We start from the raw sequence: 57671 nt of genomic DNA, 5'->3' as shown, positions 1-57671 counted from the left end.
GATTAAATTCACTTAACGTACACAATACTGGTAGTTGTCCTGCTGGTCCTGGCAGGTGAAAATATCCCGAAGAACGATCGTGTCTCGGTCAAGCCCTTGTACTTCTGTAATCCTGGTAATTTTTCGTGTGCCGTCCTTCATCCTTGTTTGCTGTACGATCAAATCGAGCGCACCTGCTAGCTGTTCACGAATTGCCCGGATCGAGAGGTGAGGCTCTGTCTTCAGCACGACCATTTCAAATTCGGCAAGCAATTCCCTTGGTGTGCCTGCATAACCTGTTCCAAGACTCCCTATCTGACCTGTATTCATTGCCTGAAGCATAGGCACAATCTCTGACCCCTGTACATCGCTAACAACAATTCTATCCGGACACATTCTAGCGGAGCTCTGCACAAGATCATAAATGCTAACTCTACTATTCGCCTCAAGGGATACTACATGATCCTGGGTTAGGTTCAATTCAGCAGAATCCTCTATCGTAACAATTCGTTCATTCTCCGGGATAAAGGAGGATAGCGCATTTAATGTAGTGGTTTTCCCGGAACCCGCTTCACCAATGACAAAAATATTTCGTTTAGCTTCTACAGCTGTTTTTAAAAAGTCGGCCATCACTTCATTTAATGTGCCCATTCGAATTAAATCATTGATGGCGGGTTTTATAAATTTCCGTATGGTCATAACCGGGCCATATCGTGCGAGCGGTGGAATGATTGCATGAATATGCGAGCCATCTGATAATGCTGCATCCATAATAGGTGACGATTCATCTATCCGCAGACCATACTGTGAAGCCATTGTGTCAATCACGTGCATTACTTGTGCATCATTGCGAAAGCATGCCGGCGCTTTTTCAAAATTGCCGTTGACATTTATATATACATCTTTCGGTCCATTGACCATAATTTCGTTTACATGCGGATCGGACAGGTACGGGAAGAGCGGTCCGTATCCGATTACCTTGCTTGCGGCTTCGTTTATCAATTGTTTCTTTTGTGCAAAAGTTAAATAATTTCCTTCTCTATCTAAAAATCCCCCTGCAAGCTCTTCAATCAAGGAAGCCGTAACTTCTCCTTGATTAACAGATTGGTTTAGTTCATCAGTAAGAAATTGATACAAACGAGCTCCAAGTCCAGATACGAACGACATCACGCACGCTCCCCCTTCCAATACCCAATCCATATATTCTTTATAAAGAACATAAATCTATTATAAATAGAACGCGATGATTTGAAAATGCTTAAAATGAACGATTTGATCTGTATAAAGAACAATTTTCTTGCATAAGCTCTTATTTTCTGCGTTTTTCTTTTTATTTTAACGAACGATATGTTCATTATAATGAAACGAAACAGCATAAATAGACCGTGCCTCTTTTGACACGGTCCTGTCCGTATATACAACAGCATTTCAGCCTATTCCATACTCTTTCCTTAATTCTGATGCAATTCGGTACACCCCATAAATGCCTGCCTTCTCTTCTATAAAATCTTCCGGCTGTATGATAGATTTTCTATACAAATTAAAGCTCTGTACCGAGACCTCCAAAATGCTGCATAGTCCATCTACTGGGTATTTATTTTTCAGCTGATCGATCGTTTCGAACCGTTCCTTCACCCTCCCTGCTGTAAAATTTCTAAGTACTTTTTTAACGTGTCTACCTCCATCCTGAGTTCTTTCACCTCATCATCAATGGAAGGTGAATAGCTGATTCCCTGTGTTTTGCCAATAGACCTTTCGAAGGCAATATTTCCGTTCTTTTTATATTTTTTAATCCATACATATACATTATCTCTATGGCGAATACCCATATCATCGACTACCGATTGTACGGATTCATCGTTTTCCAGTACACGCCTGACTGCTTCTAATTTTATTTCTTTCGTATACCGTTTATTTTTCCCCCGTGTTGCCATGAATGGTCCCCCCTCAATTTGCTTATAAATGCCCTATGATAATCCAACTATACAATAAGGTCCATTACACAACCATTACAAAAAAACCCTTCCTATATTAGAAGGGCACTCCTCAAAATTGGCGATTACTTTATCTTTCTCTTCGTCTTCCTAGTGAGTGACAGCAATTTCTCATAATAGCTATCCTCACCGGGGTTGTATTTCATTAATAGTTTCAAAGCTTCCGCTGCTTGATCAGCACTCGGTTTATTGGCAAGTATGTCCTCGCAAATCGTAATAATCTTATCTTCTATCGTTGTCCTCAGTTCGATAATCCAATCGTCATAGAAAGCGGGAAACAAAGTATCTGGCAATGCACGAAGATGATCGAGCATGCCTGTCACCTTGTCCGGCCATTGTACAAAGGACCTCACTTCATCTAGTAAATCTTTCACATCGATTTTAACCTGGGCAATCATTTCAATGGAATCACGCTTGACCGACAGATAGTTTTCCATGCTTTCACCTGTATGCTTTTCAATAATTCCCTTAATATGGTTTAAGGCTACGCGCAAATGATTCCTTGCTTTTTCCATATCATGCTTCGGCCAGAATATATCATACAGCTTTTCCCGTGTAACATTTTTATGTAAAGCAATGTAGGTCATCAGCTGTTTTGATTTTCGCTGATTCCATTTGCCTTCAACCACTTGGCCATTAATCATTACCTGAAACCGATCCACAATATTTAGTTTGATGACATGCTGTGAATCATTTTGTTCAATGCCGGAATCAAAAATGGCACGCAATTCGGCATTTAACGGTTTTGAGTAAGTGTTTATGTATGGTGATTTAGGCGGAATTTCGTTTATTTTATTCATAAACTGTCGAAATAGCCTTATAAACGTTTCTGGCTCGTCCATCATAATTACATTTGCAGCATCGGGAACAATTAAAAATCGGGTGTCTGGCATATATCCCATATTGACCATTTGCATCTGCGGCGGATATAAAATATCATGTTCGCCAATCAGCATCATCATCGGTATTTCTATTTGCTGTATACTCTCGAACTCATACGTTAAAACCGTATTGCTGACAAGGTCGAAGTAATCCGAGTATACAGGCACCGGAATTTGGCTATACATCGCACGCAATTTGGCCAATTTCTCCTCTGTAGCGGGGTAAACTATATTTGGACCCAATTGATCCGCAATTTCTTCCATCGTATTACTTCTCAGTTTACGCCTTTTTGCCGACTCTTCTTTACCGAACTCCTTTGGAACAAAGATTGGTGTTGCAATCAAGATGAGCGATTGCATGTATTCTTTTATATTGAGTGCCGCTTCTATTCCAAGATTTCCGCCCCCGGCATGTCCAATAAAATGTGCCTTTGTAATGGAATGCTTTTTTAGCAGTGCTTCCAGTTGATTAAGCAGCACTTCCCAGGATAGTGAAAACGTACGATCCGGAATACTTTTTCCATGACAAGGCAAATCGTATCTAAGAACATGGTATTGCGACTGTAAAAATGGCATGACCTCATCCCATATGGTCATATCAAGTCCTAATCCATGTACCAAAACAACAGTCTCTGCGTTTTCATGTTGACATTTGCTATAGTGATAGTTGATATAATCAAATGATGTTTGATCTGCCATCGTACTACTTCCCCCGCCATACTTTTACTCTATTATATCGACAATTTACGAAAGTTTTCAACTGATAGAGTTGGAATTGGGTCACTATACACGAAGAAACCGGCTCTCACCGGTTTCTTTAGGTTATTTCCTATTTATTCAAATTGATGTTTTGCAAGAACAGTGGCTATTTCATCTTCCATATCCGTTATGGCAGAAGATGAACCGAGATAATTGTTGACCATAATGGAAAAAATCAAGTCTCTGCCATCCTTTGAGGTTACATACCCTGATAATGTAGAAACGCCTGTTAACGATCCCGTTTTAGCCTTCACGTTTCCCTTCGTTGGCTTTTCCGTCATCCGGTAGCGTAATGTTCCACCAACAAGCCGTTCCGACATACCAGCAACTGGAAGGGATTTTTCCAAGTCAGGGAACCAGCTCTTATCCTGTACAGCAAACAGCAATTGGGACAGTTCGTTTGCTGGAATCATATTTTTGTGTGACATTCCCGATCCATCCCGTAGTTTGAGTGTATCGCTGTTAAGGCCCAGATCGGTCAAAACCTTTTCAACTGCCTGCAGTCCTTTATCCCAGCTTCCTTCCTCATATTGTACACGGCCCATTTCTTTTACAAGTATTTCCGCATGCCCGTTATTGCTCAATTTCATAAATGGAATGAAGAGATCCCGTAATGGCATTGACTCCCTTGATGTCAGTACGGTTGCATCTTTCGGAGTAACACCTGATTTTGTACCTGAATTACCGACAAGCTTGATGCCATTCTCTTTTAGTGATTTGTTAAATACATCGAGCGCATACCCGGTTGGCTCCCATACAGATACCCACGATCTTGACCTGGAACCATCTACAGGAATCGTTCCTTCGATTACAATATTATTAGATCCATGCTCCCGTTCGATAGAAATGTCCTTTTCTTTATCCGCTGCGACTGTTTTCGCTTTATTGACAATTGTTACGTACTCCGTTTCAGGTGTGAGTTTCACTTGGGCTTCCTTTCCCGCTTTATTGGCGGGGTTAACTTCCACTATGAGCGTTCCTGCGTCATAGTCCTCATTAGGGGAAAGGGTCAGTGCAGATACCTGGGCACCTGTATAAAACGGTTCATCCGACCAATTCAGGTCCTGTGATAGCCGAACATCGTCATACCAGCTGTCATCCGCAACTAGGTTTCCTTTAATGTTTTTAATGCCTTTCGCCTTCAAATCCTTAGCAAACTGATCCAGGTCCTCTTTCATTAACGTAGGATCACCTTTTCCCTTCAAATAGACATTTCCATGAAGGGTCTTGCCTCTAATCCTTCCATCCGTCAACACCTCCGTCGAAAATTGGTAGTCCGAACCGAGTGTTTCCAGTGCAGCTGCACCTGTCAGCAGCTTCATATTGGATGCCGGATGCAGCCGTGTATCACCAAAGTGCTCAAAAAGAATTTCGCCTGTGCTGGCATCGCGAATACTTACGCCGGTTGCCGTCCCGGCCAAATGCTCGTTCTGCAGAATCTGGTTAATCTTATCGTCTATGTGTATCGACTCAGCTGATGCAACTTGTGTGGTTTCTCCTGATGGTTTCAAAAACGATTGTTCCCCATTGGTAAATGGCAAAAGCGCCACCACAGCAATAAGGAAGAAAAGAGAAATATGTTTTGCGTAACCTTTCATACAAGTTCACATCCTTCTATAAGTTATTTTCAGTACATTATACGAGTATGTGTTTGAAGTAGAACTTTCCGTGCATGAATTAAACCATTTCGCCTATGCTGCAGGATCGGGATAGAGGTCTGAATCGATGGTAATCTGCGTTCATATTAGTGCAGCCAATTTTTATAGTCCTCCTTTTGATATGGTCTTATTCTTAATCTCACTGTTTCAGTGGTGAAGTTAAACTTTTTCAAGGTATTCGTGCATTTCTGTCCTTTGATATATAGTGCAATTGCTTTTACTGGCAAGAAAAGATTTCATCATTTAGTACATTACAACAGCACTCTTTGAAATTCCTGCAATTTTATTAAAAAAAATTCTTTATAGACAGAACATTGTGATATGATAATAGCTACACTAAATAAGCAGAGGGGAATTACCATGTTTATACATGAAGTAGACGACGATATTGCATTGAAATTGCTAGATGAAAATGATGGGGAGACATTATTTCAGCTAACAGATAATTCCAGAGACTATTTGCGCGAATGGCTTCCGTGGGTAGACGGTACAAAAACAGCTGACGATTCCAAGGAATTTATCCGTCACATATTAAAAATGTACACGGAACAAAAAGGACTTACTGCCGGGATCCTTTTTAATGGGCAACTTATAGGAACTGCTGGATTTAACACGCTTGACTGGTCCAACAATATTGGTACGATCGGCTACTGGATGGATCAAGGATTTCAAGGGAATGGAATAATGACGCGGGTTGTCCGGGCGCTTATTGACTATGCGTTTCAGGAATTAAAGCTGAACCGTATAGAAATACGCGCTGCCTTTGAAAACAGAAAAAGCAGGGCGATTCCGGAGCGATTAGGTTTTACACAGGAGGGGAAAGTCAGACAGGCTGAATGGCTGTATGATCATTATGTCGATCTAGTTATTTATGGGATGCTTGCATGTGAGTGGGAGCAAAACTAGTTTTTTAGTCGAAAGGAATCGTTACATATGAAATTTTACATTGCTTCAAGTTTTGCTAATAAACAATTGGTTCGCTATATGAGTCAGAAGCTTATTTTGAAAAAGCACACACAGACATATGATTGGACTAAGAATCAGCGTGCTGTTACAGACGTGCTGCTGCATTCAATTGGAACTTTAGAAAAACAGGCTGTTGCTGATTGTGATATTTTTCTTTTGCTGCTTCCGGCTGGCAAGGGGAGTCACACAGAATTAGGTATTGCACTAGCACTGGGTAAGAAAGTGCACATCTACTCTCCGGAAAATATAGATCCAGCGACCGCTTCAGCATTTTATTATTTAGAAGGGGTTGAGCGGTTTAATGGTATGATAGATGATTTTATTGAAACGATTGGATTGGTATAGATGATGGGGTTGTTTGATGTTAATGTGAGGGAGCAATCCGCAAAGATGGCAATTGGCTAATTGGAAAGCGGAGGGAGCAGGAAGAGCATGCTGGTGGCAAGCTGTCTCTTAATGGAGGCAAGGCGAGGCAGAAGGTTTTTCAACAGATATTTTGGAAAGTACCGTCATTAGGGAAATACGGGAAGAGGTTGGCTTAGAGGTTAAAAGCCCGCAATATGCTACAGTACATCTTTTATTACCGATGCCGGCCAACATGTTATAAACGTTATTTTTCTTTGTGAGTACGAATCTGGAAAAGCTATTGCAATGTGTCCCGATGAAGTGGCAGACGTTTTTTGGATGACATCGGATGAAATTTTGAACGAATCTAATGCTCCGGATTATTTGAAGAAGTATTCAGAAGGCTTGAGGGGATTTTAGTGGCAGAAAATGTATAATTTCTTCTGGATAAGGTCCCAATCTCATCGGAAGGGCTGATGGTATGAATTATTCTATTCGCAATATGACAGAGCAAGACATCCATCCCGTGCAGCACGTAGCAAGAACAAGCTGGAACAACACGTATGAAGGGATTATCCCGCTGGAAATTCAAAACAATTTCCTCGAAGCTGCTTATAATGATGAAAGAATGATGCAGCGCCTGCAGCATTCCCATATATTCGTTGCTGAAGCTGATGGACAAATTGTAGGATTTGCAAATTTTTCTCCTGTTAATGAAGCGGGGAAAATGGAATTGGGGGCAATTTATTTATTTCCAGCGTATCAAGGTAACGGAATCGGTACCGCTTTATTGCAAAAAGGCATAACCGATCTAAAGGGTGCGAAAGAGATTTTTATTAATGTAGAGCGAGATAATCTGGTTGGCAAAACGTTTTATGAAGCAAAGGGTTTTGAAGTTGTTTCCGAATTTGATGACGATTTTGATGGTCATATCCTGAAGACAATTCGGATGGTTTTGAATGTGTAATTTAAGGAGGCAATGAATGAATAAGGAAATAATTAATTCTATTGTTGAAAGTATGGCCCCAAACGCTGAAATGGCTGCCGTTCAACGGATACAAACAGAACATCGCGTTAAACTTGCTCAGTTTTGGAATATCCAAAAGGGGCATAAAGTGCTTGAAATAGGCTGCGGTCAGGGCGATACAACCGTAGTATTAGCACATTTTGCTGGCGAAGAGGGGTTGGTTCATGGAATTGATATTGGCCCTTCCGATTACGGCAGCCCAATTACATTAGGGGAATCAGCTGATTATATAATGAAATCAACGTTAGGAAAACAAATACAGATGGAATTTGAAGTGGATCCACTATCCCCTGAAGTAGATTTCCCTGAAAACTTCTTTGATTGTATCATATTGTCTCATTGTTCCTGGTACTTTAAATCGTTTGAGGAATTGCAAGAGGTATTGCAGAAGGTTAAAAAATGGGGCAAACGTTTATGCTTTGCGGAATGGGACACTGCAATCCAGTCGATTGAGCAGTACCCACATCTTTTAGCAATACTTATCCAGGCACAATATGAATCATTCAAGCAAAACAGTGATTCGAATGTACGAACCCTTCTAACACGAGATGATTGCAGGCTAGCCGCGGAAAATGCCGGCTGGAACATTCTGAACGACAGCACCATTTTTTCACCTGAGTTACAGGATGCGACATGGGAAATTGATCAAACAATTAGCGGATTGGATATGGAACTGTGTAAGTCCAATTCTATGCCGGACAAACTTGAACGACTGATCCGTTCTGAAATAAGCATGCTGCAACAGTTCATAACGTCTAATACGATCATACCATTGTCCGTATTTGCGTTTGTTGCGGAATAATTTTTAACAAAAGCTCAGTGCGCACTGAGCTTTTGTTAAATCATCCATATCATTTCCCGGGAAATATCGACAAAATTCTACGAGGTTATTTATCTGCTGCTTCGAATAATTCATCAAAATGGTTAACCATTTCGAAATCAAGGTCTGTTAACCCTTTAGCCTGCCAGGACGAAATTTTGAGTGTCACAACCTTGTAGTCAATGGATATAAACGGGTGATGCTGTTTTTCCTCCGCATATACCGCAATTTGGTCAACAAAGTTTACACCAGCTAGGAAGTTTTTAAAACGATATTTCCGCTCAATCCATTTTTCATCAAGTCTTTTCCAATCCGAAAGCATCTCAAGCTCCTTAGTAATTTGTTCTTCGGTTAAGCGCTCCATTTGTTTGCCTCCTTTAATAGGTTTATTCTGTATCGCACGCCACGCTACTTTAGTTTATTTATATTCCCTTTCAACTTTTTTATAAACGAAATGTATACAAAATTATGGTTATTCACACGTTATCAACAGACTTTTGTGGATAACTTGTGAATATGCTGTGTATTTATTCCCGGGGTTCACCGGGACAGAGGGTCAGACCCCTTGTCCCACGGGCTAGCCGGGACAAGGGGTCTGACCCTCTGTCCCGTTTTTGCATAATAATAAGCTGTTTAACAAAAACTACGGAAATAATAGCGACAAAAGAAAGGGTTAGTATTGTGAATGAACAACAGCTATTCGATCAAATTTATGAACAAAAGGAACAACTAAAATCTTTAATTAATGACTATTGGGTTACGTATTCAGGACCTGAAACGTGGTATTTTTGGTATAATATTGGAAACCTGGTAATACCGCTTGTTATCTTGTATTTCTTATTAGACAGGAAACGATTGTTTGAAATTTGCTTTTTTGGTTTTAGCATACATGTTATGTGGGCAAATATTGATTCAATTTTAGCTTCAGGCAATTATTTCGTTATTACACATACCCTTACACACCTTTTGCCGGTAGGAGTTACGGTTACAGCTGTATTGCTTCCGGTTTGTTTCATGCTGATTTATCAATATTGTACAAACAGAGGGAAAAACTATTATATATATGCAATTATCGCGGCAATACTCTTCGCATACGGATTTGGTTCTATTTACAAATACAATGACATGCTGGTAATGAGTAAAGGAATGAACCTGACCTACCTTGCCCTTATCGACATTGCTGTTGTTTTAATCGCGTATTGGTTTACAAAGCTATTTATTATGATTAAAGATAAAACGGGACGCGGGGACTGACCCCCGTGTCCCGCTTAGCGCATTTGGACCTTATGGAGATGGGCGAATATACCGTCACGCTTTAATAAATCCTCGTGATTACCCTCTTCTTCTATTCCATTTTTCGTCACAACCATAATTCGGTCTGCATTTTTAATGGTTGCGAGTCTGTGGGCAATAATAAGGGTTGTCCGGTTTTTGGCCAATTCTGTTAATGCTTTTTGAATAATCATTTCCGTTTCAGTATCCAGTGCCGATGTTGCCTCATCCAAAATCAGGATTGGCGGATTTTTTAAAAACATGCGGGCAATTGCAATACGCTGCTTTTGGCCGCCTGAAAGCTTCAATCCGCGTTCCCCAATTTGCGTTTCATACCCATCCGTAAGCTCTGCGATAAACTCTTCCATATGTGCACGTTTGGCAGCTTGTTCGATTTCATCATTTGTTGCATCCAGTTTTCCATATGCAATGTTTTCACGTAACGTACCAGTAAACAGAAACACATCCTGCTGCACAATTCCGATCTGATGTCTGAGTGATTCTTTCGTCATGTCACGGACGTCCATACCATCGATGTAAATACCGCCGCTGTCCACATCATAGAAACGGGGAATAAGCGAACAAATCGTTGTTTTTCCCGCTCCAGATGGTCCAACAAATGCAACTGTTTCCCCGGCACGGATATTTAAATTGAGTGCCTTTAATACAGGACCTTGTGTTTTTTCATACCCAAACGTAACTTTATCAAAATTAATATCGCCTTTTAAGTAATCAACCTTTACGGCATCTTTGCGGTCAACCACTTCAGGAGCAACGTCCAGCAAGTCTGTAAAGCGTTTAAATCCTGCCATACCTTTTGGATACAGCTCAAGTAATGCACTAATTTTTTCAATTGGCTTAAATAAAACATTTGTGAATAAAACAAACGCCACCAAGTCACCGTAAGAAATCATATTATTAAACTTCAGCCAGGCCCCAACAACAAGAACAATTAATACGATCAGGCGCATCATCATGTAGATATTGGAATGAACGAACGCCATTACTTTATATGCACCAATTTTTGCAGCGCGGAAGCTATAGTTGTCCTTTGTAAAACGTTTCATTTCATGTTTTTCATTTGTGAAGGATTGTACAACGCGCACACCCGACACAGCATCCTCGACCCGCGCATTAACCTCTGCGATATCACGATACATCGTCCGCCATGCCTTATTCATTTTTATATTGCTATAGGAAATTAGCCAAATTAATATTGGAACGACACATAAAATAATCAATGCTAAAGTTGGACTATAAACAAACATAATCCAAAATGAACCGACGAATGTCATGATCGCAATGAAAAAGTCCTCTGGTCCATGATGGGCAAGTTCACCAATATCGAATAAATCATTCGTTATCCGGCTCATAATATGTCCTGTTTTCGTATTATCAAAAAAGCGGAATGACTGCTTTTGTACATGGTTAAATAATTGCTGCCGCATGTCTGTCTCAATATTAACCCCAAGCTTATGGCCCCAGTACGTAACAATGTATTGCAAATATGTACTAAGCAGATAAACGAGCAATAGCCCAATACTTACTAGGATGATTAAGTCCCAATCGTTACCCGGCAAGAGCTCATCAATAAACTTCTGCACCGCTACTGGGAATGCTAATTCAAGTATTGCCACAATTACTGCACAGGTAAAATCAATTATAAACAACCGGCGATGCGGTGTGTAATAGGAGAAAAAACGTCGTATCACGTGTTGCACTTCCTTTTTTAATATATATGGGAATTATAAGTGTTAATTGCTCCGTTGGCAATAAGCATGCTCTCCCCCTGTCTACTGGTGTGGACCGTATCCATAACATAGGTATTAACAGGATAGCCCTAATTTCTAGCTTTTAACAATTGCTTGTCAAGGTTGTCTATGTTCGTGCATATACATTAACCAATCACCATTGTTGCAGGAAATTAATCCGCAGCAATTGGAATTACGTGGAGGTGTATTCCATTGAAAAAGTTACCCATGGAAAATTGGATTTGCTATGCTTGCGGCTATGTTTTCATAACAACAGGGGTACTGAAATTATTAGTGGATGATTTTAAAATGATATTCAGCAACCTAGGCCTGCCATACCCAGATTCCGTCCTCTTCCTAGTAGCCATCACAGAAATCGTATGCGGCGCCCTAATTGTCAGTAAAATGTATGTAAAACGAGCAACAGCAGCACTTATCTTTATTATGTTGGCAGCTATTTTCCTTACTAAAATCCCTATTCTTACTACAAACCAAGGCTTCCTATCATTTGCCTTTGAAGCAAGGCTGGATATCGTTATGCTAATTCTGCTCGTTGTACTTTGGCAGCATGCTCCGGGGAAGACATTTAGATAGAGCGTTGGTAGGGGGGCAGGGTTGATGCTGCTGGCTTTCGGGTTGATGTGCTGGCTCTCGGGTTGATGCTCCGGCTCTTCGGGTTGATGTTCCAGCTTTCGGGTTGATGTTCTGGCTCTCGGGTTGATGATTCGCCCCTCGGGTTGATGATTCGCCCCTCGGGTTGATATTGCTGGCCCTCGGGTTGATGCTGCTGGCTCTCGGGTTGATGTTCCGGCTCTCGGGTTGATGCTGCTGGCTCTCGGGTTGATGCTCCGACCTTCGGGTTGATGTGCTGGCTCTCGGGTTGATGCTCCGGCTTCCGGGTTGATGCTCCGGCTCTTCGGGTTGATGTGCTGGCTCTCGGGTTGATGCTCCGGCTCTTCGGGTTGATGCTCCGGCCCTCGGGTTGATGATCCGCCCCTCGGGTTGATGCTGCTAGCTCTCGGGTTGATGCTCTGGCTCTCGGGTTGATGTTCCGCCCCTCGGGTTGATGCTGCTGGCTCTCGGGTTGATGTTCCGGCTCTCGGGTTGATGTTCCGGCTCTCGGGTTGATGCTCTGGCCCTCGGGTTGATGTTCCGGCCCTCTGGTTGATGCTGCCGGCTCTCAGGTGGATGTGCTGGCTCTTCGGGTTGATGCTCCGGCTTTCGGGTTGATGCTGCTGGCTCTCGGGTGGATGTTCCAGCTTTCGGGTTGATGTTCCGCCCCTCGGGTTGATGCTCTGGCTCTCGGGTGGATGTTCCGTCCCTCGGGTTGATGTTCCGCCCCTTGGGTTGATGCTGCTGGCTCTCGGGTTGATGCTCCGGCCCTCGGGTTGATGCTCCGGCCCTCGGGTTGATGCTCCGCCCCTCGGGTTGATGTGCTAGCTCTCGGGTTGATGCTCCGGCTTTCGGGTTGATGCTGCTGGCTCTCGGGTTGATGTTCCGGCTCTTTGGGTTGATATTCCGCCCCTCGGGTTGATGTTCTGCCCCTCGGGTTGATGTTCTGCCCCTCGGGTTGATGCTCCGCCCCTCGGGTTGATGCTCTGGCCCTCGGGTTGATGTTCCGCCCCTCGGGTTGATGCTCCGGCCCTCTGGTTGATGCTGCTGGCTCTCGGGTTGATGTTCCGCCCCTCGGGTTGATGCGCCGCCCCTCGGGTTGATGCGCCGCTCTCCCGCCGATATTCCGCCCCTCGGGTTGATGCGCCCGCTCTCCCACCGATATTCCCGCTTTCCCGCAAATATTCCAGCCCTCCCGCCGCCATCCCATCTCCCACAAAAACCAATCCATACAAATCAACACATAAATAACAGGTTATCCCCAAAGTTATCCACATATGCACAAATGTTCGCAGCTATTTTGTTGTAGAATATTCGTTCTCTACTATATATGGAGTTTATCTACATGTTTTCCACAGTCTGGGGATAACTGCATTTTGTCTTGGTGTAAAAAATATATCATCTTTCAAATGGGAATTATTGAGCGACATCAGCTGATTCAAACCAGCATCCTATCCTTCAACCAAACTTAACAAATTAAAAAACTGCCCCCGTTCAGAAGCAGTTTTCCATTTAACCATTATCGTTGTTGCCCCAGTTTAATCTCCGTTGTCTGTTTCTTTCCATCCCGGTAGAAGGTTATTTTGACAACGTCGCCGATTTCTTTTTCATGGTAGAGAATTTTTCTTAGGTCAATCATATTAAGAACTTCCTTGTCATCTAGATGGGTAATGACATCGAGGCGTTCGAGTCCTGCTTTATCTGCTGGCGACAATGCTTCGACACTCCAAATATACACGCCGCCTTTTACTTCTTTTGGAAGGTTTAATGTATTATCCCATTCGGTTTGCGGAACCTCGTCGAGTGAATAAATTTCTACTCCTAAGTATGGTCGTGTTACTTTGCCTTTTTCTTCAAGCTCCTGAATAATTGGCCTTGCCGTATCAATCGGTATGGCAAACCCAATTCCTTCTACTGCTGTTTGATTAATTTTCATTGAGTTTATTCCTACAAGCTGTCCTTCTATGTTAATAAGTGCACCGCCGCTGTTGCCTGGATTGATCGCAGCATCGGTCTGAATTACCTCAGCCTGCCAATCGGGGCGTCCGTCTTGGTTAAAATCCTGAGGAATCGTGCGTTGCTTCCCACTAATGACGCCCTGTGTAACGGAACCGGAAAAACGCAGTCCGAGTGGATTTCCGATTGCAATGGCTGGTTCGCCGACCTTCACATTTTCCGATGAGCCCATTTGGATTGTTTTATCAACATGTTTTGCATCCAAACGCAGCACTGCTAGATCGGAAAACAGGTCACTTCCAAGTATCTTTGCTTGCACATGGGTTTCATCAGCAAACACCACCTCAACGGAATCGGCACCTTCTACGACATGGTGATTTGTAACCACATAGGCATAATCACCGTCTTTCTTATAAATAACTCCAGATCCCGTTCCAGCCTGGCTTTCCTGCTGCTGCCAAAAATCTGATTGCCTCTGTATATTCGTAACGCCTACTACAGCAGCACTAACTTTCTCCACCGCTTCTGTAACCTGTGTGGAAACATCTACATTTACATAGTTTGCTTCAGATTCACCATCCTGTGTTCCTTGTGATTGATCTTGTCCTTGTTGAAGTTGTCCTGTCCAGGCTTCCGGAAGCAGGTTTGTTTTTACCAAAGAAGGCATCGCCACTAGAACAACAGCAACTCCAATGATAACACCAATTAACACAGGGAATAACCACCGCCGCTTTTTCTTTTCAGGGCCTGGTGGCGGATTATGATTATCGTAATAGTCCATACATTCATCCCCTTCATTTTACCCTCTGATATAGTATGACTTTTTACCTTCAAAATATGCTAAATGAATGCTACTCGCTTCCTTATTATTCCTTACCTGTCACAGGATTAAACATACAGAACAACCTTTTATTAACCCACCTCGTACATTTTCGTTGGGGTATTGGGATCCGTATCAAATATAGATATCCGCTTGTCCAGCTCAAATCCTCGTTCCTGCAATACATTGCTGACGGACATACGTGCAAGATCCTTCATATTGTTATCTAAACTTAAGTGGGCCAGGTAAATTCGTTTCGTCCGATTTCCGATCACATCGCTCAACGCCAGACCGCTGTCTTCATTGGAAACATGTCCCGAGTCCCCGAGTATACGCCGTTTTACATTCCATGGATATCTGCCCATCCGCAGCATACCAACATCATGATTTGCCTCGAAAATATATGCATCCGCATCTTCCACTGTTTTTTTAATGCGTTCCGATACGTAGCCCAAATCCGTTACAAGTGCTACCTTTTTCCCTTGATGGTGAAACGTATAAAACATCGGTTCTGCCGCATCGTGAGAAACGCCAAATGATTCTATATCCATATCGCCAAACGTTTTTACCTGTTCCAATCCAAACTCAAACCTTTGATCTAACGCTATTTTGCCAATGGACCCCTCCATTGCTTTCCACGTTTTCTCATTCGCATAAATGGGCAAATTATACTTTCTAGCCACAATGCCCAGCCCTTTAATATGGTCACTGTGTTCATGTGTAACGAGGATTCCTGTTAATGACGCTGGGTCTACCTGAACCTCACCTAATAAACGGTCCACCTGTTTCCCGCTGAGGCCAGCATCAACAAGGAGCCTTTCTTTCTCCGATTCTATATAAAAAGCATTTCCCGTACTTCCTGAAGCCAATACACTAAAACGTAATGTCATTCTGTCTCACTCCGATTAATAACTTCTGGCCTTTGACTTAGTTCTTCTAAAACTTCCTTTTTCATCTCGTCATGGTCATCCATTGTTTTGACCTCTTCGGTAATCATTTTTACTGATTCACCTAAAAATTGTTCCTCATCACTTGAAAACACAAAGCCAGCAATTGCATTAACAAAATAGAGCCGATTATCTTTTACACTGATTTTCCATGTTGGTGCTAATGTTTGCTTTCCTTCTGTAACATTAACTGCTGTAAAATACCCAATCTTCACATCTGCAACTTCATCATCTGTATACAAATAATTTTCATTAAGCAAGTTGCCAATCGCTTGTATCGGTTCATTTAACGTCTTGATACTGTCCAGATCATCCTCTTTCCCCAACATTGTCTGTACATAAAAGCTCATTTCATTTTTATCATTGAGAAACACGAGCAGCATGCCGCTTTGATTAAGGTATACAGGTCGTCCATCTTTGATTTGGGAGAAAATCAGGACATTAAATTTTTCATTCCAGCCCCAATACGTATAATCATCTGGATAAATAATATAATTTTTTATCGCATTTTCTATTTCTTCATCCTTTGCCTCTTTAGGGATTGGCACAGGCTTTTCGAATTGGGATACGATAAAATCGTTGTTAATGATTGCACTTGTTTGATTCTCATATCCAAGTAACGTACTCATATCTTTTTCCGTAAAATTCTTTTGGTTAACAGAAATATACGATTCCTTCAGGTTAACCTCTTTTACATCCGGATATGTGATATTTTCATTTTCCAGCTGCTGTTCAATTGTAGCATTTTGCTGCTGCAGTGTTTCTAAATCATCCTGTTCCTGCTTTTGCATAAATTGATACAATAAATAAACATTCAGGATAAGAAAGCAGAGGATAAAAAGTGTTTTAATCTGACTCCATTGCATCCTCAGCTCCCCCCTTTATTAAGCGGAATTTCATCGCCAAAATCAAGTTCTTTCCATGAACCACTTTCGTTGACAAACCAAGCAGGCTCAAGCCTTACATAATATTTGATACTCGTGCTTTCCTGAACCGTTAAGTCATAGCCAATTTTAATATCACTAATTTGATCCAGATTGTACTTAGGATTGTTTTGCAAAAAGGCTATAACACTCTGACCTGACTGTAATTCCAATGTTTCCCCGCCTAGTGTGCTATTCAGACTGAACATTGGCCGCTGATACTGGGAAAGACTTAAGTTATGCCATTCCTGTTCAATCGTTGATAGTGCACTGCCATTGTAGACTGCATACCCATTGTAGAACATGCGATACAAAAGCCGATTTGAGGCAAGATCAAGTTTTTCAAGATTATACTCGCTTCTCCAGCCCTCCTGAACGTTAGAAATGCCTGTCCAGCCTTTATGTTCGTTAATATTTTTAATGCTATAATTTAGAACATCAAGCTGATTCATCCGCTCATAATTAGAAGAGATCGGACTGTCGAATTTCATTAATTTCCCATCCTGCAGAAGCCGCATACCACTCTGGGAATCTGAAAAATATGGCTCCCCTTTGTTCGCGCGGCTTACGATAGAAGGTTTATTAAATAATGCGTTCACCAGTTTATCTATATTAATCGTTGAAACTGTAAACGATCGTTGGGTCAATTCCCTAGAGCCGCTTGGGATGTATATCGGTGTTTCCGATTCATCCCATGCAATATACTCCTCTAAATCTTCATGCTCTGTTAGGTAACTCCATAATAAATTATATTTTTTGGAATCATTGACATTGGCAACTGCTTTCTTTTGTCCATTTTCCGATAAAAATTGCAGCCTTAATGCTTTGGAATCTGGAATAAATGTAATAAACATACGATTGAATGACCAATCAGGCAAATACGTATTATCATCATTTAATTTAAAAATTTTTGTAATGATGCCCATTGGCAATGCATCCGGAAAAGTTACTTCAACCTGGTAGTCATTTGCCGGTGCACCATTGGCATTCATTATTTCCATGTTGTATAGTACCCATTTTTGCATATCCTGATATAAACTCTGTCGTTTGCTTGGATCTGTAAAACCATAATGTTTGTTGAATTGATGAAAAATAATTGATTCCGGTTCAACAATTTCTTGTTGCGTTACTTCAGATCCGCCAATATCCATATCCACTTCTTCCTGATCGTTTAACAATGTATCATTAGGCTGATAATTCCATAAGCCCAGCGTTAGCAGTAAACTGATTCCAACTAGCACCGTTAAAATAAAGGATTTTGCTGTTTCCAGATTCATTGGTCAACCCTCCGCTTCTGGTTCATTAACGGAAGTGTAAAGAAAATCGTTGTTCCTTTTCCTACTTTACTTTTGGCCCAGATTTTTCCATGGTGTGCTTCGACTAATTCTCTTGCGATGGCAAGCCCCAAGCCTGTTCCGCCAAGCTTTCTTGTCCTTGCTTTATCAGCCCGGTAAAAACGCTCAAAGATCTTGTCAACTTTTTCATAGGTAATGCCTATGCCCTCATCTGCTATGCTAACCAGCAGCTGGTGCTTCTGTTTTTCAATTTTAAATCGGATGGCCCCACCCTCTGGAGAGTATTTAATCGCATTTGAGATAACATTATCCAGAACCTGTGTCATTTTGTCCTTGTCCATCCAAACATAAAATTGTCCTTTAGGCAGCTCCCGTTTTAGTTTTATTCCTTCGTGTTCATTCATGGCAAAACGGTCAATTATATGGTTTAAATACGCGATGAAATCCGTTTTTTCCATATGTAATCCATAATCCTTGTTGTCCATTTTTGACAGCTGCAGCAAATCGTTTACCATGCGAATCATGCGTTCTGTTTCATTCTGTGTAACACTGAGAAATTTCGGTGCAATGTTTTTGTCTTGCCATGCCCCGTCTGTTAATGCCTCTATATAGCTGCGCATCGTTGTTAATGGTGTCCTTAGTTCATGGGAGACATTGGATACGAATTCACGGCGCTCCTGTTCAACCTTTTCCTGTTCCGTTACATCACTTATTACTGTGATGAAGCCTGTAACATCATCTTCATCATCGGAAATCGTGGAGAAATTGGCACGGATTAAGAAAGTATCGTCGTCTTCACTTAAATCGATAATCATCGAACCGCTGTCATGCAATTCTGTAATGTCTACATCTTTTTCACCTAATTGCAGTACTTCCGGCAGAAATTCGCCTTGTATATCCTCTGGACTCTTTCCAATAAGTTTTCCCGCAGCTTCATTCATTAACGTAATGGCACCCGTCCGGTCAGTTGCGATGACACCATCGGACATATTGGACAGAACGGAGCTTAATTTTCGCCGTTCTTCCTCAATGGTTGCATAGGAATGCTTCAGTCGTTCGTTCAGATCATTAAATGTTTCTGCCAGATTGCCAATTTCATCAGCACCATATACATTTACCTTTTGTGTAAAATCACCCTTCGCCATTGTTTGTGCCTGGTTCCGCATCTCCAAAATTGGCTTGGTTATCGTTCGGGCAACCAGAATACCCAAAAAGGCCGATACTGTAATAGCTAAAATCGACCCCTTTAAAAATATTTGGTTAATCGTTTCTACTTGGCTGTATACTCCTTCAATTGACGTTTCGATATAAATCGCGCCCTCGACAATTTCCTTTTCATTATAAATAGGAACTGCTTTCACAAGCAGGCGTACTTTATTTCGGTCATCCCAAAGTCTTTTTGTTCTTGGTTCACCATGATTAAGCGCAAATTGAATAATAGATTTAGTTGTCTTTTTATTAATATTGCTCATGTTTGAATAATCATTGGTAGCCAGAACACGGCCAAGATTGTTGACTACCTGCATGCTCATTTTCTCTTTATCTACTTCACTTACAATTTCCTGTACGTCCTGTTGTAAATTTGGCTCATCGGCATCCTCGCTTCGTTCTTTCGTAAATGCCTGTTCCAAATAGGTACTCGTTAGCTTTACATTGTTGTCAACCGATTCTTCAAAGTTCGTCCGCAGCGTTTCCTCAAGCTTCTGAGCAAAATAAGAACCAATCACCTGTACCGCTACAAGCAGCAGCAATATATAAATGATGATAAATTTTAGTTGAATGGAGCGAAAGAAGCCCACTTTTTTCATAAAAACCTACTCCTGATCAGGATTGCGTAAATAATAACCAACACCGCGGCGGGTAACGATCCACATTGGGTTGCTTGGATTCTCCTCAATTTTCTCACGAAGTCTTCTTACCGTTACGTCAACAGTCCGGACATCGCCAAAATAATCATAGCCCCATACTGTTTCCAGTAAATGTTCTCGCGTCATAACCTGGCCAATATGGCGTGCTAAATAATGCAGCAGCTCAAACTCGCGGTGTGTCAGCTCGACTTGTTCTCCGTCACGAGTCACCGCATATGCATCCGGATGAATTACAAGGCTGCCGATAACAATATCCTTCGTAGCCTTCACTGTATCATCAGGAACCTGCTGCTGTCTTCTGAGGTTCGCCTTTACTCGGGCGATAAGCTCACGGTTACTGAACGGCTTTGTAACGTAATCATCTGCACCAAGCTCAAGTCCAAGCACCTTGTCTATTTCCGAATCTTTTGCTGTCAGCATAATAATTGGCATTGTTTGTGTTTTGCGAATTTCACGGCACACTTCATTTCCATCTTTATTCGGAAGCATGATATCCAATAATACGAGATCCGGTTTTTCTGCTTCCGCAAGTTCAATTGCCTCGTCTCCGTCGTAAGCACAAACCACTTGATATCCTTCTTTTTCTAAGTTGAATTTCAATATATCTGCAATTGGCTGTTCGTCATCTACCACTAAAATCTTCTGACTCATTACAGTCACATCCTTTTTAAAAATAACAATGTATAATTGGAGGGTATTCGATTGTAAGCTATTATCAACCGGAAACCTTGCCCCCAATTTCTATATAAAGCAATCAAGTATTTATAGTATCGCATACTTTAATCTATTTTATCGTACTTTGCAGGAAATGTCTTTATATATAGCTAATCCGTGTATTATGCTACAAAAAAACTGACCCGTTTGGAAACCTGAGTCAGTTTTTATTGGTTTTGGATTTTAGAAATATTTCTGAGGGTTTTGTAATGAACCATTCACATGGACCTCAAAATGTAAATGAACACCAGTTGAATTACCAGTTGCCCCCATTACACCGATTTGACTTCCGCGTTCAACGGTTTGCCCAACCTGTACACCTATGGAGGATAGATGAGCGTAAATGGTTTTCATGCCATTGTTATGGTTGATTACAATTTTATTGCCAAAGCTGCCGTCTCTTCCTGCCTCAACAACAACGCCATTGTCCGCTGCAAGGATCGCTCGATTGCTTGGACGTGCAATATCCATTCCCTTATGCATACGGCCCCAGCGCTGTCCAACATTACTGGAGACATAGCCGCCAATTGTCGGCCAATGCAAGTTTCCGGATCCACGAGACGCAATTACTTTAGTACCTTTAACGATAATCTTCTTTACCGGTTCAATGGTCACTTTTTTATCGATAGCTTCTTTAGATGTAACCTTGCCGTTTTTCTTTTGAATAGCATAGTGCACAATTTGTTTGCCATCTTTGCCTTCCTGCTTTACATTTGTTTCACCTTTGTAAAGCTCATCTGACTCGACAACCTCTGTTTCATGCTCTATCGTTTCTTCTGCCATTTTCTCTTGTTTAACAATCACATCAACAATTGGTTTATATTCCATAACATTAATTTCCTGATCAAGATGCAGAAGTGAATCTTCTTTAAGTGATGGGTTTAATTCTAGTAATTTTTCCAACGATAAATCATAGCTGCTGGCGATCCCGCCAAGTACATCCCCATCTTCAACCTTGTGCACCTTTCCCTTTAAGGTGCCTTTTTCCAAAAGCTTCACACCTTCTTTTACCGTAAGAATATCTTTCGGCAAAACTTTTTGTTCAGAAAATGAAACTTTTTCTGATAGTGTTACGTCTAATAGAATAGAATCACCTACAGACAATTCTTGGCTTGCTTCCGTTTTCTTCGGATTGTCCTGTGTTTGTTGTTCAGCTTTTTCAGCTTCTAATTTTTCGAGCTTTTTCTCATCAACGTATTTTGCTTTATATGCTTTTAAAGCTGCATCGGCAGTTTCTTGATCTTTAAAATAGCCAACTGTTTTATCTGCTATTTTTAATTCAACTGCTTCTGCCTTTACGGAAAGTTCTGTTTTCAATATATCGGTAACCTTACTATTGTTATATGTAGGGTTAAATACTTTTTCAGGAACGAACGAAACGTTTTCACCAATGGTCATATCGAATTTGTCGAATTTTTCCTGACCAGCAGTAACTTTTTCATTCATGACACTTTCTGCTACAGCTTTATCGTCTATTTTACCGATGTGCTCACCATCAACGTATACATGATAAACGGTTTCAAGTTCTGCCGTTTCATCCGCGAACACTGTCGTAAATGTAAGACTTAAGCCTAAGCAAGTAGTAATTGCTGTTTTTTTCAGTAAGCTAAACGACTTACGCTTACCTGTCTGATTACCTTCTATCACGACAATCATATCCCCCTTGCAAACGTGTTGTACATTTATCTCTCTGTTGTACAGTTTTATTAGCTTTTCAACATCCTCTCCTAATCTATCATATGTTTAATTAAGAAAAAACTGAAAACGACATAATGTAAACAAAATGTATAATATTTTCCAATTTTTTACTATACATCAAAGAACATTATACCCTTATTGTGTATAATGTTACTTTTTGTTACCTTTATAATGGTTATTTTGATTGTATTTTTACAATTGTATTACAAAATTCTACAATCTATTTATGACCAATTGTCTATTTTAATGGAAAAATATGTTATAAATATACTTTAATTGGAACAAATGTCTCTCTTTTAGCCTTTTCTAATTTTTTCATAGTGGTCAGCGACATATTGCCAATCCTTCACAAACAATGTCCATAAATTAGGTCGGCGGCGAACGGCTAATGGGTGATAGGCAACTGCTGTTTGATATCCTTGTACATTATGTAATTTCCCGCGCAGTGATTTGACATCAACTTCCGCATTATGAAAAAAAGATTGAACAGAAACATTGCCCATACAAAAAATCAGGGCAGGATTTTTAACCTGAAGCTGTTCCTTAAGATGAATCATACATGTCTTTCGAGTCTGTTCCTTTTCGTAGGCACGTGCAGGCTTTCTTTTTAAGATATATGTCACATATATATCTTGACTAGTTAACCCAACATGATGAGCAGCCTTCTGTAATGTCTGTCTAGTCCCGCACACAAAAGGATTTCCTTCGCGGTCCTCACGTGCACCGGGATTATCAAGAATAATCATGATAGGTGCATCGGGATTTCCTTCACCCCAAATCATCCGCGATCCATGCTTATATAAACCACATTCTTTGCAGGCTTTCCACTCATTAGGCGTTGCCTCTTCAGGCCACTGAACAGGACAAAAATTCGACATTTCGTTTTCCCCCAATTCGTAATGATTTAACCTGTAGTATAACCATATGGAAATATCCTATTATGTGCTGGTCTGGGGTTGATGTTGCTGGCTTTGGGGTTGATGCTCTGGCTTTGGGGTTGATGTTGCTGGCTTTGGGGTTGATGTTTCGGCTTTGGGGTTGATGCTTCGGCTTTGGGGTTGATGCTCCGGCTCTCGGGTTGATGTTCCGGCTTTGGGGTTGATGCTCCGGCTCTGGGGTTGATGTTCTGGCTTTGGGGTTGATGTTCTGGCTTTGGGGTTGATGTTCTGGCTTTCGGGTTGATGCTTCGGCTCTGGGGTTGATACTCCGGCTCCCGGGTTGATGTTCTGGATTTGAGGTTGATGCTCCGGCTCTGGGGTTGATGCTCCGGCTCTCGGGTTGATGTTCTGGCTTTGGGGTTGATGCTTCGGCTCTCGGGTTGATGCTCCGGCTCCCGGGTTGATGTTCCAGCTCTCGGGTTGATGCTTCGGCTCTGGGGTTGATGTTCCAGCTCTCGGGTTGATGCTCCGGCTCTCGGGTTGATGTTCCGGCACTGGGGTTGATGTTCCAGCTCTCGGGTTGATGCTTCGGCTCTCGGGTTGATACTCCGGCTCTCGGGTTGATGTTCTGGCTTTGGGGTTGATGTTCCAGCTCCCGGGTTGATGCTCCGGCTCTGGGGTTGATGCTCCGGCTCTCGGGTTGATGTTCCGGCACTGGGGTTGATGCTCCGGCTCTCGGGTTGATGTTCCGGCTCTCGGGTTGATGCTCCGGCTCCCGGGTTGATGCTTCGGCTCTCGGGTTGATGTTCTGGCTCTCGGGTTGATGCTTCGGCTCTCGGGTTGATGTTCTGGCTCTCGGGTTGATACTCTGGCTCCCGGGTTGATGCTCCGGCTCTCGGGTTGATGCTCCGGCTCTCGGGTTAATGTTCCAGCTCTCGGGTTAATGTTCTGGCTCTCACTGCTGGGCGCTGAAGCTGAACGTGGCTTACCATGTCGCTAGCTAAGTAGTGCCAAATTTCTTTCTTTACTTTAAAAAAACTCTACTGACCTGTTTCATCAGTAGAGTTTTTATTAACTTTAGCTATAAACACTTCTTACAACGTTTGTCTGTGAACGATCTGGTCCAACTGAAAAGACGGAGAGTGGTATTTCAGTTAGCTGTGAGATTCGTTCTAAATAATGCCGTGCGTTTTCCGGTAATTCATGGAGACTTTTGACATTTGTTATATCTGCCGTCCATCCAGGCATTTCCTCATAAACCGGCTCACATTCTGCCAATACTTTTAAGCTTGCAGGAAATTCATTCATAACTTCGCCTTTGTAACGGTATGCAACGCAAATTTTCAACGTTTCGATACCTGTTAATACGTCTAGCGAATTTAGTGATAGATCTGTAATGCCACTTACACGACGAGCATGTCTGACAACAACACTGTCAAACCAGCCAACACGGCGCGGCCGTCCTGTGGTAGTCCCATATTCACGGCCAACCTCGCGAATTTGATTGCCCGTTTCATCGTGCAGTTCAGTTGGGAAAGGACCATCACCAACACGTGTTGTATATGCTTTGGATACACCAACAACATGATTGATTTTCGTTGGACCGACACCAGAACCTATTGTTACACCACCTGCAATTGGGTTTGAAGATGTAACAAACGGGTATGTCCCTTGGTCAATGTCGAGCATAACACCCTGTGCACCTTCAAATAAAACACGGCGGCCGGAATCAAGTGCATCATTAAGTACAACAGATGTATCGCAAACGTACTTCGCCAGCTGTTGCCCATATTCGTAGTATTCATCTAAAATATCTTCAGCTTTTATTGGATCGACTTCATATACTTTTTCAAACAAACGATTTTTCTCTTTAAGGTTTTGTTCAAGTTTTGTACGGAATGTTTCTTTATCTAACAGGTCGGCAATACGTATACCGCTGCGTGCTGCTTTATCCATATATGCGGGCCCGATTCCTTTTTTCGTAGTCCCAATTTTATTAGCGCCTTTTTCTTCCTCTTGAAGAACATCAAGCTGTAAATGATATGGCAAAATTACATGTGCTCTATTGCTGATGCGCAGATTATCCGTTGAAATATTTCGTTCGTGCAAATAGGATAGCTCTTCAACAAATGCTTTTGGGTCAATAACCATACCATTGCCCAATACACATGTTTTCTCTGAAAAGAAAATACCGGATGGAATCAAATGCAATTTATACGTAACCCCATCAAACTTGATTGTATGTCCAGCATTATTGCCGCCTTGATAACGAGCAACAACTTCTGCATTTTGAGATAAAAAGTCAGTAATTTTACCTTTCCCTTCATCTCCCCATTGTGTTCCAACTACAACTACTGAGGACATAGTGCACCTCCATATGAATTATCATTTGTATATTTAATAAGTAACAGAGTAATTTTATCAATAATATTTGTTGAAGTCAACGTAAATACGAACATTGGTAATACATTAAACATAAATGTTCGGTAATGTTGAAAGTTGAGGGGAGGTATGTATATAACCTGATTGCGCTTCTATCAACCAGGTACAATTTATCTACCGCCATATCTATATCGTAACCAATTAACTCAGGCAAAAAAACAGCCCCAAATAGGACTGTTTTCCAAATTTTACACTGGAACAGGCGGGATATCACTTTCCTGATACCGGTGATCCAGATCGACGAATTTATTATATTCTTTTACAAATGCGAGTTCGACTGTTCCAACTGGGCCGTTACGCTGTTTGGATATGATAATTTCAATAATGTTCTGTTTCTCCGACTCTTGGTCATAGTAATCATCACGATATAAGAATCCAACAATATCGGCATCCTGCTCAATACTTCCTGATTCACGTAAATCGGACATCATCGGGCGCTTATCCTGACGTGATTCAACACCACGGGATAGCTGTGACAGTGCAATTAACGGAACATTTAATTCACGTGCAAGTCCTTTTAATGAACGGGAAATCTCTGAAACCTCTTGTTGTCTGTTCTCCTTTGAATTTGCACTTCCTTGAATAAGCTGCAGGTAATCTATTAAAATCATGCCAAGTCCATGCTCTTGTTTCAGACGACGGCATTTCGAACGAATTTCACTGACGCGAATCCCCGGTGAATCATCGATATATATCCCTGCATTTGATAGACTTCCCATTGCCATTGTAAGCTTGCCCCAGTCATCCGCTTCAAGACTGCCTGTCCGCAAGCGCTGCGCATCAATATTGCCTTCCGCACAAAGCATCCTGGATACAAGTTGATCCGCACCCATTTCCAGACTAAAAATCGCTACATTCTCATCTGTTTTGATTGCAACGTTTTGTGCAACATTTAACGCAAATGCGGTTTTACCAACAGATGGCCGGGCAGCGATAATAATTAAATCATTGCGCTGGAATCCGGAAGTAATTCGATCAAGATCATGGAATCCTGTTGGAACTCCTGTAACATCTGCGCTTTGGTGGTGCAAGCTTTCAATATTATCATAAACGTCTATTAATACATCTTTAATAGATTTAAAGGCACCAGAATTTTGACGATGGGATACCTCTAAAATACTCTTTTCAGCTTCGTTTAGAACATCTTCAACCTCGTCTTCACGCGTAAAACTGGTTGTTACAATGTCTGTTGCTGTTCGAATTAAACGGCGCAATACCGATTTTTCTTCTACAATTTTACTATAGTAACCAATATTAGCTGCTGTCGGAACACTTCCCGCAACATCTGTTAAATAAGAAACCCCTCCGACCTCATCCAGCGTTTTTGCGTTTGCCAATGAAGTCGTCACTGTTACAAGGTCAATTGGTTCTCCTTTATCAGATAGCCTCATCATTGTCTCAAAAATACGCTGATGACCTGCCCGATAAAAATCTTCCGGAACCAATAGCTCAGATGCTGCAGAAAATGCTTCCGGCTCTAAAAATATTGCACCAATTACCGCCTGTTCAGCTTCTATATTGTGTGGTGGTGTCCGATCATTATTCCAATTTTCATTCATTATATCCCCCCTCTAGTAGAGGTATAGTACATTAGATGTCAGAGGTTGGAAGTCAGATCGTTGAAATTGTCAAATTAGCCGACTCTATTGAATTCCACTCTGATGTTTTTTATATACCGGTTCAAAGGTTGCTGCTACTGCGCGGCGATGTTGCTGGCCTCCTGCCGATATTCCGACTCTTCTGCTGATATTACGGCTCTCCCGCCGATGGTCCAGCTTTCCCGCCGATATTCCGACTCTCCTGCCGATGGTCCAGCTTTCCCGCTGATATTCCGACTCTCCTGCCGATGTTCCGGCTCTCCTGCCGATATCCCAGCCTTCCCAGCGAAATCCAGCCGCAAAAGCGTTATTTCTCAGCAACGTGCACTTTTACGGACCCGGATACTTCCGGATGAAGCTTCACTGGAACTGTTGTATAGCCCAGTGCACGAATTGGCTGGTCTAGTTCTATTTTGCGTTTATCAATTTTATATCCGTGCGCTTTTTCCAATGCTTCGGCAATTTGTTTGCTGGTAATAGAGCCGAATAATCGTCCTGCATCACCGGATTTAGCTTTTAATTCAACTGTAAGGTCCGCTAGAGCATCCTTCAGGTTAATTGCTTCGTCTTTTTCTGCCTGCTCTAACTTTTCTTCTTTCTTTTTCTTCGCATTTAATGCTTTCATATTCCCTGAGGTTGCTTCTTCCGCTAGGTTATTTTTCAATAAATAGTTACGAGCATACCCATCGGAAACATTTTTCACTTCGCCTTTTTTCCCTTTTCCTTTAACGTCTTTTAAGAAAATAACTTTCATTCTTCGTCTCCTCCTCCAAAATATTCTACAAGTATATCTTTTAAGAGTGCTTCTGCATCATCAATTGTTGTATCTTCTATTTGCGTGGCGGCATTTGTTAAATGACCGCCGCCATTCATTTTTTCCATAATGACCTGGACATTCACTTCGCCCAAGGATCTTGCACTAATTCCGATTCTGCCATCTTCCCGCTCGGAGATAACGAATGAGGCGTTGATTCCGCTCATTGTTAACAGCGTATCTGCTGCTTGAGCAATCAGCACAGACCCATAAACTTCACCTGGTTTTCCTTTTGAAATGGCAATGGAATGGCGATAAACCTTGGCCCTTTCAACCAATCTGCTCCGTTTTATATAAACATCTAGATCTTCTTTCATAAATTGCTGCACAAGTACGGTATCTGCACCCTTTGAACGCAAATAGGATGCGGCATCGAACGTTCGTGAACCTGTACGCAATGTAAAGCTCTTCGTATCGACAATGATTCCCGCAAGCAGTGCTGTCGCCTCCACCATTTTCAGCTTTAATGTTTTCGGCTGATATTCCAGCAGCTCTGTCACTAATTCCGCGGTCGATGAAGCGTATGGTTCCATGTAAACAAGCGTTGGATTTTCAATAAATTCCTCAGCCCTGCGATGATGATCAATAACCACTTTATACTCCGTTTTATTTAATAACCGTTCATCTGTTACCATCGATGGTTTGTGTGTGTCTACTACAACGACTAAACTTCTGCTTGATACAATTGCTTCCGCTTCTTCCGGCTCAATAAAATACTGCCATATGCTTTCCTCGGATTTAATTGCTTCCACAAGACGATGGACACCTGTATCAACATCATCCCGGTCAAATACAATATAACCTTCCACATCGTTCACCTTAGCAATATTTAAAATACCGATAGCGGCACCAAGTGAATCCATATCTGGTGATTTATGCCCCATGATCAATACATTGTCACTTTCTTTTACCAGTTCCTTTAATGCATGGGAGATAACTCGTGCCCTAACCCTTGTTCGTTTCTCCATCGGATTTGTTTTTCCGCCGTAAAACCGGACCTTCCCGGCGTCATCCTTCAATGCTACCTGGTCTCCGCCTCGTCCGAGTGCCAGGTCAAGACTCGATTGTGCCAGCTCGCCAAGTGTCGGTAAATCCATGGTGCCATAGCCAATACCCATACTTAGTGTTAATGACAGATTTTGCTCTGCATTCAGCTCACGAACCTCATCCAAAATATCAAACTTGGACTTTTCCAGCTTTTGCAGGATCTCTTTTGTACCAACAGCTAAAAATCGTTCCTGCGATGTTCGTTTTAAATACATTCCATATGATTGCGACCAGCTGTTTAAGACTGATGTCACCTTTGAATTCAGCTGACTTTTTAACGTATCATCCATATTTTGCGTAATTTCCTCATAATTGTCTAAGAAAATAATCGCCAATACTGTCTGTTCATTTCTGTAAAGGGTTTGAATTTGGTTTTGTGCTGTCCGATCAAACAGATACAATAAACGCTCTTCCTTTTTAATCGTTGTTTGAAATCCATAATCATCCAGTTCAAACCAAACTTCATCCTTGCCTTCCTTAATCATCGGAATCAAGTCTTCTGACAGAACATTAAGCGAGTCTCCAACTAATGTATCCTCATCTGTGAATTGATTCATATACGGATTTGCCCATTCAATGAAATAATCCTCGTTAAACAAGACAATTCCAATAGGCATTTCTAATAACGCCTCTTCACCGACTTTTTTCACACGGTAGGAGAGGGTTGATATATATTCTTCTGTCTCATTCAATAATGTTTTTTCATTCTTTATACTATAGTAAAAGGACGCTGCCAAAAATAGAGTCATTAACAGTCCTAATACCCATTGGTAATACCATATAACACCAAGCAAAATGATTGATAGCAGATAGATAATCCACAAATGCCTGCCAAGTGTCGGCTTCTTTTGTATATCTGGCATAGAACTCAGCTCCTACAACCTATTTCCGCACCTATTTTTTATCCTGTACAATACGATCACGCAATCTGAATCCTATATCAATTATACCTAAGATTCGTACAAGATACAGCAATAGAAATGGAAAAAGTAATGTCAAAATAACACTGCCAATCGGCAATGCTTTTGACTTGTTTTTCTGATGTGCAAAATAGAAGATAAACGAGAAACCTTGTATCGTCATGAGTAACCCAGTTAAAACAAGTATGTTATTAACTGCTAAAAACAACGTCCCATTCCGGTCAAGCTGAAAATACGAAACAATTAAAGTAAAAAAGTAAATCCAAACCAATGCAGTCGGAAACACTAAATCCCGAAATGGCGGAAAATGAAGTTTCTTGTTATCTAGCCTATTAATCACTTTGTAGCTAATCCACTGGCTAAGAAATGCCATTACAATAGCTATCAGTGCAATCCCAACTGGTATAAGGTTCTTTAGCATTGCAACCGATTGATCAATCAGCTCCATTTGTTCCTCCGCCTGCTCTGCCAACCCAAATTGCTCCATAATGTCCTGACTTATTTGCATGGATTCATCAATCATCGAATCCATTTCATTCACGATATTAACATCAAAAACAAGCTGTGTTACTAAAAAAATAAACACTATGCCAATGACAAATCCTACCGTACCGCGTGCCCATGTTTCATAGGAAGATAATCCCTTATGAATAGCACTCCCAATCATGATGCCTCCAATCCCCATTAGAATAGTAAGCGGGAGTGACAATACCGTTGCAAATAAGCCTGATAATACAGCAGACACCGAAAGCATTACTAAAGCTGGCTTCCAATCATGGCGGGAAGCAAAAATGATAAATGGTATTGGCAGTAAAAATGTAGCTATTAGCTCGATTAACGGAATGTAAAATGCTACTAATAATAAGACAATATAAATAGCAGTTAATAGCGCCCCGTCTGTAAGCTTTTTTGAACCAATCATAAATTGCACCTCATCCGTTTATATCCTGGAAAATCTTTATTTGATTTTATCTCATTATAATATGATAACATTTTTTACGTGAAATTTGGTGTTGAAATTAGTAGAAACATTTTATTTCCTGGGCAATAAATGTGACTAAAAAGGCAAATAATGTTGATTTTTGTTCTTATGATCCAAATTGTCATGGATTTTTCATCAACAATTCACGCATTTTGCGGCAAGTTTTATTATAATGATGATAGGCTAATTTTATTTATAAGGATGAAACATATGATTTTTCTGCAAGCATTTTCGGAGAGTATTAAATTACCAAGTAAACAGGCTGTATTTAAACTAAATAGAATTGGGATGGACAGTACTGTAGTTTATATGTTTATTCTGCTATTCCTTGTCTCTATTCCTTCTTTAATTGACCGGGCAGCTGCTTCAAATGGTCCCGGGGCTGATATGAACCTGTTTTTCTTACTTGTATACTTTTTTATTTTTTATTATCTGCCTTTAACCATTTTTGTATTTGTGGTGCTTTCTGCTGTTGCCTATGTCGGTACATGGATCAGCCAATTGTTACATCGAAAGGTTCGATTTGCACTTCTATGGAAAATGAGTGCCTATACAACAACGATCCCTTTTATCATTTACACGGTTTGGGCCATTGTCATGCCAATAGATGACAATTGGCTGTGGTTATTTTTAGGATATACGTTTATTTTGTTAATCAAAATTATCACCATTTACCCGAAACGCAAAAAACGTACAGGAGGCGATCATCATTGAGATACATTCTGCTTTTTTTCACCTGCCTATTGATACTTGCTGGTTGCACAAACAACGATACATCAACCAAGGAAAAAGAAACAGCGGAAATCTTCGTGTCTGCAGCCGCAAGTTTATCCGATGCAATTACTGAAATTAAAAACGTGTACGAAGCGGAAAATCCCGGTAGTACGATAACATTAAATTTCGGCGGATCTGGTAAGCTTGCTCAGCAAATTCAGCAAGGGGCCCCTGTTGATGTATTTCTATCTGCCAATCAAAATTGGATGGATGTTTTAGAAGGAGAGAAACTGATTTTAGAGGATACCCGAACAAACTTCACCAAGAATTCACTTGTTATGATCGGCAAGAAAGATGCAACGTTAAATTTAGATTCCTTTAAGGATATGAATCATGATACGCTAAACCAAATTGCCATAGGAAACCCGGAGAGTGTACCCGCTGGAAATTACGCAAAAGAAGTACTGGAAACATTGAATAAGTGGGACGAGCTAAAGGATAAATTTGTTTATGCAAAAGATGTTAGTCAGGTCCTTGCTTATGTAGAATCGGGAAACACGGAAATTGGATTTGTTTACAGTAGTGATGTTTTACGTTCTGACAAAGTAGAGATAATAGATGAGGCAGATCAAAATTGGCACTCCCCAATTGTCTATCCTGCTGCTGTAACTTCATCAAGTGACCATAATAAGGAAGCCTCAAGCTTTGTTAAATTTCTGCAAAGTGATAAAGCACAATCTATCTTAGCTGAAAATGGATTTACGAAAAACACGCAATAATAAAATTAGAGGCGTTAAGCATGCACCTGGCGTTCACAATAGACTTTAAAGACGTGTTTTTCACCCGCCTGATGTCTATTTCTCGAACAGCTTACGTATGTTTTTGCAGCAAAGCAGATTGTACCTTCAAAGAGCGAAAAATTTGTATTTAATAGTGTAGGGTGGGATGTTGCATGAATTATACTCCATTACTTTTATCATTAAAAATAGCGGGCATTGCCACCTGTATCGTACTTGTATTCGGTACGTTGTTTGCAAGATTACTAGCACGAAACCAATTTCCGGGTAAACGAATTATCGAATCAATCCTAATGCTCCCATTAGTCCTGCCACCTACTGTTGTTGGATTTGGCCTATTATATTTATTTGGAAACAACGGGCCAATTGGCAGTATCCTTATGCAAGCCTTTGATTTTCAAATTGTTTTTACATGGATTGGCGCTGTTATTGCGGCAACCGTTGTCGCATTTCCACTCATGTACCAAAGTGCATCTGCTGCATTTCAGAATTATGATCGGAATATCGAAAATGCTGCTTTAACTATGGGGGCATCCAAATTTCGCGTGTTTTGGACGATTTCATTTCCATTAGCATGGCCGGGACTGTTGGCAGGCTTAGTGTTAACCTTTGCCCGTGCATTAGGGGAATTCGGGGCAACCCTTATGATCGCAGGCTATATACCGAATAAAACGGAAACCATTCCGCTTGCCATCTATTTTGCTGTTGAAACTGGCAATTCAGAAGCTGCGACCTTTTGGGTTTTAAGTATCATTGCAGTTGGCTTTAGCGCAATCCTTTGGCTAAACTGGTGGAGCGGCCGCAATATTCTTAAGTTCACAAATGATAAATGATTGGCGGGATATAACGTGCTTGAACTAGCCATAACAAAGAAGCTGAAAAACTTTTCAATCGATACTGCATTTAATGTTGCAGAAGAGATAGTTGTATTATTCGGACCATCCGGGGCAGGAAAAACAACGATTCTTAATTGTATTGCAGGACTTACTAATCCCGATGAAGGAAGGATCACATTAAATAATAGAAGGTTATACCTCTCAAAGGAAAAACCTATTCCTGTTCAAAAGCGGAATATCGGCTATTTGTTCCAGGATTATGCATTGTTCCCACACATGACAGTCAAAAAGAATATTGATTATGGCATGAAGGACAAAGCTTTAGTACATAAGTTAATCTCTGTAATTGGCATAGAGCATATACTTGATCGTTATCCCCAGCAGATTTCCGGTGGGGAAAAACAGCGCGTCGCCCTAATCCGCGCATTGGCTACAGAACCAGAGGCATTACTATTAGACGAACCTTTTTCATCGTTGGATGATAAAACACGTGAAGAATGCCAGCGTGAGCTATTGCGCCTTCACTCCATCTGGAAAATTCCGATCATCATGGTAACGCATGATTATAAAGAAGCAGAGATGTTAGGGAATCGTATTTTACTTATACGACAAGGCAAATTAGAAAAATAGAAAACCAATCTTGTATAAAGGTCTTTGATCAGCGCAAGCTTTCGAAGGCTTTTTATTATTGCTTTTTCCCCAGCAGTTAACGACATGATAAGCCAAATCTAGCCTGCGCTAAAGCCGTGATGGACTGACCGATAACTCCGTACGATAAGGTCAACATCTATTCGCTTACGCTCACCCGAGTTTCCTTTATCCCCTACGGTAGATTGTTCGGTTAAAACCGCCGCTTTGCGTGGCAACACCGAACCACCCTGCATGGCAAATCTTTTCGGTGGGACGAGTAAGCGCAGTCCCAGGGCGCAGTCCACACATCGCTAAACGGGTGCTTGCGCTTTTGTTCCCAGTCCTTTAACAAAAAGGGGCATATGATGTGTTAAATCAACCTACTATTCTAGTGATAGGCAATCTCATTGTTTTAGTTAAATTAGGTAGTTGTATTATAGCAAAACATTCCTAGGTTCATATAAATACAGTATAAATACTTCAAGAGTACAAATAACTAGGAGGGTATTAAACTATGATGGAAAGCAATTTTCCTTTTTTAATGTCAATGAAGGATAAAACCATTCAAGTTTTTAAAGGTGGACCCGAATCAAAAGTAGGTAAACTACTTTTTGTTAAAAACGACTATCTTGCCTTAGAAACAAAAGATGGTAATGTGATCTATTATCAATTATCACATTTGAAAAGTGTAATTGAGGATTCAAAAGGCAACCCGTTATTTATCGGAGACACCGTGCGGGAAGAGAATGATGAAACTGATGAAACTGAAGAAACTGAGGAAACCGAAGAAAGCAATGGAGACTTCATCGAGCTGTTAAACAGCTTTGTACTACAGAATATTCAAGTGAATCAGGGTGGTCCGGAATCCCGTTCAGGAATGCTTCTTTTGGTCAGGCCGGACTATTTAGCAATTTCAACCAAGAAAGACGGTGTCGTTTACTATAACCTGGAGCATATCAAAAGCATTAGTGCAGTAAACGAAGAAAAAGAAGAATCATCTGAGAGGGAAGAGTCATCTGGCAAATCCAGTCCAAATAACAGTGCTGCTGGTGCTGAAGTGGAGGCAACTGCTGAATTTACAGAAGTAGTTATCGAGGAAAATATACCGCCATGTGCAGATGAAGAAGATTTCCAAGCACTATTACGCAGTTTTAACCAGCGCTGGGTAGAGATTAACAGCGGCGGTCCAGAGAAGGTGGAAGGTGTACTTGTAGATTGCTCAGAGGACCATGTAACATTAGTCCATAATAAAGATGTATTTAAAATTGCAACCTTCCATATCAAAACGGTTCAAGTTGCTTCAACTGAAGAAGCTGAAGAGGAAGAATCATCCAATAACGAAGATTCATCTGAAGAGAATAACGAAAACGAAAACAAAAATGAAAACAGCAACACATCTTATACAGGCGGCAGAAGAAATAAAGGACCAAATCCCTTCAAACAATACGGCTATAGCCGAAGATAATAAAATGATGGTAATTGTGGACATCACATCAAACCTGATAATTCATTTATAACCGCTGGTGTCCACTTAATGTCTTATCATGAAAGGAGTCCTACTATATGCTATTTTCCATTTCCGTTTTCTGTATATGTGGATATTTTCTCTTTCGCTTTATCCAGCCACCTGTTCAAAGTGGGGTTAATGGAGATATCGCATCTATGGAAATAGTCAAAAAGGTTAATCAAAATGCTTGAAAAAACATTGCTAATGTATATTATTTTCTTTTTTTTTACCTTTCTTATGCTGTGGAGACCTAAAGGATTAAATGAAACAATTCCCACTACAATTGGCGCGTGTTTAGTATTAGCAATTGGAATTGTTCCATATAGCGATATTCTTGCTATTCTGGAAATCATAAGTGGCGCTTCCATAACCATTATATCAACCATTATCATGACAATCGTCTTAGAAAGTATTGGTTTTTTCAAATGGGTTGCACATAATTTAGTTAACAAGACAAAAGGATCCGGCCGTTTATTATTTCTATATATCATCGTAATATGCTTTTTAATGACACTGTTTTTCAATAATGATGGGAGTATTTTAATTACTACACCAATTATCATCCGAGTCCTAAGCATGATTAAATTAAAACCTCACCAAAAAATTGCGTATCTGTTATCAGGAGCGTTAATTGCCACAGCAGCAAGTGCTCCAATTGCCGTTAGTAATATTTCAAACCTAATTGCATTAAAAATAGTAGGGCTGGATTTGAATAGTTACGTAGAAATGATGTTTGTTCCCTCAATGATAGGCATCTTAACCATCGCAATTCTCCTATTCTTATACTTCAAACAAGACATACCAAAAAAGATTGAATATCAAAATATACCTTTTGACATGACTGAAAAGCCTGTATTCCAACACCCATTCTCTCAATCTAGTACACAAACCGAAGAATATGATTGGTACATGTTTAAACTATGCATAGCGATTGTAGTACTCATCAGAATAGGATTATTCTCCTTATCAGCATTTGGTGTCCCGATTGAATGGATTGCGATAGCCGGTGCAGCTTTATTAATCGGAATTAGATGGATTCGCTATCGAAAAGGGATGGGAGATATTGTTAAGAAAACACCCTGGCATATCCTGCTTTTTGCCTTTAGCATGTATGTCCTCGTATATGGACTTAAAAATGTCGGATTTAACACTTTACTATTCGAACATTTACACGGATTTGTCGAGAGTAATCATTTGAATGCAATTGCGGTAATGGGGACTCTGTTAACAATTCTTTCAAATTTATTCAATAACCTTCCCGCAGTTATGATCGGAACACTGTCGCTTACGGAAATGAATTTAGATATAGATACATTGCAGGTTGCTTACCTTGCAAATGTAATCGGTAGTGATATCGGAGCTTTGTTAACTCCTGTAGGTACTTTAGCAACCCTCCTTTGGATGTTCATATTAAAAAAGAATAAAATCCCCATCACATGGGGGCAATATTTTAAAGTAACAATTATGATTATTCCAATAGGGTTAATTGTCAGCCTTTTAAGCCTATATTTATGGACAAATTGGTTATTTTTTTAAAAGGAGGTTATGTATAGAAAATGCGATTGATAAACCAATTCTTAGGAAATGATGTCACGATTTTGATATCGGGCGGAGTCGTTTATAATGGAATGCTAATTGATATAGGTTCCGAATTGTTAGTTATTTTTAATGGTGAGGATTATATATATATCCCCTTCCAGCATATACAAAATATCTCACTTAATCTAGATCCCGATGAAGAAATTGAAAAACCGGAAAACACGCCATTTGAAGGTTCAGAGGAGATTTCACTTCGAAAAATACTAAACAGTGCAAAAGGTACATTTGTAGAGATACATGTTGTAAAAAACAGGGCAATTCATGGATATATTACGAGTATTCTAAATGATTACTTTGTTTTTTATTCCCCAGTATTTAAAACAATGTTCATTTCGTTAAACCACCTAAAAGCCCTAATTCCCTACAATCCAAATCAAATACCCTATGCACTTAATGAACAAAGGCTTCCGGTAAAGCCTACTCAAATTACACTAGCTCGCAGCTTCGAAGAACAATTAAAGAAATGGGTAGGTAAAATAGTTGTCTTTGATTTAGGGGAATCCGCAAGTAAGATTGGTAAATTTGAACAAATTGAAGATAAAATGATTGAGTTGGTTACGGCACGTGATAAAAGCAAGATATTAAACCTTAGACATATCAAAACCGTGCATTTTCCAATTGAATAGAACAAAAGCTCAAGCACTAGCACTTAAGCTTGAGGTAGCCAACCTCATTAGCAGCATTTTCCAGCCATTATAAAACCTCTAATTTTAACATAAGAACGGATCTCTTCGTTAAAATTAGAGGTTAATTTATTACTCAGATACATATGGCAATAAAGCCATTGTACGAGCACGTTTTATTGCTACTGTAAGTTTACGTTGATATTTAGCAGAAGTTCCAGTTACACGGCGAGGAAGAATTTTCCCGCGTTCTGAAATGAAACGTCTTAGTAAATCAACATCTTTATAATCGATGTGTGTAATTCCATTCGCTGTGAAATAACACACTTTACGACGCTTTGCACGTCCGCGACGAGCTGCCATGGATAACCCTCCTTTTTTATGAGGAAATAAGGTAAAAGTCTTAAATAGATATTACCTGACCCCTAAAATGGTAAATCATCGTCCGATATATCGATAGGCTGACCGTTATTTTTAAACGGGTCCTCTTCGTTTGGAATTGGTCTGTTTTGGTTTTGGTTTTGATTCTGATTCGGTTGAAAGCCAGGTGAACCTTGACTTTTATTCTGAGAAGATCCTTTTGTTTCTAAAAACTGTACACTATCCGCTACAATTTCTGTAACAAATACTGTTTTACCATCTTGTCCTTCAAAAGTACGCGTTTGAACACGGCCGTCTACACCTACCATACTGCCCTTGCTCATATAGTTAGCAAGGTTCTCAGCTGGTCTGCGCCATACAACACAATTAATGAAATCAGCTTCACGATTTCCCTGCTGATTGGAAAATGGACGATTAACAGCTAACGTAAAATTGGCTACTGCCACTCCGTTTGGTGTATAACGTAAATCCGGATCCTTCGTTAACCTGCCGACAAGTACGACACGATTCAACATCAGAACCACTCCTTATTATTGATCTTCTTCTCGAATTGCCATATGACGAATAATGTCATCAGAGAATTTCGCAAGACGGTCAAATTCATTAATTGCTTCTTCACCGCTAGTGAAATTAACAACTACATAGTATCCATCACGATAGTCTTGAATTTCATAAGCAAGACGTTTCTTGCCTTTTTCATCAACTTTCGCAATCTCCGCGCCATTATCTGTTAAGATTTTGTGGAAACGTTCCATTAAAGCGGTTTTCGCTTCCTCTTCCATGTCTGGGCGGATGATATACATGATTTCGTATTTTCTCATCCGTTACACCTCCTTTTGGTCTTAGCGGCTCCTTTTTTTGATAAGCTAGCAGCTTTTCAATAAAGGAGCAAGGAGTAATTCTTTAGTAATTACTCACAATAGTGTATTATACCAAATCATTTACAAAAAAACAACTTTTCGAGAGATCCTTCTTTACGCTACTTAATAATTCAAACCGGAAAACATGCAAGCCCGCAAATTATACGTTAAACCGGAAATGTATAACATCTCCATCCTTTACGATGTATTCCTTACCTTCTAAACGAACTTTTCCATTTTCGCGTGCTTTGGCCATTGTGCCAGCACTAACAAGGTCTTCATATGAAACAGTTTCAGCACGAATGAAGCCTCTTTCAAAGTCGGTATGAATAATTCCTGCTGCTTGAGGTGCTTTAATCCCTTTTCGGAAAGTCCATGCACGTACTTCCTGGACTCCCGCAGTGAAATATGTTGCTAAGCCCAATAAGCTGTAAGATGCCTTAATAAGCTTGTCCAGGCCAGATTCGGAAATGCCTAAATCCTCCAGGAACATTTCTTTTTCGTCCTGATCCAATTCAGCAATTTCTTCCTCAATCTTGGCACAGACTACGATTACTTCTGCATTTTCATTTGCTGCATATTTCCTGACCTTTTGAACATTTTCGTTTGAGTCTGGCTCTGCAACTTCTTCCTCACTTACATTCGCCACATACAAAATTGGCTTGCTTGTTAACAAATGGAGACCTTTTACAACCTTCCACTGTTCTTCCGTGAAGTCTAAGGCCCTTGCTGGTTTTTCACCCTCAAAACCCTCTTTTAAGTTTACAAGCACATCATACTCTGCCAGAGCTTCCTTATCTTTTTGTCTTGCTAACTTTTCAACCCGCTGAAATCGTTTGTTGACAGTTTCAAGGTCAGCTAGGATTAACTCTAAATTGATGATTTCAATATCATCAATTGGGTCAATTTTGCCAGATACATGTGTGATATTCTCGTCAACAAAACAACGTACAACTTGGCAGATTGCATCTACTTGACGTATATGGGACAGAAATTGGTTTCCTAATCCTTCCCCTTTGCTTGCACCCTTTACAATTCCTGCAATGTCAGTAAACTCAAATGTTGTTGGCACTGTTTTCTTTGGATTTACTAATTCTGTTAATTTATTTAAGCGATTGTCCGGTACTTCCACAATACCCACATTGGGATCAATTGTAGCAAAAGGATAGTTTGCTGCTTCTGCTCCCGCCTGTGTAATTGCATTAAATAGTGTTGATTTTCCAACATTGGGAAGACCGACAATTCCTGCTGTAAGAGACATGTAAACTTTCACTCCTTAAGGATTCATTCATCTGAACGCGTTCGTCTTACCAATTATAATACAAGCACACAAATTGACAAGTAAAGAAAAAGCAAAAATAAACATGTTTCCATGTCTATTTTTGCTTTTCCGTTATCAAAAACATATTATCTATCTATTAAATCGAAACAAATCCGTATTATTCGTGTAAAAAAATTTTTTTAGCTATTCTTCCGCCTTTTCAAGAATCTTTTTCAGCTTTTTCGTAAAATCCTTACGGGGTATAAGTACACTATGGTCACATCCAAGGCATTTAATCCGTATATCCATACCCATACGGATTATTTTCCACCGATTCTCGCCACATGGATGCTGCTTCTTCATTTGAACCACATCATTTAAAGCAAACTGTTTATCAGCCATAAATCATACCTACCTTCTATTCTCTCTCTTGATCCCTTTCCTGTACACTATCCATTTCAAGTGCTGTTGGACTTTCATTGCGTGAATACATAACAAGGCGCGGTGATGGGATTTCAATGCCCGCATTATAAAGCCGCTCCTTCACCTCTCTTCTGATGACCCTAGCACCTGCCCATTGATATACCGGCAGTGTTTCGGCAGTTACGCGAATAACATAATGAGACAACTCAAGCGTTTGTACACCAATAATTTCAGGAACACCGACAATCTGTTCATATTTGCCCGGCAGCTCCTGAGCCAAATCGTTAATAATTCTTTCCGCAGCTACTACATCACTCTCGTATGGAACGTTTATATCAATAACTGCTAAGCCATTATGAACGGAATAGTTTGTAACCTGTGTTATATTGCCGTTTGGAATGACATGCTGCTCGCCTGTCCAGCTTTTAATTTTAGTTGTACGAATGCCAATTTCCTCAACAGTACCTTCAGCATTCGAGGTGAAAATATAATCACCAACAGAGAATTGATCTTCAAAAATAATAAAGAATCCGGAGATAATATCCTTGACCAGGCTTTGTGCACCAAAACCAATTGCCAGTCCAGCAACACCAGCACCAGCCAGAAGTGCACCAACCTTAAAGCCAAAGGCATTATCGAGAATCATGATTATTGCTGCAAAGTAAACCGTATACGTCAGCATATTGTGTACTAGTTTTTTCAGAGTAGTTTCCCTGCGCTCTGTTATTTGAAATGGACCCCGTTGTTTATTTTGAAATAAACGATCGATTATCTTTTTACCAACTCGAACAACGATCATTGATAGTACTATTATTATAATTATCCTAAAAAGGCCTTCACCAATTGCTTTCCACAGTTCCGGACCTGTAATATAATCCCATAAATCGATGAAATTATCCACGTTATACCCTCCAAAATCTAGTAAGTTGAAATGGATTAACTCCAATATATGAATAAATTTTACAACAATATAGGGATTATTAAAAGAAAAGAGCAAGATTATTTTCATCACACCCTTTTATCCAGTTTATTCCAAATGGGGTATAACAGCAAACGAGATAAGACATATAGATTCAATAGTCCGTAAATTGGATAAATATACGTTATTAATGTAGAGAAGCCCACTGTTGTTAATGGAACCATCACAATCAAGGTTAGCAAAACTAATAGCCACAAAGGTATCGTAAAGTGATTCTGAAGTCTTGTAACAATTCCCAAAATGCCTGCTGCCGCTGTTGTAAAAATGGCAAACCAAAGCAGAATTGACATAAAAACCAGCATTTCAAATGGATATTCCTTTAATATTGCAAACAACGGGATTTCATATAATAGCAATTCATCCGCGATTTGGATTAAGCTATTATTATATATATATGAAATTACCCCAAGTATAACGCCGCTTCCTAAACTTGCAATCCATATTTCCTTTTTAGAACGAACCTTATTGCCAATCGCACCTAATACTGCGATTAACGGCAAAATATTTAGAGCCGTGAATGGAAATGCAGCAGTCCAATTCCGCTGTTCATGCCAATGCGAAAAAAGTGAAAGCTTCTGATCAAACGTAAACAACAATAAAATATAGATAAGGCCACTAAGTAATAATGGTAGAATAAATTGATTCATAGATAATAATCCGCTTATATCTTTTACAAACAGCAGAATAAGTGCAGCTGCAATTACAAGTACTCCCCACCAATAGGACACGTTAAATGCCTGTCCAGTTGCACCGCTGCCTGCAAGCATAACAACTGTTGTCGTAAACAAATATAAAAAAATCATCACATCATAGATACCGGTTAATTTATTTCCTACAATGTCCCGAAGAACGGGAAGGTAATCGGTTGACTTTCTTTGAAAACTTATTTTCATAATAACGAAGCATGAGATCGAGAAGAACACAGCAAACAGAAGGATGGCTAGTCCACTTTCATGCCCAAAAAATTGCCACAGTTCCCTTCCGGATGCATATCCTGCACCAATTGTTGTTCCAATGATTAAAAACATCCACTTCAATCCAGCTCTCCACATGGAATTTCCTCCAATATTTTTATGATGTATGTATAGAAAAAGTAATTTGTTCGTATACTTATACCAATATGTATGTGGAGGATAAGCTATGAATCTAAAAACAGGTTTTGCAGCAAAAAATGATAATATGAAGGTACTACATACGAATCCGGACTTGATTACCACCATTTCAGAAAAAATTATTTCATGGCTTCCTGAGATACCTCGTGAGTATGTAGTAGTTTGTATTGGGACAGATCGATCTACTGGAGATGCTCTCGGCCCATTAACTGGTTCCTTTTTTTCTGAAATGAAACCCAAGCATATGACTGTATATGGTACGTTACAAGAACCAGTCCATGCAACGAACCTTGAAGGTTATATAAAACTGATCACAGAACAGCATAGAGACCCCTATATAATTGCAATTGATGCATGCCTGGGGAAGAGCACCTCCGTTGGCTGTATTATCACCGGAGAGGGTCCTTTGAAGCCAGGAGCGGCATTAAATAAACCACTGCCTTCCATTGGAGATATTCATGTTACCGGAGTAGTCAATATAAGCGGCTTTATGGAATATTCGATTTTGCAAAACACAAGGCTATCCGTAGTTGTTGAGATGGCAAAGAAAATGGCAGCGATTTTAGAGGAGATTGATAGACGCTTATGCTATAGTCGGTCTTTTCCCGCAACCATTGCACCACCATTAACACAGAATATAGCGGATATGTAATAGCTGGAACCTGTTAAAACAATAAGAAACAAAAACGTTTGGAATTTAAATATTCCAGACGTTTTTTTGTGTGCTTTTTTGTTTTTTTTATAAAGTGACGATAGTTAGCAGGCTATTATCTTGCAGGTAAATCTATCTCTATAGACAGTATTACTAGAAATTCCGTTAAGTGGTGGAAATGTGACTAATTAAAGCATCATTAACGGACAGTTTTACTAGAGTTACAATCACACATTTTAACGGATTTACGCTTAAATCCAAGCACTTTCATATAGGGAGAATATATTAAATAGAAAGAAAGACACTTACGTTTTCTATTATCTGCTAGGTATTTATATTACCTTGTTATCAGTCCTAAGTGATTAGTTAACTAGAGCGAACAATAAAAGGAATTGATACGCGTACACGTGTCTTAAGATTTTGAAAGGAGAATTATCATGGCTTTCGGAATTGGCTTTACTATTCTGATTTTCCTTTTGACCATGGTAGTCATATTTTGGAGACCGCGTGGGATCAACGAAGCATGGCCAGCATCAATTGGAGCTTTGATTATCGTACTGACAGGGCAGGTATCATATGGAGATGTTACTGATATAATTAGTAAAATTGGCGGTGCATCTATCACTATTATCGCAACAATAGTGATGGCAGTAACACTGCAGAGTTTTGGTTTTTTCCACTGGGCTGCAGCACGACTTGCAACCTTGGCAAAAGGTTCAGGGTACCGTTTATATTGGTACATTCAGCTGCTATGTTTTTTAATGACACTCTTATTTAACAATGATGGCAGTATCTTGATTACAACCCCTATTCTCATTTTACTCCTCAAGAATCTCCGTTTAAAGCCACATCAAATGATTCCTTATCTATTGACAGGGGCATTGATTGCAACAGCTTCTAGTGCACCAGTTGGGGTAAGCAATATTGTAAATTTAATTGCACTTGAAATAGTCGATATGTCACTTTACATGCATACAGCAATGATATTTGTACCTGCAACATTAGGGTTGATATTTATGTCATGGCTTATGTTCATATTAGTAAAGAGGAAGCTTCCAAAAACTTTGCCAGGTTCCATTCACTATATAGAAGATATTTTTTTCACAAAACGATTTCATCCATTGAAAAGAACCATTTCTGTTGAAACAAAAAGAAAACGAACAAAGCTCATGTTAAGGATTTTGCTTTTTGTATTCATCCTGCGTTGTTTGCTCTTTGTTGCATCCTATCTTTCTATCCCCATTGAATTGGTAGCAGTACTTGGATCAGTAATTTTACTGCTATTTAGATGGTACCAGTTAGGGATTAATCCATTAGATATTTTAAAGAAAACACCTTGGCACATTTTAGTATTTGCGTTCTCCATGTATGTTATCATTTATGGCTTGCATAATGCTGGTCTAACAGCGATGCTAGTAAGATTTTGTGAACCTATCGTAAGTCAGGGTTTGTTGCAAGCAAGTTTTATTATGGGTGGATTGGTATCCATTCTCTCCAACCTTTTTAATAACCACCCTGCATTAATGATAGGAACTATAACATTAACGGATATGGGTCTTGATCCTATTACATTAAAAACTATCTACCTTGCAAACATTATTGGAAGTGATATAGGATCTTTATTATTACCGATTGGAACACTTGCCTCCCTTATCTGGATATATATTCTGAAACAATATAAGATTAAAATTAAATGGAAAGATTATTTACAAGTTTCACTATTGGTTATACCGATTACAACAATTGTTACGTTAATGTTATTGTATTATTGGATTCAGCTAGTATTTGTTTAAGGACAAAACCTGGTCTTTCCTTTTAGAGGTCAGAAGTATAAGATCTGACTAAGGGAAATTCGTGAATTGCTTCATTAAAATAGTGTTGTACTAAAAATGTCACCAAAATTATACGTTTGGTGACATTTTAATTTAAAATCATACAAATAATTCATAGAAATAATAAATAATACCAACTGTAATAAGGGCAGGCAATAGATTCCCCACTCTAATTTTCATGAGATTTAATAGATTCAAACCGATGGCGATAATCAATAAACCACCCACCGAAGTAAGCTCAGTTATGAAGCCATTTAAAAAGGCTTCAGACATCCAATTGTCTATTTGAGTTGCTAATATTGCAATCGTCCCTTCATACAGCACTACTGAAAATACCGAAAAAATCACACCATATCCTAAAGTTGTTGTTAAGACAAGCGCGACGAATCCATCAATTACCCCTTTCGTAATTAGTACTTCATGATCCCCTCTTATCCCGCTGTCCAACGCACCAATAATAGACATTGCCCCTATTCCAAAAATAAGTGAGGCTGTTATGAAGCCCTGTGCCATACTAAAATCTTCATTAGCAGTGGTAAACTTGCTGCCAATCCAATTCCCCAACCGGTTTAACCCTTCCTCAACATGGATAAATTCACCTATTATTGCGCCGCTAAGTAAGCTCATTAGGACGACTATAATAGACTCTGTTGAAAAAGCCATCTGCATGCCGATTAATACTACAGCCAATCCTATTCCATGCATGACTGTTTCCTTAAACCGCTCTGGTATTTTTGTGAAAAATAATCCTATTATACTTCCTACTATTATACATGCACCATTTACTAAAGTTCCAAATAAAACCATACCCACATCTCCATTGTCTGCCCTATGTTGTTAGAGTTCGTTGTATGCCGCTGAAATTTCTTTAATTGCATTTAGAAATGTTTCTACTTCCTTTTCTGTATTATATCTGCTTAAACTCGCTCTGACTACTCCTTGGTTTATTGTTTCCAACGTTTCATGACTCAATGGACTGCAATGCAGCCCGCCCCGTACTGCAATATCATAATGGGAATCCAATACCATTGCAATTTCCTGTGAATCTGCATCTCTAACATTAAAGGCTACAATTGGCATCCTTGCTTCATTGGATGATCCATAACAAGTTATCCCTGGTATTTCATTTAGCCCTTTGTATAAACGATTAGCAAGAAATGTTTCACGTGGAACATTTTTATCCTCACGTTCCTCAAATGTGCATAGAGCAGCATATAATCCTGCAATTCCCGGTGTATTCAACGTTCCACTTTCCATGCGTTCTGGCCATTGTTCAGGTTGCTCGGGACTTTCGGAAAATGCCCCTGTTCCTCCATGGTGTATCGGTTCCAAATCTACATCAGCCTCCACCAGCAGCATTCCTGTCCCCTGTGGTCCCAGCAAACCTTTATGACCGGGAAAAGCTAACATGTCAATGCTTTGTTTCTTCATATTGATCTGTAGATGCCCTGCTGTTTGAGAAGCGTCTACGAGTGACAATATTTTCTTTTCTTTAGCAAGCATTGTCACCCCATTAATTGGAATAAGATCCCCTGTGACATTTGATGCATGTGTCATAGCAATTAACTTAGTACGGGGCTGAATGAAATTGTTAATAGTTCGTATAAACTTTTTTTCATCCCCGTTCCATTGTATATACGATACAGTGACGCCATATTTTTGTTTTAAATATTCCAGTGGGCGGCGGATGGAATTATGTTCAAATGAAGTTGCAATAATATGATCCCCTTCATGCCAAGTCAACCCTTTTATAGCCTGATTTAGCGCTACTGTAGCATTTGGATAAAATAATGCTCTTTTAGGATTGCTGCATCCGAACAGTTCAGAGGCTTTGTTTCTTGTCATATGAACTATTTCTGCTGCTTTACGGGCTAATGCATGTCCTCCTCTGCCGGGATTAGCTCCCACATTGTTCATTACTTCGATCATCTTTTCTGTTACCTTGGGTGGCTTGGGAAAAGATGATGCAGCTTGGTCAAAATATATCATAAACGTATCCCCTATTGCACTCAGCTATTATCAATAGTTTATCTGATTTCTTTACTTTTTTATACAAAAATGCCCTTTTAAAAAGCGTCATAAATACATCTAGCTTTCCGTGAATATTGTTGAGCTTCCGGAAAGCGATGTCCATGCTGACTGCGGGTAAAAGAGCATCATAACATGTAAAATCTACATAGCAATTACGCCGTATTATTATAAAATAATCTACAAAAAAAGACTGACATAATAGATATCTTGTAAAGTCAGTCCTCTTATTATATAAAGTTAAGATTCTAGTGTTTCTATTATTCTTTCTAAATCATCATCTGTGTAAAATTCAATTTCGATTTTACCTTTTCGTTTTCCGCGCTGTATATTTACTGCTGTTCCTAAACGGTCGCGTAAAATAGTTTCTCTCTCCCGCAAAAAAACATCCTTCTTTGGTTTTTGCTTCTTTTTAGGAGTTTTGCTATTTAATTGAATGATTAATTGCTCTACCTGACGAACGTTAAGCTTTTCCTGTCTAATCTTATTAACAAACGGCAGTAATTTAACTTTATCTTTTAGACCTAATAGTGCGCGCCCATGCCCCATAGACAATTCACCATTATTAATGTACGCAATTACCTGATCCGGTAAGGAAAGCAAACGGACAATGTTTGCTATATGTGACCTGCTTTTGCCTAAACGTTGTGATAGTACCTCTTGAGTAATATTTAGTTCGTTCATTAAATTCGCATATGCATGTGCTTCCTCAATAGGCGTTAAGTCTTCGCGTTGTAAGTTTTCCAGCAATGCGAGCTCCATCATCTTTTCATCAGTTAGTTCTTTTACAACAACTGGAACCGTTTCTAATCCGGCTTCTTTTGCTGCTCGGAAACGCCTCTCACCCACGACAATTTCGAAACCTTTAATACTTTTACGGACAATTAAAGGCTGGATAATTCCATATTGCAAAATAGATTCTTTAAGCTCTTCTATCGCATCTGCATGAAATGTCTTCCTGGGCTGATAAGGATTTGGCCTGCATTCATTAATAGCTATTTCCTGTATTGCAGCCTCATCAATTTCGTCTTCCATTCCAGGAAAAAATGCGTTAATACCTTTACCTAACCCTCTCGCCACTATTCATCACTTCCTTCGCCAATTCAAGATAAACTTCTGCGCCTCTCGACTTTGGATCATATGTAATGATCGGTTGACCATGACTTGGGGCTTCACCTAATCGAATATTTCTTGGTATAACAGATTGATAAACCTTATCCTGGAAGTACTTCTTCACTTCCTCAATAACCTGAATCCCAAGATTTGTACGAGCATCTAGCATCGTTAATAGTACGCCCTCAATCATCAACTCTTTATTTAAATGTTTTTGCACTAATCGTATTGTATTTAACAACTGGCTAAGTCCTTCTAATGCATAGTACTCACATTGTACAGGTATCATAACCGTTTCAGCTGAAGTTAGTGCATTTATGGTCAGCAATCCTAATGAAGGAGGACAGTCAATAATGATATAGTCATATTTATCTTTAAGACTGTCTAACGATTTTTTTAAACGAATTTCACGTGAAATAGTTGGAACCAGTTCAATTTCTGCACCAGCAAGCTGAATGGTAGCCGGAATAATATCCAAATTCTCTACATTAGTAGAAACACATACTTCCTCTGCAGGGAGATCCTCTACTAGCACATTATATACACATTGATCCATGTCCGCTTTGTTAATTCCCACACCACTTGTAGCATTTCCTTGTGGATCAATGTCTACAAGCAATACCCTCTTATTCAGATATGCAAGACACGCGCTTAAATTAACTGAAGAAGTTGTCTTCCCTACGCCACCTTTTTGATTTGCCACGGCAATTGTTTTACCCATGTTGTTTCTCACCTACCTAAAACTCTATAATTTATATTCTATCATTCTTTTAATAAATATAACTATTATTTTTTTATTTTGTTAGAAAAAAGTAATTTGCTGTAGATTTTTACTCTATTTTTAGGAAAAAAGAGACTAATTCAGCAGGAAAATTTATTTTTTCTGTCTAGATCATACTAAAATTTCTATTTTGCTCACAAAAATACCCATCTGTAATCAAAAGACGGGTATTATACCTGGAAAGTATATAAAAATATTATTTCTTTTTGGGAATTTTAATGGTGAATTGATAGTATTCATCTAAATCTTCTTCATCTGTTTCAACGTCTATTCCGGTATCCGAAACCATATTTAATGATTGACGAATCGTATTCATCGCTATCCGAATATCCTTATTAACACCTTTTAGTTTTGGTCGTTTCTTCTTCTTATCTGAGCCCTTTTCCTCTAACTTTGCTATACGTTCTTCCGTCTGCTTTACATTCAATTCTTTTTCTAAAATTTCCTGTAAAAGCTTTTCCTGTTTTTCCGGTTCCTTCAATTTAATTAAGGCGCGCGCATGGCGCTCCGTAATTTCTTTATTAAGTAAAGCCTGCTGCACACTTTCAGGTAATTTAAGCAGCCTTAGCTTATTTGCAATTGTAGATTGATTCTTCCCTAACCGCTGTGCTAATGCTTCCTGTGTTAAGGAATGGAGCTCTAATAGTCTGGCATATGCACTAGCCTCTTCAATGACTGTTAATTCTTCACGCTGCAGGTTCTCAATTAATGCAACAGAAGCTGTTTCCGCATCTGACATACCACGAACAATAACCGGTGCTTTTTCCCAGCCCAATGTTTGGATCGCCCGCCATCTGCGTTCCCCAGCAATTAATTCATACGATTCACCTTCAAGCTTTCTTACTACTATCGGCTGAATCATACCATGTGTATGTATTGTTTGCGCTAACTCTTTAATTTTTTCCTCGTTAAAAATAGACCTTGGCTGAAAGCGATTCGGTTCAATTTTATCTATTGGAAGCTGAATCACTTCATCTGGGTGATACGATTCTTCTTCTTCTATTTCAGAATCTGATTTCTCTCCTAAACCAAAAATACGGTTAAAAGGATGTAACATCATCAGACACCACCTTTATTCTTAAAACTTTATTAATAACATTAAAAATAGAAATGTTTCACGTGGAACATTTTAAGTAAAAATAACAAAAACGCTACAGTTCGAAAACTGCTGCGCATGAAATAAAAAGGCTTAGACAGTAACAGTTCCTGATCTTATTTTACCATATTTAAAACCAGAAAAGTATGTAATAGGGAAAATATATTTTTTCCCTGTTAAACAATAGGACTTTTATTAGGCATACCTGCTTTTCTAGGATATTTCTTTGGAGTCTTTCTTTTTTTATCAATTACTATAATGGAACGCTCGCTATTCTCTTCAGGTAAATTAAATTCATGAATTTCTTTTATTTCCCCGCCTAACAATTGTATGGCAGCATTACCGTCTGTCAATTCTTCCCTTGATTGTGCCCCTTTCATAGCAATAAAAGTTCCATTCTTTTTACACAATGGAAGACATAATTCACTTAATACCGACATTCTGGCAACTGCACGTGCCATTACCACATCAAATGTTTCTCTCATTTTAACATTCTTCCCGAAATTCTCTGCTCGATCATGATAAAATGAAACATCCGACAAATTAAGCTCTACGGCTAATTGATTGAGAAACCCAATACGTTTTTGCAGTGAATCAACTATCGTCACCTTAAGATCGGGGTAACATATTTTGAGTGGGATACTTGGGAATCCAGCACCAGCACCCACATCGCAAATATGCAAGTCTCCAGCAAAGTCATAATAAAATGCGGCAGAAATAGAATCATAAAAATGCTTTAAATATACGTCTTCTTCAGCAGTTAATGCTGTCAAATTAATTTTATTGTTCCACTCAACCAATACGTTAAAATAAATCGCAAATTGTTCGATCTGTGTTTCATTTAATTCCATACCGTTTTCTTTAAGCTGTTTTACAAATTGTTCTGGATTCATGTAATAGTCTCCTCGTAATTAGTTGGCTATTCGGGCAATTTTCCCCTGTTCAATATAAATGAGTAAAATAGAAACATCTGATGGATTAACACCAGAAATCCTGGATGCCTGACCGACAGACAGCGGACGTACTTTTTTAAGTTTTTCTCTTGCTTCTGTTGCAATACCGCTAATATCATCATAATCAATATTATCTGGAATTTTCTTATCTTCCATCTTAAGCATGCGTTCTACTTGTTCATTAGCTTTTTTAATATATCCTTCATACTTAATTTGGATTTCAACTTGTTCTTTAACCACTAATGGCAATGTATGGTCAGGTTCAATCACCTTTTCCAGCATTGTGTATGTGATTTCAGGTCGTTTTAATAGATCAGATGCTCTTACCGCGTCCTTTAACGGTGTCGCATCAGCCTCTTGCAGCATAGCCTGAACATTTTCCTCTGCTTTAATGATAATTTTTTCCAACCGTTTTTTCTCTTGTTCAACCAATCGATTTTTTTCGACATATTTTTGATATCGTTCATCTGGGATCAAACCTAGCTTATATCCAGTTTCCGTCAATCGTAAATCAGCGTTATCATGACGTAATAGTAAACGATACTCAGCGCGTGATGTTAATAGACGATACGGTTCATTTGTTCCTTTTGTTACAAGGTCATCGATTAAAACACCGATATATGCTTGAGAACGGTCTAAAATTAATGAATCTTTTCCTAATACTTTAGATGCAGCATTGATTCCGGCCATCATCCCTTGTGCTGCTGCTTCCTCATAACCGGAAGTTCCATTAATTTGCCCCGCTGTAAATAAACCAGGTATTTTTTTTGTTTCCAGTGTCGGCCATAGCTGTGTTGGAACAATTGCATCATACTCAATTGCGTAACCAGCTCGCATGATTTCGGCATTTTCTAAGCCTGGAACTGTTTTAATCATTTCATGCTGAACCGATTCTGGAAGGGACGTTGATAACCCTTGTACGTAAACCTCTTCCGTTTCACGTCCTTCTGGCTCCAAGAAAACCTGATGACGCGGTTTATCGTTAAAACGAACAATTTTGTCCTCTATGGATGGACAATATCGCGGTCCGGTACCTCGTTTCATTCCTGAATACATAGCCGAAAGTCCCAGGTTATCATTAATAATCTGATGCGTGAATTCGTTCGTATACGTTAACCAGCATGGAATTTGATCTGTAATGAACTCCGTTGTTTCATAAGAGAATCCTTGAGGTATCTCATCTCCCGGTTGAATTTCGGTTTTAGAATAATCAATTGTATGACTATTTACACGTGGAGGGGTTCCTGTTTTAAATCGTGTAATGTCGAAGCCTAATTCCTCCAAGTTCTCGGAAAGCTTAATGGAAGGACGCTGATTATTCGGGCCACTCTCATATTCCAGATCCCCCATTAATACTTTTCCGCGCATAAACGTACCAGTTGTAATAATAACTGTATCCGCATGATAAGCAGCATGCGTTTCAGTCAATACACCTTTACACACACCGTCTTCAATAATTAAACTGTCTACCATACCCTGGCGCAAGGTTAAATTTTCTTCATTTTCAAGCGTTTTTTTCATTTCCCTAATATATAATGGTTTATCCGCCTGTGCACGTAATGCCCTTACAGCAGGGCCTTTTCCAGTATTTAACATTCGCATTTGAATATACGTTTTATCGATAACTTTAGCCATCACGCCACCAAGTGCATCAATTTCACGAACAACAATTCCCTTTGCAGGTCCGCCGAGTGATGGATTACACGGCATAAACGCAATCATATCTAAATTAAGTGTTAGCATTAACGTCTTTGCACCCATTCTTGCCGACGCTACACCGGCTTCACATCCTGCATGGCCGGCACCGATGACAATGACATCATAATGTCCCGCATCATATACCATAATGTTTCATCCTTTCTGTTAAGAAAAACATTGTTACTGTTTTTCTTGATGTCAGGAATCAGCAAACTAGCTGATTTCACCTTTCCCGTATATAGTAAGATAACAACCTTATTTTCCTAAACAAAACTGTGAAAATAACTGATCGATTAAACTATCACTAGCAGTATCTCCAATTATCTCCCCTAAAAACTCCCACGTCCTGGTAACATCTATTTGAATTATATCTAGTGGCATGGACATTTCCAGGCTTGCCATTGCATCCTCCAATGCTTTCTTTGCCTGCTTTAGTAATTGGATGTGTCTAACATTTGATACATACGTTAAATCACCAGTATCTATCTCACCAGCAAAAAACGTTTGAGCAATCGCTGCTTCCAACTCATCCACACCAGCTTCGTTAATTAATGCTGTTGCTATGACTGGATTCCCTTCAGCTAATTCACGAACCTTTTCAAGATTTAGCTTATTAGGCAAGTCCGTCTTGTTAATGATAACAATATATTCAAGGCCGCTTACTGCTTCAAATAATTTTATATCTTCATCACTCAATACTTCATTATTATTTAAGACAAATAAGATCAGATCTGATTCCGTTAGTACTTTCCTAGATCGCTCAACACCAATTTTTTCAACAATATCTTCCGTGTCACGAATTCCTGCTGTATCGACTAATTTTAATGGAACTCCACGGACATTTACATATTCCTCAATAATATCTCTCGTCGTACCAGCAACCTCTGTAACAATCGCTTTATTTTCCTGTACGAGAGTATTCATCAATGATGACTTTCCAACGTTTGGGCGGCCGATGATTGCGGTAGCAAGCCCTTCGCGTAAAATTTTCCCTTGTTTAGCCACCTCTAAAAGCTGTTCAATTTCATTGTGAACCTCTTTTGTTTTCTTTCGCATCATTTCATGGGACATTTCTTCCACATCATCGTATTCCGGATAATCGATATTCACCTCAACGTGGGCAACAGTTTCTAAAAGCTCCTGCCTTAAGCGGCTAATCAGGCTGGATAATCGTCCATCCATCTGTTTTAATGCAACAGACATTGCTTTATCCGTTTTGGCACGAATCAAATCCATTACAGCCTCTGCCTGTGATAAATCAATTCTCCCATTTAAAAATGCACGTTTCGTGAATTCTCCTGGCTCCGCTAATCGTGCCCCTTTACTCAAGATAATTTCTAATACACGATTAACCGCCACCATACCACCATGACAATTTATCTCCACTACATCTTCTCTTGTAAACGTTTTGGGACCGCGCATAACGGAAATCATTACTTCCTCCGCTACCTCATTCGTTTCCGGATCGATTATTTTTCCATAATGAATCGTGTGTGAATCAGCACTTCGGAGGTCCTTGCCCCTAAATAACTCATCGGCTATCCTAATTGCTTCTGGACCACTTAATCTTACTATTGCAATTGCACCTTCACCAATCGGCGTGGAAATCGCCGTAATTGTATCTGTCTCCACTTACTTCACCTCCATCTCAACCATTATCAATTATCTATCGTTAACATTTTTATTTTTATCGTCACTAACTTAATAGAATATCACAATTTAATCCAAAAATAAACTTATCCACAACAAGATTTTTATGATTTTTTTCACCTGATTGTCCACATGTGTATAACCGGATTCGTTTTTATTTATCAACAGGTTACAAAACGATGGCTTCTCATATTTATACAATTCCACTAAAAAACCGCTAGGCAATTTAAATGTTACCTTAGCGGGAATCCCTTCATAATATTCAAGAAGGTTTACAGCTTGTTCCTCATATTACTAATCTGCTGGGACACAGCTAACCGTTTGACTCAAAAGACGAACGATTACAGGATAGTAAAGTTAAAAACATTACTTTTCCATCGGTTAGATCCTAATTCGTTGTTTACATAGAAAGCGACATAAATTAAAAATAATAAATAGTTCATTAATCCCGCAGCCGATGTTCTCACTCTCCTCGATCCCGGACGGCGAGACAAGAGCAACATAAACTTTATACCACGTCATTACGTCGCATTTTTTACGGACAATTCGCCAATAGAGATTACGAATACATATAAATAAATCCGAACTAATATAAATTCTAATTGAAGAATTCATAGTTCGGATTTTTCTTTTACTAATATACTTTTATCCCAGCCACTTTCAATTAAAATAAAATTATGGCTTAATTACGATATGTCGATGAGGCTCCACACCATCAGAATAAGTAGATACCTGCTTATTGTCCTGCAATGCACTATGAATTACCTTGCGTTCATATGCAGGCATCGGTTCAAGTGCTACCTTTTTATTCATACGAGTCGCTTTATCGGCCATTTTTGCTGCCAAAGTTTCCAGCGTTTCTTTTCTTCTTGAACGGTAGCCTTCTGCATCAACCGTAACAGTATAAAATTCTTTTCCATCTTTATTAATAGCCAGATGAACCAAATACTGCAGCGCATTTAACGTCTGACCGCGCTTTCCGATCAGCAATGCAATTTTCTCACCTGACAAATCAAATGTAACGTGGTTTTCCTCGACTGCTGTTGTTACTTCAGCATGAACCTGCATATTATTTACGACTTCTGTTAAATACTTTTCAGCCTGTTGGATTTGATTTTTAGTAAGTTTCACTTTTACAACCGCACGTTTTGAACCGAATACACCAAGAAGTCCTTTTTTACCTTCATCAATAATATCAATTTCGACGTGGTCCCTTGTTGTGTTTAACTGCTCTAATGCTGACTGGACCGCTTCTTCAACTGTTTGTCCACTAGCAGTTATTTCTCTCACTTTTTGTCTCCTCCAGTACTATTATCTTTCATCATAGGCTTACGAATAAAAATAGTTTGTGCCACCATAAATACGTTACCAACTACCCAATATAACGCTAATGCGGATGGGAAGAAAATCGCAAATACGGTAATCATAATTGGCATTACGTAAAGCATTACCATCATCTGTGGATTCTGTCCAGCAGGGCTTCCTGCCATCATTAACTTTTGCTGCAAGAACGTTGCCCCGCCAGCAATCAATGGCAAAATATAGAATGGATCCGGCTGTCCTAATTGGAACCACAAAAATTCATGTGCCTTTATTGCTTCCGTACGCATAATAGCATGATAAATTGCAATCAAAACTGGCATTTGAATAAATATAGGCAAACAACCGGCAAGTGGATTTACACCATGTTTTTGGAATAAAGCCATCGTTTCCTGCTGTAATTTCTGTTGCGTATTTGCATCTTTAGAACTGTATTTCTTTTGTATTTCTTTAAGCTCTGGCTGGATATCCTGCATTGCTTTAGAGCTTTTCAATTGTTTTACGTTTAATGGCAGAAGTACCAAACGAATAATCACGGTAACTATTACAATAGCCAAGCCATAATTTTCTCCAAACAATTCAGCAAAATAAGTAATTAACATGGACATTGGGTAAACAAAATATTCTGCCCAAAATCCCTCTGTATTTTCATCAATAGGTGTATTGATATCTGTACAACCAGAAAGCAATGCCAGCAAACCTACTAAGGTTGCAAGCAGTAAAATCTTTTTACGCACCCTTTTTCCTCCTATCTTTCAAAAAGCGCAAATGCCTTGTCCATTTGCACGATACATCCAACAACAATTTGAAAACGTTATTATGTGTTATTCTATCATTAAATGAAGGCAAGATTCTATATAAAATCTGCATTTCATTATTTTTTCAATAAATGTTCCTTATATAATAAGTGGACTAAACTTTTTTTGACCTCATGAAAACGCATTTGTTTCGTTGGCATTCTTGCAATGATAACCATATCATATGATGACATTACACTACCCTCTAGTTCATGAAATGCCTGACGTAAATATCGTTTAATCCGATTTCTGGTTACAGCATTACCAATTTTCTTACCTACTGAAAGTCCAACACGAATATGATTCTGATCCGGCTTTTGCAGGTAATAAATGACAAGCTGTCTATTTGCAAAGGATTTCCCATTTTTAAATACATACTGAAATTCTTTATTATCCTTGATACGAAATGCTTTTTTCATTACAGAACTTCCTCTAACATCAAATTCTATGTATGGAATAAGCAGTGGATCTCAACTTATGCAAGAAACACTGCTCCTTAAAAAAAGACCACTGACAATTTCAGCGGCCTATGCAGATAACACTTTTCTTCCTTTTTGACGACGACGAGCTAAAACTTTACGTCCATTTTTTGTACTCATACGTGCGCGAAAGCCGTGTACCTTTTTACGTTTACGATTGTTCGGTTGAAACGTTCTTTTCATTTATCATGCACCTCCCTGAGGAATTAAAAATCTATAATAAAACATATCCAATAGACAGTCTTGATAATTATACTTAACAATAAGGCAATCTGTCAAATGCCCCTTAAAAATAATTATCCACACACTCCTGTTTAACGATTTTCGACAAAATTTTTCTATCCACAACACATATCGACAACTTAATCACAAAATATAGTGGTGTGGATAAAAATTGTCTACAACCGATTGAATTTGTGGATAAGTGTCAAAAAGCCATTGCACCTAACGCTTTTTTTTGGTATTATATTTGTGTTTTAACATGTGTACATCCGAAAAATGATTTCCACTTTTCCACCATAGTTTTACAGTGCCCATACCTATATAAAGACTAAAAAAATTGCTCGATCAAGGCTGAGCGGTTA

General features: G+C 39.5%; 56 protein-coding genes and 1 pseudogene. 16 read left to right on the top strand and 41 right to left on the bottom strand.

What is annotated here, in order from left to right; translation table 11 throughout:
* Nucleotides 1-12 precede the first annotated feature (12 nt).
* The 5 genes from IEV74_RS11045 to dacB all read right to left on the bottom strand — a co-directional run bounded on the left by IEV74_RS11045 (nt 13) and on the right by dacB (nt 5211).
* Nucleotides 13-1146, bottom strand: coding sequence for a TadA family conjugal transfer-associated ATPase (locus tag IEV74_RS11045; RefSeq protein WP_229683143.1), 1134 nt, complete (start codon nt 1144-1146; stop codon nt 13-15).
* Between the two features lie 261 nt (nt 1147-1407).
* On the bottom strand, nt 1408-1614 hold the full coding sequence (locus tag IEV74_RS11040; protein ID WP_188455448.1) for a hypothetical protein: 207 nt from the start codon (nt 1612-1614) through the stop codon (nt 1408-1410).
* Entirely contained in the window at nt 1611-1913 is a 303-nt protein-coding gene (locus IEV74_RS11035) for a transposase (RefSeq protein ID WP_188455447.1), read from the bottom strand. The genes IEV74_RS11040 and IEV74_RS11035 overlap by 4 nt, the downstream gene beginning before the upstream one ends.
* 125 nt (nt 1914-2038) lie before the next feature.
* On the bottom strand, nt 2039-3553 hold the full coding sequence (locus IEV74_RS11030) for an alpha/beta hydrolase (RefSeq protein WP_188455446.1): 1515 nt from the start codon (nt 3551-3553) through the stop codon (nt 2039-2041).
* A 134-nt stretch (nt 3554-3687) separates the two neighbouring features.
* Nucleotides 3688-5211, bottom strand: coding sequence for a D-alanyl-D-alanine carboxypeptidase/D-alanyl-D-alanine endopeptidase (gene dacB / locus IEV74_RS11025; protein WP_188455445.1), 1524 nt, complete (start codon nt 5209-5211; stop codon nt 3688-3690).
* Between the two features lie 420 nt (nt 5212-5631).
* Here dacB and IEV74_RS11020 point away from each other — a divergent pair, with 420 nt between their 5' ends.
* The 5 genes and pseudogenes from IEV74_RS11020 to IEV74_RS11005 all read left to right on the top strand — a co-directional run bounded on the left by IEV74_RS11020 (nt 5632) and on the right by IEV74_RS11005 (nt 8411).
* A complete protein-coding gene (locus IEV74_RS11020; protein ID WP_188455444.1) occupies nt 5632-6177 on the top strand; it encodes a GNAT family N-acetyltransferase in 546 nt (181 codons plus the stop codon).
* A gap of 27 nt (nt 6178-6204) precedes the next feature.
* Nucleotides 6205-6582 (top strand): group-specific protein, encoded by a 378-nt coding sequence (locus IEV74_RS11015; protein ID WP_188455443.1) that lies wholly within the window; start codon nt 6205-6207, stop codon nt 6580-6582.
* A 35-nt stretch (nt 6583-6617) separates the two neighbouring features.
* A pseudogene (locus IEV74_RS19680) lies at nt 6618-7002 on the top strand (NUDIX hydrolase).
* Between the two features lie 61 nt (nt 7003-7063).
* On the top strand, nt 7064-7549 hold the full coding sequence (locus tag IEV74_RS11010) for a GNAT family N-acetyltransferase (protein ID WP_188455442.1): 486 nt from the start codon (nt 7064-7066) through the stop codon (nt 7547-7549).
* 16 nt (nt 7550-7565) lie between these two features.
* On the top strand, nt 7566-8411 hold the full coding sequence (locus IEV74_RS11005) for a class I SAM-dependent methyltransferase (RefSeq protein WP_188455441.1): 846 nt from the start codon (nt 7566-7568) through the stop codon (nt 8409-8411).
* Nucleotides 8412-8496: 85 nt separating this feature from the next.
* Here the strand turns inward: IEV74_RS11005 and IEV74_RS11000 are convergent, their stop codons facing one another.
* The gene (locus IEV74_RS11000; protein WP_188455440.1) at nt 8497-8793 is read right to left on the bottom strand and encodes a 4a-hydroxytetrahydrobiopterin dehydratase; all 297 of its coding nucleotides are present in this window, start codon (nt 8791-8793) and stop codon (nt 8497-8499) included.
* A gap of 317 nt (nt 8794-9110) precedes the next feature.
* On the opposite strand from IEV74_RS11000, the gene IEV74_RS10995 reads away from it, so the two are divergent.
* Nucleotides 9111-9683, top strand: coding sequence for a hypothetical protein (locus IEV74_RS10995; protein WP_188455439.1), 573 nt, complete (start codon nt 9111-9113; stop codon nt 9681-9683).
* Nucleotides 9684-9697: 14 nt separating this feature from the next.
* Here the strand turns inward: IEV74_RS10995 and IEV74_RS10990 are convergent, their stop codons facing one another.
* Nucleotides 9698-11413, bottom strand: a complete 1716-nt coding sequence (locus IEV74_RS10990) for an ABC transporter ATP-binding protein (RefSeq protein ID WP_188455438.1) — start codon at nt 11411-11413, stop codon at nt 9698-9700.
* Nucleotides 11414-11665: 252 nt separating this feature from the next.
* Here IEV74_RS10990 and IEV74_RS10985 point away from each other — a divergent pair, with 252 nt between their 5' ends.
* Complete coding sequence (locus IEV74_RS10985) at nt 11666-12046, top strand: DoxX family protein (RefSeq protein WP_229683137.1); 381 nt, start codon at nt 11666-11668, stop codon at nt 12044-12046.
* A gap of 1537 nt (nt 12047-13583) precedes the next feature.
* On the opposite strand, the gene IEV74_RS10980 is transcribed toward IEV74_RS10985, so the two are convergent.
* From IEV74_RS10980 to IEV74_RS10915, 14 genes are all read right to left on the bottom strand, one after another.
* Nucleotides 13584-14801 (bottom strand): S1C family serine protease, encoded by a 1218-nt coding sequence (locus tag IEV74_RS10980; RefSeq protein ID WP_188455437.1) that lies wholly within the window; start codon nt 14799-14801, stop codon nt 13584-13586.
* Between the two features lie 131 nt (nt 14802-14932).
* Nucleotides 14933-15730 carry an MBL fold metallo-hydrolase gene (locus IEV74_RS10975; protein ID WP_188455436.1) on the bottom strand — a complete coding sequence of 266 codons (798 nt, stop codon included), beginning with the start codon at nt 15728-15730 and terminating at the stop codon, nt 14933-14935.
* Nucleotides 15727-16653, bottom strand: a complete 927-nt coding sequence (locus IEV74_RS10970) for a two-component system regulatory protein YycI (protein ID WP_188455435.1) — start codon at nt 16651-16653, stop codon at nt 15727-15729. Before IEV74_RS10970 ends, IEV74_RS10975 begins: the two co-directional genes overlap by 4 nt.
* A 2-nt stretch (nt 16654-16655) precedes the next feature.
* Nucleotides 16656-17987, bottom strand: coding sequence for a YycH family regulatory protein (locus IEV74_RS10965; RefSeq protein ID WP_188455434.1), 1332 nt, complete (start codon nt 17985-17987; stop codon nt 16656-16658).
* The gene (gene walK, locus IEV74_RS10960; RefSeq protein WP_188455433.1) at nt 17984-19813 is read right to left on the bottom strand and encodes a cell wall metabolism sensor histidine kinase WalK; all 1830 of its coding nucleotides are present in this window, start codon (nt 19811-19813) and stop codon (nt 17984-17986) included. Before walK ends, IEV74_RS10965 begins: the two co-directional genes overlap by 4 nt.
* 6 nt (nt 19814-19819) lie before the next feature.
* Nucleotides 19820-20524 (bottom strand): response regulator YycF, encoded by a 705-nt coding sequence (yycF, locus tag IEV74_RS10955; protein WP_188455432.1) that lies wholly within the window; start codon nt 20522-20524, stop codon nt 19820-19822.
* A gap of 246 nt (nt 20525-20770) precedes the next feature.
* Complete coding sequence (locus tag IEV74_RS10950) at nt 20771-22234, bottom strand: M23 family metallopeptidase (protein WP_229683136.1); 1464 nt, start codon at nt 22232-22234, stop codon at nt 20771-20773.
* A 347-nt stretch (nt 22235-22581) separates the two neighbouring features.
* Complete coding sequence (locus IEV74_RS10945; RefSeq protein ID WP_188455430.1) at nt 22582-23163, bottom strand: uracil-DNA glycosylase; 582 nt, start codon at nt 23161-23163, stop codon at nt 22582-22584.
* A gap of 1077 nt (nt 23164-24240) precedes the next feature.
* Complete coding sequence (locus tag IEV74_RS10940; protein WP_188455429.1) at nt 24241-25527, bottom strand: adenylosuccinate synthase; 1287 nt, start codon at nt 25525-25527, stop codon at nt 24241-24243.
* 266 nt (nt 25528-25793) lie between these two features.
* Entirely contained in the window at nt 25794-27164 is a 1371-nt protein-coding gene (dnaB, locus tag IEV74_RS10935; protein ID WP_188455428.1) for a replicative DNA helicase, read from the bottom strand.
* Between the two features lie 84 nt (nt 27165-27248).
* Nucleotides 27249-27524, bottom strand: coding sequence for a hypothetical protein (locus IEV74_RS10930; protein ID WP_188455427.1), 276 nt, complete (start codon nt 27522-27524; stop codon nt 27249-27251).
* Nucleotides 27511-27957: a 50S ribosomal protein L9 gene (gene rplI / locus IEV74_RS10925; RefSeq protein WP_188455426.1), complete on the bottom strand. Its 447-nt coding sequence runs from the start codon at nt 27955-27957 to the stop codon at nt 27511-27513. Before rplI ends, IEV74_RS10930 begins: the two co-directional genes overlap by 14 nt.
* Nucleotides 27954-29927 (bottom strand): DHH family phosphoesterase, encoded by a 1974-nt coding sequence (locus tag IEV74_RS10920; RefSeq protein ID WP_188455425.1) that lies wholly within the window; start codon nt 29925-29927, stop codon nt 27954-27956. Before IEV74_RS10920 ends, rplI begins: the two co-directional genes overlap by 4 nt.
* Before the next feature lie 31 nt (nt 29928-29958).
* The gene (locus tag IEV74_RS10915; protein WP_188455424.1) at nt 29959-30906 is read right to left on the bottom strand and encodes a YybS family protein; all 948 of its coding nucleotides are present in this window, start codon (nt 30904-30906) and stop codon (nt 29959-29961) included.
* Between the two features lie 270 nt (nt 30907-31176).
* On the opposite strand from IEV74_RS10915, the gene IEV74_RS10910 reads away from it, so the two are divergent.
* From IEV74_RS10910 to IEV74_RS10895, 4 genes are all read left to right on the top strand, one after another.
* Nucleotides 31177-31680: a DUF1189 family protein gene (locus IEV74_RS10910; RefSeq protein ID WP_188455423.1), complete on the top strand. Its 504-nt coding sequence runs from the start codon at nt 31177-31179 to the stop codon at nt 31678-31680.
* Nucleotides 31677-32459: a molybdate ABC transporter substrate-binding protein gene (gene modA, locus IEV74_RS10905; RefSeq protein ID WP_188455422.1), complete on the top strand. Its 783-nt coding sequence runs from the start codon at nt 31677-31679 to the stop codon at nt 32457-32459. The genes IEV74_RS10910 and modA overlap by 4 nt, the downstream gene beginning before the upstream one ends.
* A 173-nt stretch (nt 32460-32632) precedes the next feature.
* Entirely contained in the window at nt 32633-33310 is a 678-nt protein-coding gene (modB, locus tag IEV74_RS10900) for a molybdate ABC transporter permease subunit (protein ID WP_188455421.1), read from the top strand.
* A gap of 15 nt (nt 33311-33325) precedes the next feature.
* On the top strand, nt 33326-33943 hold the full coding sequence (locus IEV74_RS10895) for an ATP-binding cassette domain-containing protein (RefSeq protein WP_188455420.1): 618 nt from the start codon (nt 33326-33328) through the stop codon (nt 33941-33943).
* Between the two features lie 98 nt (nt 33944-34041).
* Here IEV74_RS10895 and IEV74_RS10890 read toward each other — a convergent pair whose 3' ends face one another.
* Nucleotides 34042-34179, bottom strand: coding sequence for a hypothetical protein (locus tag IEV74_RS10890; protein ID WP_188455419.1), 138 nt, complete (start codon nt 34177-34179; stop codon nt 34042-34044).
* Between the two features lie 278 nt (nt 34180-34457).
* On the opposite strand from IEV74_RS10890, the gene IEV74_RS10885 reads away from it, so the two are divergent.
* From IEV74_RS10885 to IEV74_RS10875, 3 genes are all read left to right on the top strand, one after another.
* Nucleotides 34458-35408: a hypothetical protein gene (locus IEV74_RS10885; RefSeq protein WP_188455418.1), complete on the top strand. Its 951-nt coding sequence runs from the start codon at nt 34458-34460 to the stop codon at nt 35406-35408.
* 225 nt (nt 35409-35633) lie between these two features.
* Nucleotides 35634-36986 carry an arsenic transporter gene (locus IEV74_RS10880; RefSeq protein WP_188455417.1) on the top strand — a complete coding sequence of 451 codons (1353 nt, stop codon included), beginning with the start codon at nt 35634-35636 and terminating at the stop codon, nt 36984-36986.
* A gap of 20 nt (nt 36987-37006) precedes the next feature.
* On the top strand, nt 37007-37675 hold the full coding sequence (locus IEV74_RS10875) for a YwrJ family protein (protein WP_188455416.1): 669 nt from the start codon (nt 37007-37009) through the stop codon (nt 37673-37675).
* A 129-nt stretch (nt 37676-37804) separates the two neighbouring features.
* Here IEV74_RS10875 and rpsR read toward each other — a convergent pair whose 3' ends face one another.
* From rpsR to IEV74_RS10840, 7 genes are all read right to left on the bottom strand, one after another.
* Nucleotides 37805-38035, bottom strand: coding sequence for a 30S ribosomal protein S18 (gene rpsR / locus IEV74_RS10870; protein ID WP_099158988.1), 231 nt, complete (start codon nt 38033-38035; stop codon nt 37805-37807).
* A 62-nt stretch (nt 38036-38097) separates the two neighbouring features.
* The gene (ssb, locus tag IEV74_RS10865; protein WP_188455415.1) at nt 38098-38568 is read right to left on the bottom strand and encodes a single-stranded DNA-binding protein; all 471 of its coding nucleotides are present in this window, start codon (nt 38566-38568) and stop codon (nt 38098-38100) included.
* Nucleotides 38569-38583: 15 nt separating this feature from the next.
* Entirely contained in the window at nt 38584-38874 is a 291-nt protein-coding gene (gene rpsF / locus IEV74_RS10860) for a 30S ribosomal protein S6 (RefSeq protein WP_188455414.1), read from the bottom strand.
* A gap of 199 nt (nt 38875-39073) precedes the next feature.
* Complete coding sequence (gene ychF / locus IEV74_RS10855) at nt 39074-40174, bottom strand: redox-regulated ATPase YchF (protein ID WP_188455413.1); 1101 nt, start codon at nt 40172-40174, stop codon at nt 39074-39076.
* A gap of 204 nt (nt 40175-40378) precedes the next feature.
* The gene (locus tag IEV74_RS10850; RefSeq protein WP_188455412.1) at nt 40379-40576 is read right to left on the bottom strand and encodes a DUF951 domain-containing protein; all 198 of its coding nucleotides are present in this window, start codon (nt 40574-40576) and stop codon (nt 40379-40381) included.
* A 16-nt stretch (nt 40577-40592) separates the two neighbouring features.
* Nucleotides 40593-41498, bottom strand: a complete 906-nt coding sequence (locus tag IEV74_RS10845; RefSeq protein WP_229683134.1) for a mechanosensitive ion channel family protein — start codon at nt 41496-41498, stop codon at nt 40593-40595.
* A 107-nt stretch (nt 41499-41605) separates the two neighbouring features.
* Nucleotides 41606-42628: a YkvI family membrane protein gene (locus IEV74_RS10840; protein ID WP_188455411.1), complete on the bottom strand. Its 1023-nt coding sequence runs from the start codon at nt 42626-42628 to the stop codon at nt 41606-41608.
* Between the two features lie 88 nt (nt 42629-42716).
* Between IEV74_RS10840 and yyaC the strand changes: the two genes are divergently transcribed.
* Together yyaC and IEV74_RS10830 are read left to right on the top strand one after the other, a co-directional pair.
* Nucleotides 42717-43340 (top strand): spore protease YyaC, encoded by a 624-nt coding sequence (yyaC, locus tag IEV74_RS10835; RefSeq protein ID WP_188455410.1) that lies wholly within the window; start codon nt 42717-42719, stop codon nt 43338-43340.
* 437 nt (nt 43341-43777) lie between these two features.
* Entirely contained in the window at nt 43778-45133 is a 1356-nt protein-coding gene (locus IEV74_RS10830; protein WP_188455409.1) for an arsenic transporter, read from the top strand.
* A gap of 138 nt (nt 45134-45271) precedes the next feature.
* On the opposite strand, the gene IEV74_RS10825 is transcribed toward IEV74_RS10830, so the two are convergent.
* From IEV74_RS10825 to rpmH, 12 genes are all read right to left on the bottom strand, one after another.
* The gene (locus IEV74_RS10825; protein ID WP_188455408.1) at nt 45272-45979 is read right to left on the bottom strand and encodes a DUF554 domain-containing protein; all 708 of its coding nucleotides are present in this window, start codon (nt 45977-45979) and stop codon (nt 45272-45274) included.
* A 30-nt stretch (nt 45980-46009) separates the two neighbouring features.
* Nucleotides 46010-47161: an aminotransferase class V-fold PLP-dependent enzyme gene (locus tag IEV74_RS10820; RefSeq protein WP_188455407.1), complete on the bottom strand. Its 1152-nt coding sequence runs from the start codon at nt 47159-47161 to the stop codon at nt 46010-46012.
* Between the two features lie 279 nt (nt 47162-47440).
* On the bottom strand, nt 47441-48280 hold the full coding sequence (locus IEV74_RS10815) for a ParB/RepB/Spo0J family partition protein (RefSeq protein WP_188455406.1): 840 nt from the start codon (nt 48278-48280) through the stop codon (nt 47441-47443).
* The gene (locus tag IEV74_RS10810) at nt 48261-49034 is read right to left on the bottom strand and encodes a ParA family protein (RefSeq protein ID WP_188455405.1); all 774 of its coding nucleotides are present in this window, start codon (nt 49032-49034) and stop codon (nt 48261-48263) included. The genes IEV74_RS10815 and IEV74_RS10810 overlap by 20 nt, the downstream gene beginning before the upstream one ends.
* Before the next feature lie 256 nt (nt 49035-49290).
* Nucleotides 49291-50151, bottom strand: coding sequence for a nucleoid occlusion protein (gene noc, locus IEV74_RS10805; RefSeq protein ID WP_188455530.1), 861 nt, complete (start codon nt 50149-50151; stop codon nt 49291-49293).
* Between the two features lie 215 nt (nt 50152-50366).
* Entirely contained in the window at nt 50367-51083 is a 717-nt protein-coding gene (gene rsmG, locus IEV74_RS10800; RefSeq protein ID WP_188455404.1) for a 16S rRNA (guanine(527)-N(7))-methyltransferase RsmG, read from the bottom strand.
* Nucleotides 51084-51101: 18 nt separating this feature from the next.
* On the bottom strand, nt 51102-52988 hold the full coding sequence (gene mnmG, locus IEV74_RS10795; protein ID WP_188455403.1) for a tRNA uridine-5-carboxymethylaminomethyl(34) synthesis enzyme MnmG: 1887 nt from the start codon (nt 52986-52988) through the stop codon (nt 51102-51104).
* Between the two features lie 108 nt (nt 52989-53096).
* Nucleotides 53097-54473: a tRNA uridine-5-carboxymethylaminomethyl(34) synthesis GTPase MnmE gene (mnmE, locus tag IEV74_RS10790; protein ID WP_188455402.1), complete on the bottom strand. Its 1377-nt coding sequence runs from the start codon at nt 54471-54473 to the stop codon at nt 53097-53099.
* Between the two features lie 693 nt (nt 54474-55166).
* On the bottom strand, nt 55167-55781 hold the full coding sequence (jag, locus tag IEV74_RS10785; RefSeq protein WP_188455401.1) for an RNA-binding cell elongation regulator Jag/EloR: 615 nt from the start codon (nt 55779-55781) through the stop codon (nt 55167-55169).
* Nucleotides 55778-56548, bottom strand: a complete 771-nt coding sequence (gene spoIIIJ, locus IEV74_RS10780; protein ID WP_188455400.1) for a YidC family membrane integrase SpoIIIJ — start codon at nt 56546-56548, stop codon at nt 55778-55780. Before spoIIIJ ends, jag begins: the two co-directional genes overlap by 4 nt.
* Nucleotides 56549-56685: 137 nt before the next feature.
* Nucleotides 56686-57027 (bottom strand): ribonuclease P protein component, encoded by a 342-nt coding sequence (rnpA, locus tag IEV74_RS10775; RefSeq protein WP_188455399.1) that lies wholly within the window; start codon nt 57025-57027, stop codon nt 56686-56688.
* A 108-nt stretch (nt 57028-57135) separates the two neighbouring features.
* Nucleotides 57136-57270 (bottom strand): 50S ribosomal protein L34, encoded by a 135-nt coding sequence (gene rpmH, locus IEV74_RS10770; RefSeq protein WP_035724279.1) that lies wholly within the window; start codon nt 57268-57270, stop codon nt 57136-57138.
* Between the last annotated feature and the right edge of the window lie 401 nt (nt 57271-57671).

Origin of the sequence: Virgibacillus oceani (genome assembly GCF_014638995.1) — a bacterium.
In the GTDB taxonomy this organism is placed as follows: Bacteria; Bacillota; Bacilli; order Bacillales; family Amphibacillaceae; genus Virgibacillus_E; species Virgibacillus_E oceani.
This window is presented reverse-complemented; position numbering and strand designations above follow the sequence as displayed.

Coding starts and splice junctions, on each gene's coding strand:
- ychF (WP_188455413.1), bottom strand. CDS start 40,174: ATGTCTCTTACAGCAGGAATTGTCGGTCTTCCCAATGTTGGAAAATCA.
- yycF (WP_188455432.1), bottom strand. CDS start 20,524: ATGAGTCAGAAGATTTTAGTGGTAGATGACGAACAGCCAATTGCAGAT.
- IEV74_RS11045 (WP_229683143.1), bottom strand. CDS start 1,146: ATGTCGTTCGTATCTGGACTTGGAGCTCGTTTGTATCAATTTCTTACT.
- rnpA (WP_188455399.1), bottom strand. CDS start 57,027: ATGAAAAAAGCATTTCGTATCAAGGATAATAAAGAATTTCAGTATGTA.
- IEV74_RS11015 (WP_188455443.1), top strand. CDS start 6,205: ATGAAATTTTACATTGCTTCAAGTTTTGCTAATAAACAATTGGTTCGC.
- modB (WP_188455421.1), top strand. CDS start 32,633: ATGAATTATACTCCATTACTTTTATCATTAAAAATAGCGGGCATTGCC.
- rpmH (WP_035724279.1), bottom strand. CDS start 57,270: ATGAAAAGAACGTTTCAACCGAACAATCGTAAACGTAAAAAGGTACAC.
- yyaC (WP_188455410.1), top strand. CDS start 42,717: ATGAATCTAAAAACAGGTTTTGCAGCAAAAAATGATAATATGAAGGTA.
- rsmG (WP_188455404.1), bottom strand. CDS start 51,083: ATGAATCCAGAACAATTTGTAAAACAGCTTAAAGAAAACGGTATGGAA.
- IEV74_RS10910 (WP_188455423.1), top strand. CDS start 31,177: ATGATTTTTCTGCAAGCATTTTCGGAGAGTATTAAATTACCAAGTAAA.
- IEV74_RS10915 (WP_188455424.1), bottom strand. CDS start 30,906: ATGATTGGTTCAAAAAAGCTTACAGACGGGGCGCTATTAACTGCTATT.
- IEV74_RS10885 (WP_188455418.1), top strand. CDS start 34,458: ATGATGGAAAGCAATTTTCCTTTTTTAATGTCAATGAAGGATAAAACC.
- IEV74_RS10810 (WP_188455405.1), bottom strand. CDS start 49,034: ATGGGTAAAACAATTGCCGTGGCAAATCAAAAAGGTGGCGTAGGGAAG.
- IEV74_RS10820 (WP_188455407.1), bottom strand. CDS start 47,161: ATGATATATTTTGACCAAGCTGCATCATCTTTTCCCAAGCCACCCAAG.
- IEV74_RS11030 (WP_188455446.1), bottom strand. CDS start 3,553: ATGGCAGATCAAACATCATTTGATTATATCAACTATCACTATAGCAAA.
- IEV74_RS10980 (WP_188455437.1), bottom strand. CDS start 14,801: ATGGACTATTACGATAATCATAATCCGCCACCAGGCCCTGAAAAGAAA.
- IEV74_RS10975 (WP_188455436.1), bottom strand. CDS start 15,730: ATGACATTACGTTTTAGTGTATTGGCTTCAGGAAGTACGGGAAATGCT.
- IEV74_RS10830 (WP_188455409.1), top strand. CDS start 43,778: ATGGCTTTCGGAATTGGCTTTACTATTCTGATTTTCCTTTTGACCATG.
- walK (WP_188455433.1), bottom strand. CDS start 19,813: ATGAAAAAAGTGGGCTTCTTTCGCTCCATTCAACTAAAATTTATCATC.
- IEV74_RS10940 (WP_188455429.1), bottom strand. CDS start 25,527: ATGTCCTCAGTAGTTGTAGTTGGAACACAATGGGGAGATGAAGGGAAA.
- dacB (WP_188455445.1), bottom strand. CDS start 5,211: ATGAAAGGTTACGCAAAACATATTTCTCTTTTCTTCCTTATTGCTGTG.
- IEV74_RS10880 (WP_188455417.1), top strand. CDS start 35,634: ATGCTTGAAAAAACATTGCTAATGTATATTATTTTCTTTTTTTTTACC.
- rpsF (WP_188455414.1), bottom strand. CDS start 38,874: ATGAGAAAATACGAAATCATGTATATCATCCGCCCAGACATGGAAGAG.
- IEV74_RS10965 (WP_188455434.1), bottom strand. CDS start 17,987: ATGAATCTGGAAACAGCAAAATCCTTTATTTTAACGGTGCTAGTTGGA.
- IEV74_RS10875 (WP_188455416.1), top strand. CDS start 37,007: ATGCGATTGATAAACCAATTCTTAGGAAATGATGTCACGATTTTGATA.
- dnaB (WP_188455428.1), bottom strand. CDS start 27,164: ATGAATGAAAATTGGAATAATGATCGGACACCACCACACAATATAGAA.
- IEV74_RS11020 (WP_188455444.1), top strand. CDS start 5,632: ATGTTTATACATGAAGTAGACGACGATATTGCATTGAAATTGCTAGAT.
- rpsR (WP_099158988.1), bottom strand. CDS start 38,035: ATGGCAGCTCGTCGCGGACGTGCAAAGCGTCGTAAAGTGTGTTATTTC.
- IEV74_RS10970 (WP_188455435.1), bottom strand. CDS start 16,653: ATGCAATGGAGTCAGATTAAAACACTTTTTATCCTCTGCTTTCTTATC.
- ssb (WP_188455415.1), bottom strand. CDS start 38,568: ATGTTGAATCGTGTCGTACTTGTCGGCAGGTTAACGAAGGATCCGGAT.
- rplI (WP_188455426.1), bottom strand. CDS start 27,957: ATGAAAGTTATTTTCTTAAAAGACGTTAAAGGAAAAGGGAAAAAAGGC.
- mnmG (WP_188455403.1), bottom strand. CDS start 52,988: ATGGTATATGATGCGGGACATTATGATGTCATTGTCATCGGTGCCGGC.
- IEV74_RS10825 (WP_188455408.1), bottom strand. CDS start 45,979: ATGGTTTTATTTGGAACTTTAGTAAATGGTGCATGTATAATAGTAGGA.
- IEV74_RS10945 (WP_188455430.1), bottom strand. CDS start 23,163: ATGTCGAATTTTTGTCCTGTTCAGTGGCCTGAAGAGGCAACGCCTAAT.
- IEV74_RS11005 (WP_188455441.1), top strand. CDS start 7,566: ATGAATAAGGAAATAATTAATTCTATTGTTGAAAGTATGGCCCCAAAC.
- IEV74_RS10840 (WP_188455411.1), bottom strand. CDS start 42,628: ATGTGGAGAGCTGGATTGAAGTGGATGTTTTTAATCATTGGAACAACA.
- IEV74_RS10850 (WP_188455412.1), bottom strand. CDS start 40,576: ATGGCTGATAAACAGTTTGCTTTAAATGATGTGGTTCAAATGAAGAAG.
- IEV74_RS10920 (WP_188455425.1), bottom strand. CDS start 29,927: ATGCCAGATATACAAAAGAAGCCGACACTTGGCAGGCATTTGTGGATT.
- noc (WP_188455530.1), bottom strand. CDS start 50,151: ATGTTACATCCTTTTAACCGTATTTTTGGTTTAGGAGAGAAATCAGAT.
- IEV74_RS11035 (WP_188455447.1), bottom strand. CDS start 1,913: ATGGCAACACGGGGGAAAAATAAACGGTATACGAAAGAAATAAAATTA.
- IEV74_RS11000 (WP_188455440.1), bottom strand. CDS start 8,793: ATGGAGCGCTTAACCGAAGAACAAATTACTAAGGAGCTTGAGATGCTT.
- IEV74_RS11010 (WP_188455442.1), top strand. CDS start 7,064: ATGAATTATTCTATTCGCAATATGACAGAGCAAGACATCCATCCCGTG.